This is a genomic window from Dickeya sp. NCPPB 3274, from assembly GCF_000406205.1.
In the GTDB taxonomy this organism is placed as follows: Bacteria; Pseudomonadota; Gammaproteobacteria; order Enterobacterales; family Enterobacteriaceae; genus Dickeya; species Dickeya fangzhongdai.
In genome coordinates, this window is record NZ_CM001979.1 from 584,249 (window position 1) to 641,919 (window position 57,671).

The following is a 57,671-nucleotide window of genomic DNA, read 5'->3' on the forward strand; positions in this document are numbered from 1 at the left end:
CTGATTGCGGTTAGCCCGTGTCCCAACTGGCACAGGCTTTCTGGTGTCGATTCGCACACGTCATTATCGGCAAAGGTAATCAGCGCATCGCCAATGAAATTCAGGCAATGGCAAAGCCCGGCCTGCGTTTCGGCGCAATATTCTGTGACCTGCGAGAGTTCGTCATTGTCCATGTTTGAAAAATCCAGATGAGCCAGCGCGGCACTCATGGCGGAGTAACGGTTCTCATAATCCGGCAGTGATTGATAAGACGCGCCCGTGTTACTATCGGTGTCAGCCATAGCATTAGTCCTCATAATGTTGTGGTCAGAAGCCCGGTTAGTGTTCCTAGCACTGCCGGGCTTCGCTCTTTACTGTTGCAAAACACCATGTAATTGCGGTGTAATTACAACTATACCATGCTATGGAATTTGTAATTACAATGTCAAGTGAAAAAACAAAAACAGACCAGTATCAAATTCGACTGTCCCACGAGTTTCGTGCGCAATTAGAAGAACAAGCCCATAAGGATGGCGACAAGACATTGGCTACGTGGATCAAGCGTGTTCTGCGTAAGGAACTCCAGACGCGCGGTATTGAACCAAAAGGCTGAACGGTGATTTGAGTCAGCCGATGTAGCAAATACTAATGTGTAAGAAACGTTTGGCAGAATACCCTAATGATTTTACGACAACGCTCCTGACGGGTTTTCTATCACATAGAAAGCCCGTCAGGAGCCAACAAGCGCAGCGCGTTAGCCAGCCGAATGACCCCGCGCATAAATATATGGCGCGACATAGCCCTCTCGGTTGACGTCCAGATAATCCGACCACCATTGCATCATTTCGATTCTGGCTTCCAGATGCTCCGCTTTATGCACGTAGGCCGCCCGCACGCCGTTGCGCTCTTTGTGGCTCATCTGTCGCTCGATGGCATCCTTTGACCAGCGTCCAGACTCGTTCAGTGCGCTACAGGCCATGGTTCTGAAACCATGCCCACAGATTTCGGTTTTAGTGTCATAGCCAATCACGCGCAGCGCCTTGTTGATGGTGTTTTCACTCATCGGCTTGTTCAGGGTATGCGCGCCGGGAAAAACGAAGACCGATTCGCCGGAAAGCGCCTGAATCTGTTTCAGCAGGGCGACCGCCTGCCGTGACAGCGGCACCAGATGTTCATCCTTCATCTTTGCGCCACGCTCTGAGAACCGCACGCCGCTTATGGCTTCGCGCTGGGCGGGTACGCTCCAGATATGCGCCTTCAGGTTAAATTCATCCCAGCGGGCAAAACGGAGTTCGCTGGAGCGCAGAAACACGTGCAGATTCAGTTCCAGAGCCAGACGGGTGAGCATCCGGCCTTTGTAGTTTTCCATCTTCTCCAGCAGTTCAGGCAGGCGTTTCAGCGGCAGGGCGGGGTGATGTTGGGTCGCCACCGGGGTCACGACGCCATCTAAATCGTAAGCCGAATTGTATTTGATGACGCCCTGCTGGACGGCGTGACGCATGATTTTGGTCAGATGCTGGCGCACCCGTCCGGCGACGTCATGCACGCCTTTATCGTCAATTGCCTTAACCAACTGCGCCAGATGGCGGGTTTCAACCTGTGCGATATCCATCGAGCCAATCGCGGGGAAAACGTAGCGTTTCAGGCAGGTGAGGATTTTATCGGCGTGCGCGTCTGACCAGAGTTTAAGACTGCTGGTGTGCCATGGTTGCGACATACTGAAAGGTGCGGGATTCATCAACGGCGGGGTTGCTCGATTTACGAAGCTGAGAAGGGCTGATGCCGGACGCCAATAGCTTACGTGCCGCATCGCGTTTTTCACGGGCTTCCGCCAGCGTAGTTTGCGGGTAGGGGCCAAAAGCCAGACGGTTTTCTTTACCGCCGAAACGGTAGCGGAAATACCATAGCTTAGCGCCGCTGGTGGATACCGTCAGGTACAGGCCTTGCGAGTCATTGAGCTTGTAAGATTTTGCGAGAGGTTTCGCGGATCGGACTTTGCTGTCAGTTAACATGTGAGGGTCACTCCCGTTCATCGAACTGAATGACCCGCAATCTGACCCACAAATTCCCCGATACGAAGGGATAAATCAAAACGCATCGGAAAAGATTTTCACGCCAACTTATTGAATTACATACACATAGGAATTGATAAGGAGGCATAAAAAAGGAAAGGTGGTGCCCGGACTCGGAATCGAACCAAGGACACGGGGATTTTCAATCCCCTGCTCTACCGACTGAGCTATCCGGGCAACGGGGCGCATTAAACCGGATTCAGGCGGCTTCGTCAACGTGAATTAACCCACTTTTTGACGGTTTGGCTGCTTTTTCGGCGTTTATACGGTTTTTGCATAAATAAGCAACAGCATATCGCCGATGGGCCTGTCGGACGTGGTTCGGCGGGTGCGAAAGCGTTACGCCAGCGCGCCGTGTTTCCGGCACATGGCCACGCGTAGTACGTCTTCTGCCAGCCGTTTCGCCACGGTCACGTCGGACAACTGGCGTTTTACCAACAACTTGCTCAGGCAGCCCTCCAGAATCAGTTCCAGTTGCAGGGCCACCATGTCCGCGTCGTCGATTTCCAGCGCGTCCAGCAGCGTCTTGGTGTACTGGTATGAGGCTTGTTTTTGCTGTTCCGCAATCTGGTGGATGGGGTGGAGCGGGTCGGGGAAGGCGCTGCAGGCGGCGATGAACAGGCAGCCGGGAAAACGATGCTGGCTGACGGCGTCCTGTAACCGTTGGTAGCGTACCAGCAGCTTTTGCTCTGGCCCGGCCTGTTCATCCAACTGCACCTGTTTGCGCCAGATATTCACCTGCTGGCTGTGATAACGCAGGCTGTCGTACAGCAGGGCTTCACGGTCGGGCCAGAAGGGCTGCAGTTCGGCCGGAGAGACGCCCAGTTGGTCGGCCAGCATATCCAGCGTTGTGTCGGCGAATCCGCGCCGTTCCAGCAAGGCCAGCGCCTGTTCCAGAACGTCTTCCCGTTGCATCATGCTCCTCCTGCTCATCAATCATCACTAACCAGTGTGGTTTATCTCCGGCATCTTTCAAGTTTATGACCGCCTGCCGCGATAGGACTTGATGTTAGCGCGCCAGCGTCTGCAAGTGCGCGCTAAAAGCGGCGGCGTCCATGAAGCCGGTCACACGCGAGCCCGGAATTTCCCGGCCGCCGGCGTCGAAAAACAGAATCGTCGGCAGTCCCAGCACCTGTAGGTGCTGCAATAGCGCCCGCTGCGTCTCGTTGTTGGCGGTGACATCCGCCTGCAACCGTTGCATGGCGGACAGCGACTGCTGCACCGCCGCATCGCGGAAGGTGTATTTTTCGAACTCTTTGCAAGCCACGCACCAGTCGGCGTACAGGTCGAGCATGGTGATGCGGTTGTCGCTGCGACTCAGCGCCGTGGTCAGGTCATCCAGCGTGTTGGTCGGCGTGAAGCGCAACTGGCTGCCGCTGGTCGGTTCAGCCTGTACCGGCGCGAACACCCAGTCCTGCAACGGCCGGGCCGCCAGCAACGCGCCCAGAAACAGCAGAATCTGCACCAGTCGCATGCCGCCGGCGTGACTGCGCAGGCTGAGGGCAAATGCCCAGCCGAAAAACGCCACGCCGAGCAGCCCCCACAAGCGCCACTCCCAGACGTCGCCCAGCACTCTTCCCAGCAGGAATACCGGCAGCGCCAGAATCACGAACCCGAAACCTTCCTTGACGTGATTCATCCAGGGGCCGCGTTTGGGCAGCAGCCGATTGCCGAACAGGGTAATCGCCATCAGCGGCAGCCCCATGCCCAGCGCGTACAGGTACAGCGAGCCGCCGCCGACCAGCAGGTTGCCGCTTTGGGCGATGTACAATAGCAGCGCGCTGAGCGGCGCGGTGGTGCAGGGCGAGCAAATCAGCCCGGCCAGTGCGCCCATGGCGAAAACCCCGGCGGCGGAGCCGCTTTGCTGGCGATTGCTCCACAGGGTCAGGCGCGTTTGCAGGGATGACGGCAATTGCAGGCTATAGACGCCGAACATCGACAGCGCCAGCGCGACAAACATCACCGACAGCCCGATCAGGACGTAAGGGTGTTGCAACGCCGCCTGAAAACGCAAGCCTGCCGCCGCAACCACCAGACCGAGCAGGGTGTAGGTCAAGGCCATTCCCTGTACGTACACCAGCGTCAGCAGCAGGGTACGACCGGCGGACAGCCGTTGCTGGCGGCCGAGAATCAGCCCGGAAATCAGCGGGTACATCGGCAGCACGCAAGGGGTGAAGGCGACGCCGATACCGATGAGCAGCGCCCACAGCGGCGAGAACGGCAACTGCGGGGTATAAGCACGGTCCGGCTGCGGCGTGACGGCGGTCGGCGTCGCCGGCGTATCGTTGGTGATAGCGTTGGTGATGGCGCTGAGCGGCACCGAACGGGTTTCCGGCGGGTAGCAGAAACCGGCGTCGGCGCAGCCCTGATAGGTGATGCTGAGCGAAGCGCCGGGCGGCACGTCGCGTAAAGGGACATTGAGCGTCAGCGACTGGCGGTAGATAGCCACCTCGCCGAAAAATTCGTCCCGATGTGGTTCGCCGGGCGGCAGCGTCAGGCCCGGAGGCGCCAGCAGCGCGCTATCCAGCTTGATTTGCTGGCGGTACAGGTAGTAACCGGGGTGAATCTGCCAGTTCAACGTCAGTTGGTTGCCGCGCTGGTAAAAATCGAAGGCAAAGGCTTGATCCACCTGCAGGAACTGCGACTGCGCGCTGCGCCCGAAAGGGCTTTGCGCCGGTGTCAGAGTACTGAAAAACAGGCTGAGGCACAGAACCGTCAGCGTAAAGATGCGTTGAGCCATGAGAGATAATCGCTGTCGCCACCCTCGACCGGCAGCACCAGTAATTCTGGTGTCTGGTAAGGATGCTGTTGTTTCAGGTGAGTCAGCAGTGCGGACTGATGTTCCCTGTCGCTTTTAAGCAGCAGTTGAAGTTCCGTCTGCTGTTCCAGTTTACCTTCCCAGTGATACAGGGAAGTGGCGCCCGGCAGTATGGTGACGCAGGCGGCCAGACGCGCTTCCAGCGCGGAGTTGGCCAACCGTCGGGCGCAGTCTTCATCGGGTGCGGTGCAGAGTACTACCACCGCGCTGTTGGATTGCGCATTGCTGTTGGGTTCTGACATCGTGACCTCGATAACGGTAACGGTTGACACACTATACCGTGCGGGGTCGGCAATCGTAAGGCCGGATCGGCGCTGGAACGCCGATCCGAAAAAACTTTACGATTCGGCGGAACGTTACAGCACCAGGTGACCGATAACGAAGCCGAAGGCGACCGACAGCGAAATCGCCACCACGCCGGGGATCAGAAACGCGTGGTTGAACACGTACTTGCCGATACGGGTTGAACCGGTGTCATCCATTTCCACCGCCGCCAGCAGCGTGGGGTAGGTGGGCAGCACGAACAGCGCCGATACCGCGGCAAATGAGGCGATCGCCGTCACCGGGCTAACGCCCAGCAGCAGTGCGGCCGGCATCAGCGCTTTGGCGGTGGCGGCCTGCGAATAGAGCAGCGTCGCGGCGAAGAACAGCACCACCGCCAGCATCCACGGGTGGCTCTGCAACAGCGTGCCCGCCGTACTCTGGATATCGGCAAGGTGCGCTTTGACGAAGGTATCGCCCAGCCACGCCACGCCCATCACGCACACGCAGGCGCTCATACCGGACTTGAAGGTGCCGGCGCTGAGGATTTGGGCGGTATCGACGCGGCAGGTCAGGCAGATCAACGTGGCGATGGTCAGCATGAACACCACAATCGCTTCGTTGCGCGGCAACACCGGGTTATGAATCAGCCCGACGGTGTCGCTGATGGCGGTGGCGTACAGCACCACGGCGATGATGCCGACAAGAAACAGCCCGACCGAACGTTTGGCGCCCGGTTTCAGCGCCAGTTGGCCGTGGCCGCGCAGGGTGACTTCGCCTTTGCGCAGGCGCTCCTGATAGACCTCGTCATCTTTCAGCTCCTTACCAAGAAAGTTGGTGAACACGGCGGTCAGCATGATGGCGATCAGCGTACTGGGAATGCAGATGCCGAGCAGCGCCAGATAGCTCACGCCTTTCGGTTCCAGCAGACCGGCGACGAAGACCACCGCGGCGGAGATCGGCGAGGCGGTAATGGCGATCTGCGAGGCGACCACCGCGATCGACAGCGGACGGGACGGGCGGATGCCTTGTTCCTTCGCCACCTCGGCGATAACCGGCAGGGTGGAGAACGCGGTGTGGCCGGTGCCAGCCAGCAGCGTCATGAAATAGGTCACCAGCGGCGCGAGAAAGGTGACGTAACGCGGCTGACGGCGCAGCAATTTTTCCGCCAGACTGACCAGATAATCCATGCCGCCAGCCACCTGCATGGCGGCGATAGCGGCGATAACCGCCATGATGATTTCAATCACGTCGAACGGGATCGCGCCCGGCTTGATGTGAAACCCCAGCGTCAGAACCAGTACACCGAGCCCGCCGGCGAAACCGATGCCGATGCCGCCGAGTCTGGCGCCCAGATAAATGGCGAGGAGTACGATAAACAGTTCCAGAATAACCATGTTGATGTTCCTTCTGATTTTGTTGTCCGTGACATTGCAAAACGTCTTTCCATATTTTTTTCTTATGGTTATGGCGAAAGCCTGGCCTTTTGCGGCGCGGATAAAGCAGGGGATAGAATAAAGGCACGCAGCCCCAGGCGGGACTGACGTGCCTTACAGAAAAGACCTCGCGGAATTACGACGCGTCTTGGTCTTCGGTGTAGCGTTTGGCTTTGTAAGCCGGGTGCATCAGGTTTTGCACCGAGAAGATGTCATCCAGCTCGGCTTCGGTCAGCAGACCGCGCTCCAGCACCACTTCACGCACGCTCTTGCCGGTTTCGGCGCAGATCTTGCCGACGATGTCGCCGTTGTGGTGGCCGATGAACGGGTTCAGGTAAGTGACGATGCCGATGGAGTTAAATACGTAGGATTCGCAGACGTCTTTATTGGCGGTGATGCCTTCGACGCATTTCTCCAGCAGGTTGTAGCAAGCGTTGGTCAGAATCTGGGTAGATTCGAACATCGCCTGGCCGATAACCGGCTCCATCACGTTCAACTGCAACTGCCCGGCTTCGGCCGCCATGGTCACGCAGGTATCGTTGCCGATGACTTTGAAACACACCTGGTTAACTACCTCCGGCACCACCGGGTTGACCTTGGCGGGCATGATGGAGGAACCGGCCTGCAGTTCCGGCAGGTTGATTTCGTTCAGGCCGGCGCGCGGGCCGGAAGAGAGCAGACGCAGGTCGTTACAGATCTTGGACAGTTTGACCGCCAGACGTTTCAGCGTACTGTGCACCATCACGTAGGCGCCGCAGTCGGAGGTGGCTTCGATCAGGTCTTCCGCCGGCACGCACGGCAGTTTGCTCACTTCCGCCAGTTTCTGCACCGCCAGATGCTGGTAGCCTTCCGGGGTGTTCAGACGGGTGCCGATAGCGGTGGCGCCCAGGTTCACTTCCAGCAGCAATTCCGCGGTGCGCAGCAGGTTTTTGTTCTCTTCTTTCAGCAGCACGTTGAAAGCGTGGAACTCCTGGCCCAGCGACATCGGTACCGCATCCTGCAACTGGGTACGACCCATTTTCAGGATGTTTTCAAATTCTTTCGCCTTCTGCTCAAAGCCATCGCCCAGTACGGTCACGGCTTCGACCAGTTTCAGAATGCAGTTGTACACCGCGATGCGGAAACCGGTGGGGTAGGCATCGTTGGTGGACTGGCATTTGTTGACGTGGTCATTGGGGTTCAGATACTGATATTCCCCTTTTTTATGGCCCATCAGTTCCAGACCGATATTAGCCAGTACTTCGTTGGTGTTCATGTTGACGGACGTACCCGCGCCGCCCTGGAACACGTCGACCGGAAACTGGTCCAGGCATTTGCCGTTAACCAGTACTTCATCGCAGGCTTTGATGATGGTGTCGGCAATCTTGCGCGGTATGGTCTGAAGTTCACGGTTAGCCATGGCCGCGGCTTTTTTGACCATTACCATGCCGCGTACGAATTCCGGGATGTCGCTGATTTTCTGGTTGCTGATATAGAAGTTTTCTATCGCGCGCAGCGTGTGGACGCCGTAATACGCATCAGCCGGAACTTCTCTGGTACCTAACAGATCTTCTTCAATGCGAATGTTATCTGACATGAGAGCCTTCTCTTACTTCTGTCGATTAGAATTTATAGGATGTATCGTCTTACCGTGGAGGACAGCAGCAGAATGTTTAACCATCATGCTCGCTGTTGTTGTTATGATATTCTGTTGTTGTGCAGGATTTCCGTTGCCCCGATCACATATGGGCGGTCATCTCTCCCAGACTGTATGAACTGTGATGAGGGTCATGGCCGTGGTGCAGGAATAAACGGATACATCACCATCATGGTTGAAAAACGGCGTTTGCACTACCATCTCCTGATTAGCGTCCGCCAGTATGGGTAAATGGCGTGTTCGAGTATAAGGTACTGTACCACGCCAACTGGTCGTATCTTCATACCTGTTCGTGATGACAGCACGAGGTAAGCAATATGACCGCGCGCTGTTAAGTCAATATTTTATCAATGGGTTAAATATCAACCACAGGAGTTTCGGGTGCGCTGGTTACCGCTTTTGCTGATTTTTTTGTTCGTTTACGTCGAAATCTCTATTTTTATTCGGGTGGCTGAAGTGCTGGGCGTGGCGCTCACCTTACTGCTGGTCGTGCTGACGTCCTGTATCGGGATCTCCATGGTGCGTAACCAGGGCGTGAAGAACATCATGCTGATGCAGCAGCGCCTGCAGGCGGGGGAAAGTCCGGCGGCCGAACTGGTTAAAAGCGTATCCTTGATACTGGCCGGTTTCCTGCTGGTGGTGCCGGGATTTTTCACCGACTTTCTCGGCTTGTTGCTGCTGCTGCCGCCGGTGCAAAAGCACCTGACGCTCAAGCTGATGCCGCATCTGCAAATCTGGCGCGGCCGCCCGGGGCCGGACGGTCACCGCGGGCAGGGCAATGTGTTTGAAGGCGAGTTTCAGCGCAAAGACGAACACGATCGGCTGGACAAGTCCGATGACGACCGCCACGACAATAACCCGCCCAACGATTCCTCACCGCGTTGACCCCGGCCGGAAGGGGCGCGGAACGGCGCCGGGCGCAGACCGACGGAAAAATTTCACTTAACGCAAAAAAAATTTCTTTTTTCCCTTGAAGCGTCGTGAAACGTCCCCACTTAGTTCACCACAAGGCTGGATGCCAGAGTGCATCCGGCGTTTAACCTAAACTGATATGGACTTTCTCAAAGGAGAGCTATCAATGAAAATTCGTCCATTGCATGACCGCGTGATCGTCAAGCGCAAAGAAGTCGAGTCAAAATCTGCTGGCGGCATTGTTCTGACCGGTTCTGCAGCGGGTAAATCCACCCGTGGTGAAGTCCTGGCTGTTGGCCATGGCCGTATCCTGGAAAACGGTGAAGTGAAACCGTTGGACGTGAAGGTTGGCGATATCGTCATTTTCAATGATGGCTATGGCGTGAAGACTGAGAAGATCGATAACGAAGAAGTGTTGATCATGTCTGAAAGCGACATTCTGGCGATTGTTGAAGCCTAATCTCACGTAATCATCTGAACGAAACGAATTCAAGGGAAACTACCAATGGCAGCTAAAGACGTAAAATTCGGTAATGACGCTCGGGTAAAAATGTTGCGTGGCGTTAATGTGCTGGCTGATGCAGTAAAAGTAACGCTGGGCCCGAAAGGCCGTAACGTGGTACTGGACAAATCCTTCGGCTCGCCGACCATCACCAAAGACGGCGTGTCCGTTGCACGTGAGATCGAACTGGAAGACAAGTTCGAGAACATGGGCGCCCAGATGGTGAAAGAAGTTGCCTCCAAAGCCAACGATGCGGCAGGCGACGGCACCACCACCGCGACCGTACTGGCTCAGGCTATCGTTAACGAAGGTCTGAAAGCCGTTGCCGCGGGCATGAACCCGATGGATCTGAAACGCGGTATCGACAAAGCCGTTATCGCCGCAGTAGAAGAACTGAAGAAACTGTCTGTACCTTGCGCTGATACCAAAGCCATCGCTCAGGTAGGTACCATCTCCGCCAACTCCGACGAAACCGTGGGCAAACTGATCGCCGAAGCCATGGAAAAAGTGGGTAAAGAAGGCGTGATCACCGTTGAAGAAGGTTCCGGTCTGCAGGACGAACTGGACGTGGTGGAAGGTATGCAGTTCGACCGCGGTTACCTGTCTCCGTACTTCATCAACAAGCCGGAAACCGGTTCTGTTGAGCTGGAAAGCCCGTTCATTCTGCTGGCTGACAAGAAAATCTCCAACATCCGCGAAATGCTGCCGGTGCTGGAAGCCGTTGCCAAAGCAGGCAAACCGCTGCTGATCATCGCTGAAGACGTGGAAGGCGAAGCGCTGGCGACGCTGGTGGTCAACACCATGCGCGGCATCGTGAAAGTCGCTGCGGTGAAAGCGCCGGGCTTCGGCGACCGTCGTAAAGCCATGCTGCAAGACATCGCTACCCTGACTTCCGGTACCGTGATTTCCGAAGAAATCGGTCTGGAACTGGAAAAAGCCACTCTGGAAGATCTGGGTCAGGCTAAACGCGTGGTTATCAACAAAGATACCACCACCATCATTGATGGCGTGGGCGACGAAGCCGCGATTCAGGGCCGCGTGACCCAGATTCGCCAGCAGATCGAAGAAGCCACTTCCGACTACGATCGTGAAAAGCTGCAGGAACGCGTAGCCAAACTGGCAGGCGGCGTTGCCGTTATCAAGGTTGGCGCAGCGACCGAAGTGGAAATGAAAGAGAAGAAAGCCCGCGTTGAAGACGCGTTGCACGCGACCCGTGCCGCCGTTGAAGAAGGCGTGGTTGCTGGCGGCGGCGTGGCGCTGGTGCGCGTAGCGGCATCCATCAGTGCACTGACTGGCGACAACGAAGACCAGAACGTGGGTATCAAAGTTGCGCTGCGCTCTATGGAAGCGCCGCTGCGTCAGATCGTGTCCAACGCCGGTGAAGAACCGTCAGTGGTTGCCAACAACGTGAAAGCGGGCGAAGGCAACTACGGTTACAACGCGGCGACCGAGCAGTACGGCAACATGATCGACATGGGTATCCTGGATCCGACCAAAGTAACCCGTTCTGCGCTGCAGTACGCGGCTTCCGTTGCCGGCCTGATGATCACCACCGAATGTATGGTGACCGAGCTGCCGAAAGGCGACGCGCCTGACTTAGGCGCTGCCGGCGGCATGGGCGGCATGGGTGGTATGGGCGGCATGATGTAATCTGCCGCGCGGCCGCGGCGATATCCTCGCTGTGGCGCCTGTCGCACTTGTAAAAACTACCCGGCTCCGGCCGGGTAGTTTTTTTTAAGGATGCCGGTATGCACGGGGGAGCGCAGGAACGTACCTCATGTGTGATGAGGTTTGGCTATACGCTAGTTTGCAACAGGGTGTGAGCCGGGCTGATAGATTGTGTGAAAATCACTCAAATCGTTAACAAGCGGTTCAGCGCCTGTTATCAGCGTACGATTCTTCGCTACACTGAGCATCTGCGCTACAATAAGCGCGTTTATACCCGTCATACTTCAAGTTGCAGGTGTGTTGGCTGCCCTCATTCACCCCGGTCACTTACTATGTAAGCTCCTGGGGATTCATGCGGTTGCCGCGTTACAAGGCTCTAATGAGCCTCGCCCTGAAGGGTCAACGCGTTGCGTTGTTCAACAGGCCAGCGTGTTCGTCCTGCAACTCGCATTATTAAGCGCAGATTTTATTTATTAAACACCGTGTGGAATGGGATACATGTCTGATAAGGCGTTGGCTAGCCTGCACTCTGTTGAGTGGTGCGCGCCTGAAGATTTACCCGCGTCAGTGGTGGATTGGTTGGTTTACCGCGATTCTATGACGCGTCGTCTGGAACGGCATTGCCTGCGGCTGACCGTGGAGGTTAGCGAAGAGCAGTTTGTGTCGTCGCTGGATATGGCTGGCGAATCGGCGCTGTTGCCGCTGAGTGAACGCTATTGGCTGCGTGAGGTGACGCTGCTGGGTGATGGCAAACCCTGGTTATTCGGTCGCACGGTGATACCGGAGCAGACGCTGGAAGAAGCTGATATTGACCTGACGCAGATCGGTAACACGCCGCTGGGGCGCTATTTGTTTCTGCAGGGACCGCCGCCGCGCGATGTGATTAAGACCGGCCGAAGCGGAGCGCTGTGGGTGCGGCGTTCACGTTTGCTGTTGTCGGGCAATCCGTTGCTGATCACCGAGCTGTTTTTGCCGGATGCCCCCATTTATTTCCCCGACGCCCATCAGGGCTGAGTGCAGAAGGAGAATCAGGCGTTGGAAAGACTGTTAACGTCAGAACGTTGGGGCGCGTATTGTCGCCTGATGCGTATCAACAACCCGATTGGCACCCTGTTGCTGTTATGGCCGACATTGTGGGCGTTATGGCTGGCAGGGCGAGGAACGCCGGCGCCCTGGACGCTGCTGGTGTTCGTGGCGGGCGTGTTCCTGATGCGTGCGGCAGGGTGTGTGATCAATGACTACGCCGACCGCCATTTTGACGGTCATGTTAAACGCACCGCCGCGCGTCCGTTGCCGGCTGGTTTGGTGAGCGAACAATCCGCTAAAGTGTTATTTGTGGTGCTGGTGCTACTGGCGTTCGGCCTGGTGCTGACCATGAATCCGTTGACCATCTGGTTATCGGTCGCCGCGCTGGCGCTGGCCTGGGTGTACCCGTTCATGAAGCGCGTCAGCCATCTGCCGCAGCTGGTGCTGGGCGCGGCGTTTGGCTGGTCGATCCCGATGGCTTACGCCGCCGTCAGCGAATCATTGCCCGCCACCTGCTGGCTGATGTTTTTTGCCTATATCTGCTGGACCGTCGCTTACGATACCGAATACGCCATGGTGGATCGCGACGATGACCTCAAGATCGGGATAAAATCCACCGCTATCCTGTTTGGCAGTCACGACACCCTGATTATCGGCGTACTGCAACTGATGACGCTGGTGGCAATGTTGGCGCTGGGGCGGATGATGGGGCTGAGTCAGATTTTTTACTGGTCGGTGCTGGCAGCTGCCGCCTTGTTCGCTTATCAGCAGAAACTGATTGCCGGGCGTGAGCGCGATGACTGTTTTCGGGCATTCAACAATAACAATTATGTCGGCATGGTGCTGTTTTTCGGCATCCTGTTCGGTCTGTAACTTTTATCTGTTGTAAATTTTCTTTGTAATAAATAATAGATTCTTTGTAATGAATAATAGATGCAGCCCTGCGGAGTCGTTCCGCAGGGCTGATTATCACTCTGCGTCTTCCTTTTCGACGATATCGACAGCAGGTTCGCTATCGCCGCTTTCCTGCGCCAGGCTGGCGCTTTCAATCGTCAGTTTCACTTCCGGAGACAGCAGTTCGCCCAGAATGGCGTAAATCGCCTGAACGTGTTCCAGCACCGCGTCGCCGCTGTCACTGACATACCCTTCGTTACGCAACGTGTTGACCAGCGTTGAGAACACCGCCTTGTCGAAAAATTCCGGCGCGTTGATGCCATGCAACACGGAGAGACGCTGCGCCATGCTGCGGCTTTCTTTCTCCAGCGCGCCGCGGCTAATGGTCGGGTTGGCGTTCAGCAACGCCAGAGTAATGGCGTAACGCTGCAGCGTTTCGCGGACGCCGGCGGCCAGCAATTGCAGCGCGCGGATACGCGCCGGGTTCAGTTCCAGCTCGCCGTCCTTGCTCAGAATCAACTGCTGACGCGCCAGCTCGGCCACCAGCGAGTCTAGTACGTCCGCCAGCTCCGCTTTCTCGTAATGCAGGAACAATTCGGCCTGCAGCAGCGGATAAATCAGCGTTATCTGACGCAGCAGCTCTTCAGTGGTGATCCGGCGATAATGCATCACGATGCTGGCAACCAGCGACGGCAGCACCAGCATATGGTGGATGTTATTGCGATAGTACGTCATCAGCACTGCCTGCTCGCGCGGCAGGATGATAATGTCGCCGACGTTGTCCTTTTCCACCTCGAACTTGTCCATACCGAGCGCGTGTTCCAGCAGCTCGGCGGCGGTTTTGTTCGGCACGGTGATGTCGCTGCTGTAAGGAACGTTACGCAGCAACTGCAGATAACACTCCAACTGCTCTTCCATCTGCTCACGCGTCAGCGCTCGCTGGCGGGAAGCCAACAGCGCGGTGCAGCACAGGTTCATGGCGTTGGCCGCCGCCGCGTTGTTGATGCGCACCATGATGTCGTCGGCGATATCCTGTACGGTCGGCGTCAGCCAGGCCGGACGCTGCGGATCGATAGGGTCGATGGCGTCGCGCCACTGCGGCACGCGGTTGTTGAGGTAGGTGGTCAGCGACAGCGGCTCGCCGATGTTAACGTACCCCTGGCCGAGATTGCGCAGCTTGCGCAGCCCGCGCACCATCTGCAGGAAGCCTTCTTTTTCCTTGGTGGCGCCGCGCAGCTCTTTGGCGTAGGTGCCCACTTCCATCACGTGTTCGTAGCCGATGTAAATCGGCACCAGCGTGATCGGGCGGGTGCCGCCGCGCAGCATCGCCTGAATGGTCATTGCCAGCGTGCCGGTTTTCGGCTCCAGCAAACGGCCGGTGCGGGAACGGCCGCCTTCGACGAAGTACTCCACCGAATAGCCGCGGGTAAACAACTCGCCCAGATACTCGCGGAACAGGGTGGAATAGAGCTTGTTGCCTTTGAAGGTCCGGCGGATGAAAAAGGCGCCGAGACGGCGGAAGATCGGACCGGCCGGCCAGAAATTAAGGTTAATGCCGGCGGCGATGTGCGGCGGCACCAGCCCCTGATGGTAGAGCACGTAGGAGAGCAGCAGATAGTCCATGTGGCTGCGGTGGCAGGGAACGTAGACGATTTCATGCCCGTCCTGCGCCAACTGGCGTACCCGCTCGGCATTATGCACGTTGATGCCCTGGTACAGACGGTTCCAGGTCCAGCCCAGCACTCGGTCGGATAGCCTGACGGCTTCATAGGAGAAGTCGGCGGCAATCTCTTCCAGCAGCGTGATGGCGTTCTGCTGTGCCTTGTCGTGGGAAATCTTCTTGACCCGCGCCTCATCATCAATCGCTTTGGCGATGGCGCGGGAAGACAACAGTTTGTTGAACAACTCCTGACGAACCGGCAAACGCGGGCCGACGGCCGCCAGTCGCAGACGGGAGAAGTGCATACGCGCCACGCGCGCCAGTTTGTGGGCGATGGTTTTGTCGGTGCCGTGCTCGGTCGCCATGTAACGCAGCGAGACGGGAACGGAGAAGCGCACAAAGCTGTCGCGACCCAGCCACAGAATGGCGAAGAATTTCTCTATGCCGTTCAGCAACCGCAGATGCGGCGTGTCCTGATTCTGCCCCTCGCGCCCAGGGGAACGGCCAAACATGACCGACACCGGCACCATCTGTATGTCGAGTTCCGGATTGTTGCGATGCAGATCCAGATAGTCGTGAAATAGCTTTATCGACTGCTGTTTGGGGACGTAGTAACGGAACAGACGCGGACCGTCGTTGACGAATACGTGGCTCGGCAGGGTTTTCCCGTCGATCTGCAACGGCTGCAACGGATCGGGCAGATTGAGCTCCAGACATTTGGTGCGCAGAGTCAGTAGATCCGCCTTGGAATTGTAGGGCAGCACATAGAAGATCGGCCGCGCCGGATCCAGACGTTGTTCGTTAACGGGATCCTGTGGGATAACCTTACTCTTTACCAAGAGTTTTAGTGGGAAATTCAGTAGTTTATAGTAGATTCTACGCCAACCTGACATAACAACCAGAAGCCTCTTGTTAGCAATGCGGGCCAAGGATACCAGAAACCCGGCAGGATATCTGTGGTGATGAGACCATGACGACGCGTTAAAATTGCGGCCAATGACAAATTAAAGGTGGAGTAAGCATGAACAAAACAACCGGAATAACCCGCATTATCAAGGCGGCGGGTTATTCGCTACAAGGGTTGAAGCAGGCATGGCGGCACGAAGCAGCATTTCGCCAGGAGTCATTACTCACGCTTGCTGCGGTTATTATTGCCTGCTGGCTGCCGGTTTCAATGGTGGAACGGCTGTTGTTGATTGGTTCCGTGGTACTGATCGTGCTGTTTGAGCTGGTCAATAGCGCTATTGAAGCGGTGGTGGATCGGGTCGGCATGGATTACCACGAACTGTCCGGCCGGGCGAAGGACATTGGTTCGGCGGCGGTATTTGTCGCCTGTTTGCTGGCGACCGGAGTATGGGGGGCGATACTGTGGAATCGTTTTGCGTGACGCTTTGCATAATCGCAGAAAAATCCGCGCAATAGCGATATCGCGGTTCCCATCGGCACTTTCCCTGTATATACTCACAGCGAAACTGTATAAACAACCAGGGGGCGGAATGAAAGCGCTAACTACCAGACAACAGCAGGTTTATGATCTGATTCGCGATCATATTTCACAAACCGGTATGCCGCCCACCCGGGCCGAAATCGCCAGTCAGCTTGGCTTCCGTTCGCCGAATGCGGCTGAGGAACATCTCAAGGCGCTGGCGCGTAAAGGCGTTATTGAGATCGTCACCGGCGCTTCCCGTGGTATTCGTCTGCTGATGGAAGAAGAAGATCAGGGATTGCCGTTGATCGGTCGCGTCGCCGCCGGCGAACCGTTGCTGGCGCAACAGCACATCGAATGTCACTATCAGGTCGACCCGGCGATGTTCAAGCCCAGCGCCGATTTTCTGCTGCGGGTCAGCGGGATGTCGATGAAAGATATCGGTATTCTTGACGGCGACCTGCTGGCGGTGCATAAAACGCAGGATGTGCGTAACGGCCAGGTGGTGGTCGCGCGCATCGAAGATGAAGTGACGGTCAAGCGACTGAAAAAGCAGGGCAACGTTGTGCAACTGCTGGCGGAAAACAAAGAGTTCGCTCCAATCGTTGTCGATCTGCGTGAGCAGAATTTCTCGATTGAAGGATTGGCGGTTGGCGTGATCCGCAACAGCGACTGGAGCTAACGCCCCTGCTTTAGTCCGCCTTTGAGGAATGGGAGCCGCCGCCCATGCAGGTGTTCAGCTTGTCTGGATGAACACCTGTACCGCCCGGTGCGTTGACCGGGCTGAACGCGATGTATGGATTCAGGGACGCGTGGTGTATTCAGGAAGAATCACTTTATTCAGAACGCATAGCTGTTCTCAGAACGGATAGCTGCCTTCAGAACGAATAACTGCCTTCAGAACAAATAATGTATTCATAAGAATCATGTATTCAGAAGGAGTAGTGTGAAGCAGCGCTTCACACTTAGCGTTTCTTCACCATGATGCTGTGATCATGATTACAGCTGTCCCGATGTTCGCAGGACTCCACCTTCTGGCATTCACCACACAAGCCGTGGGCTTCCACCACACTGTGACGCAGAGCGAAGCCAGCCTGTTTCGCCAACTGGTGCAGCGTTTCCTCAACGCCTTCCGTCTGACGTTCCGTCACCTGCCCGCAGCGGTCGCAGATAAACAATGCCGATGTGTGGCTATGTTCTTCGAAATGATGGCACAGTACATAGCTGTTGGTGGACTCCACCTTGTGGATAAAACCTTGTTCCAGCAGAAAATCCAGCGCGCGATAAACGGTGGGAGGCTTGGCCTGAGGCTCGGAAACGCGAAGCAAATCCAGCAGATCATACGCGCTGATCGCACCGGGTTGCTGGGCCATTAAGCGCAACACTTCCTGACGCTGTGGCGTCAGACGCACATTGCGTTGCTGGCAAAGCTGTTCAGCCTGGGCAACAAGTTTGTCCGGATTGGTTGAATCCATTGCAGTAACCCTGAAGCGAGTGTGAAATCATGGCGGCATCTTACCATGACTGAATAAAAACGCCGAGATGGCTGCCGCAAGGTTGCGCTGGGCCATCTCTCGTCACACTGCATAACTGGCAATTCATTTTCTTCATAGCGGAATCCCAGCCGTGTACCAGCCTGATTAGCGGCGCCGGCACTGCCCTGAAACGTGGTTATCAGGGCGGAAGGCAACATACATGGCGGGACTTGGTACGAGCGCGGAAGACCTAGACAACCAGATCGATCAGTAATGCCCGTGTGGCGGTTTCCGCCCGAATGATAAGGCTGTTTTCCTGCTGAACAAACGCGCCGTCGCCGCAGCGCAATACGTTGGGAATCGCAGCGTTATTGCCGTTGATGCTGATCGTGCCGTGAATCGATTGCAGATAGGCGCGGTTGCCGTTTAACGTCAGGTTGTGCTGCTCGCCAGCCGCCAGATTCAGATGGTGGATCCACACCTGCTGACGCAAATGAAAGGCGTTGGCCGACTCATCCGGCGATGCCAGCAACTGGTAAGGTTGGTCTTTCAGCGCTAATCGCTGCAGACACTGGTTTTCCCGCGTAGGGCAGGCGTCCAGCCACAGTTGCAGCCGGGTCAGCGGCGTGTCGTCGCCGATATTGTGTTCGCTGTAACTGACGTTGGGCTGGGCGGCCAGCAGCAAGGCTTCGCCCGCTTTGGCACGGGTATGGTTGCCGTTGCTGTCGCGGTATTCCGCCTCGCCCTGCAACAGGATGTTCAGAATGTCGACGCGCGGATAGGTTCGTGGCTGAAAAGAGGCACCCGGGGCCAGTACTTCCTGATTGAGCACCCGCAGCGAGGCGAAACCCAGTAGATCAGGATCAAAGTAATGACCGAAAGAAAAGGTGTAACGTGCCTGCAACCAGCCATAGTCAGCCTGGCCGCATTGTTCTGCTGCTCTGCTAATGATCATGGTATTCGACCCTGAGAATTATTGATAAAGCGATAGTAATTGTCTGGACGATGGATTGTTAGCCAGTTAATCTGGTCGGTACGTTCAAAAATCCTGAATGAGTGAAGAAATGGCAAAAGAACGGGCATTAACACTAGAAGCTTTAAGGGTCATGGACGCCATCGATCGCCGGGGAAGTTTTGCTGCCGCTGCAGATGAACTGGGGCGAGTCCCGTCCGCTCTGAGTTATACCATGCAGAAACTGGAGGATGAACTGGATGTGGTGCTGTTCGACCGTTCAGGCCATCGTACCAAATTCACCAATGTCGGGCGGATGCTGCTGGAGCGGGGACGAATTCTGCTGGAAGCCGCCGACAAACTAACCACGGATGCTGAAGCGCTGGCGCGAGGATGGGAAACCCACCTGACCATCGTGGTGGAAGCGCTGGTGCCGACCGAGCACTTTTTTCCGCTGTTGGACAAGCTATCGCTAAAGGCCAATACCCAGGTGTCATTATTGACCGAAGTGCTGGCCGGGGCGTGGGAACGGCTGGAGCAGGGACGGGCGGATATCGTTGTCGCGCCGGACATGCACTTTCGCTCGTCTTCAGAGATCAACACCCGCAAACTCTATTTGATGAAAAACGTGTATGTGGCCAGCCCGGACCACCCGATTCACGATGAGCCCGAACCGCTATCGGAAGTGACTCGTGTCAAATACCGGGGTATTGCTATCGCTGATACCGCTCGCGAGCGCCCGGTATTGACGGTGCAACTGCTGGATAAACAGCCGCGCCTGACCGTGAGTTCGATGGATGACAAGCGCAGGGCGTTGCTGGCCGGGTTGGGGGTGGCGACCATGCCGTATGAGCGGGTGGCGCAGGATATTGCCGAAGGCCGTCTGCGAGTGGTAAGTCCGGAAGATTCCATGGAAGCTCAAATTATCATGGCATGGCGGCGCGACAGTATGGGCGAAGCCAAGGCGTGGTTTTTACGGGAAATTCCGCGCATATTCAACGCGTTTTGATGGCGATATGAAGGCAAGACACAACAACGCCGCCGGTTGGCTGAAATCAACCGGCGGCGTTGTTGTGTCTGGAGCGTGTTGGTAAATCGTACGCGCTGTTCATCAGCGATTACGGGTAGCGCTTATCCCGGCCGTGCGGCGTATTCAGGTCCATCTCCGGCCCGACGGAGATGATGCCGTGAGGGTTGATGGTGCCGTGACTACGATAGTAGTGGTGGCGGATATGCGCCATGTCCACGGTGTCGGATACGCCGGGCAACTGATAGATCTCACGCAGATAACCATACAGGTTCGGGTAATCGCTTATCCGGCGTTTGTCGCATTTGAAATGGGTGTGATAGACCGGCTCAAAACGGATCAACGTCGTCCACAAACGAATGTCTGCTTCCGTGAGGCGATCGCCGGCCAGATAACGTTGCCGGGCGAGGATGGTTTCCAGTTTGTCCAGCGCGGCAAATACCAGCCCGACGGATTCGTCGTAAGCGGCTTGCGTTGTGGCAAAACCGGCTTTGTACACGCCATTGTTAACCTGGTGGTAAATCCACTCGTTCAGCTTGTCGATTTGCTCTCGCAGCGCCTGCGGATAGTAATCGCCGGGTGCGGCGCCGCAACCGTCGAACGCGCTGTTGAGCATACGGATGATGTCCGCGGATTCATTGCTGACGATGGTGTGCTGCTGAGTGTCCCACAGCACGGGAACGGTGACGCGTCCGCTGTAGTCGGCTTTGGCGTGCAGATAAAGCTGATAGAGAAATTCGTGCTGATAAAGCGAATCGCCGGTGGCCTGCGGAAAATCGGTGTCGAAGGTCCAGCCGTGGTCCAGCATCAGCGGGTGCACCACCGAGACATCGATGTGTTGTTCCAGACCTTTGAGTTTTCGCAGTAACAACGTGCGATGGGCCCAGGGGCAGGCCAGCGATACGTACAGATGGTAGCGACCGGCTTCTGCTTTGAAACCGCCCGTGCCCGTCGGGCCGGCTTCGCCGTCGGCGGTGACCCAGTTGCGGAAAAATGTCTGCGGCCGCTTGAAATGTCCGCCGGATGACTGGGTTTCATACCAGGTGTCGTGCCATACGCCGTCAACCAATAATCCCATAGCCGGATCCTCCAGGAATAATGACAATGGCGGTCACAGCATGCTGTCGACCGCCATCAAATGATAGTCAGGCTGTGTTGCTCAACTGATTATTCAGACTGCCATTACCATTTTTTGTTCAGCAGACGGTCGATGCTGAATGCGCCCGGACCGGTGACGAACAGCAGTACATAGCCGCCGGCGATAGACAGGTTTTTCATGAACATCAACTGGTTGGCGCCCTGAGCGAAATCAGTATGGAAGATGAATGCGGTCAGCAGCGTGAAAATCGCGGTGGCGATAGCAGCGGTGCGGGTCAGGAAGCCAAACAGAACCGCCAGACCGCCGCCCAGTTCCAACAGAATGGTCAATGGCAGCAGCGCACCCGGAACGCCCATCGCCTGCATATACTGTTGGGTTGCGGCGTAAGATGCGCCCAGTTTGCCGTAACCGGCAACGATAAACAGGATCGGCAGCAGGATACGGGCAACCATCAGCAATGCATTCTCAAAATTTTTCATCGATATTCTCCAGTAGTGTGTTTGCTGCCGGCGCAAAATCGACAAGGGCGCATCCGGCGTGGCTTGTTTAGAACGTTTGTGTAACCGATGGGAAGAATACTAGAGGCGAAAGCGGGCCGGTGCCAGCGAGTAAAATTGTTGTTTTATGTCAGAAAAATTGACCATGCCGGCGGCTGATGAACGAAAAAACCGGGAAACGGTATTTATGCCGACCCCGATGATGATAAAACGTGAAGAGGATACAGGGTGAACGAACCGTGCGGCGAAAAGATGAAAAACCGGGTTTCACCGCCGCGGCGGGCGTGGCGGTGATTGCACTACGGAGCGTATCAGTTTCAATGCGCTCCAGATGCCGGCCGCCTTGCGTACCAGGCTCATCAGCCGCCGCGGGTGGCGTATCCCCAATATGGCGACGACCGGCGGGATCACGACCAGATAGCGGCGTATCCGCGCCAATTTCTGCCAGTAGTCGTCGCAGGGGGCGGTGATTTCCAGCCAACGGTTTTTGTTCGCCGCCAGATCCAGCCGTTGTTGTTGAATCTGGCGCAGCAGTTGCTGTTTTTCGGCAGCCAGACGCTGCTGACGATTCATTTTGACTCGTCCTCCAGCAGCGAGCGATCCGTCGCCAGCTCTTTGCGGGTGTCTCGCAATAGCGTGGAACGGCGCAGGCGTTTTAGCGTCCAGAGCGCGCCGAACAACGCCAGTCCAAACAGGGCGGCCGTAATCCAGCACAATGCCGTCAGGCGCAAGGCCGGATCAATGCTCCAGATGATCAGCACAATCAGGCTCATCAGGCCAAACGCCGTGAACAACAGGGTCAGACCCACCATCAGCAACAACTGAATCAGCAGGTTTTTTTCCTGCTCCAGTTCCACCACCGCCAGCCTGAGGCGTGTTTCCGCCATACCGACCAGAATGGCGAGAATCCGCTGTACGGTGGAAACGGCGGTGCTGCCGGGGCCCTGGCGTTGCGGTTCTGTCTCCATGAGTTAACGGCGAGCCAGCAACAGACCCAGCACCACGCCGACGGCAGCGCCGATGCCAACCCCGGTCCAGGGGTTTTTATGTACGAAATCATCGGCGCACTGGGTCGCTTCGCGGGCTTGCGCCGTAATCCGTTCGCCGGTGTCATTCAGGCGTTCGCGTGATTCTTTGAGGACGGTTTCAGCCTTATCGCGCAGTTTCTCCAGTTCGGCCTTGGATTTATCGCTGGAGGAGCGTAACACCTCTTCCAGTGTGTCTCCCAGAGAACGCAGCTCTGCTCGCAACTGTTCGGTATTGGATTCTTGCGCCATGTGAACACTCCTTTATTTGATGAATCATAGTGTTAACCACTTGCAGTGTTAACTATAGTGCAGATTTTCATCTTTGCTGCAGGAACGACTACGGATAATTCTGATAACCCGCTGTAAAACTGGCGAAATCATTTCGAAAAGAAGGGAATGGCATAGCTGGCGGCGAAAAAACGGAACACGGCTCGCGTCCGCATGGGGATCAGCTTCTGATAACCGTCGAAGCGCCGTTGATGCGTTGGGCGATGACGAGGGCATGCGGCAGCGCGGTGCTCAGTATTTCTCTGGCCGCGCCGCTTTGTTCCGGCGAAGACAGCCGCACGATGATGCTGTCGTTTTCCGGGGTAATGCTCTTGATGGCGATACCCCGTTCGTTAAGCCGCTGGTAAATATAGAAGCCATCCGGCAGGGGCGCGCCCTGATGCAGCGGGGTAATGTGCAGCATCACCTCGTCCGGCAGACGCCGTGACGACATGGACAGCAGCACGACCAGCGGCAACAGCAGCAGCAACAGACGCCAGGCGGAGGGCTTTTTAAACCCGCGGTTGGTCATCAATCAATTCCTTTTTTCACGTGCCATCATGCGTTTTTTACGCCACAGCACCAGCAGCGACCCTGCCAGCCCGATAAACAGCAAAACCAGCGGCAGCATCATCAGACAGAACATCAGCTGGTCTTCGTATTTGCGGAATACCGGGGTTTTGCCCAGCGCGAAACCGAGAGAAACCAGAATGATGACCCACAAAAAACCACTCATCCAGTTGAAGAACTGGAAACGGGTGTTGTTCAGCCCGGACAGCCCGGCAATGGTCGGCAGCAAGGTTCGGATGAAGGCCAGAAAACGGCCGATCAACAGCGCCGATAACCCATGACGGTGGAACAACTGATGCGCCCGCTGGTGATAGTGTGATGGAAGATGCGACAACCATCCTTGAACGACTCGCGTATTTCCGAGCCATTTTCCCTGTAGATAACTGACCCAGCAGCCAAGACTGGCGGCGGTGGTTAACAGCGCGATGGTGAGCGGGTAATTCATGGTGCCTTTGGCGACCAGCACCCCCACCAGAATCAGCAGGCTGTCGCCCGGCAGGAACGCTGCCGGCAGCAGGCCGTTTTCCAGGAACAAAATCAAAAACAGCAGCAGGTAAATCGTCCAGACCAGTTTGGGATTGGCCAGGACGTCGAAATTCTGGTGCCAGAGAGCATACAAAAGTTCTTTAACTATATCCATCTGGTGTTCCTGTACTGCGGCGTTGGAGAAACCACGCTGAGAACCTGTGACCCGTCAGCAGCGCCGCCGTTGGCATAGTCCGATGTTCGGAACCATGAACTGGCGCGCTGATGAGCCGGGTACGCAGAGCGGTCATTGCTGTACATCGGGTGGCGTGCTCCTTCACGTGCCTGCACATATCCCCTTCATACTTCAAGTGGCTGCCCTCGATCACTCCAGTCGCTTACAGGCTCCTGGGGAGTCACTCGCTTGCCGCGTTACAAGGCTCGTAATGAGCCTTACCCTGAAGAACCAACGCGTTGCGTTGTTCAACACGCGAGCGTTTTGCCCTGCAACTCGAATTTTGGGGTACAGACTGATGTCATTATCCGTGTGTGGCCGATGGCATGTCCTGCTTAATCGCTGGTAAACGTTGCGATACGGGCAGTTGGCCGGCTTGCCGGGACATACTGGCGCTTTTCAGCGCATTTCCCCACTCGCCATGTTCCTTTCCGGTTATTTTACCTTTCAGGTCGTTCTGCCAGTAATTAAGCGTAAAAAAAGTACCCTAACTGTAACAAAAGCGGTGCGGGCGAGATAGGAAAATATCACGTTCTGAAAACGTATAACGACCTGTTTATTGGGAAAAGACTGTGATTGCCGTCATATTTTACACTTGCTGACAGAACTCGACGCTGGATGACTTTTTTGCCCCCGAATGGTGGGGGCAAAATGCAGGAAAGGTATGGAGAAATTCAGGATTTGCCGTTGGTGATGTGATCGAGATGGACGACCGGATTTTCGGCGAACATGTAGCGATCGACATTGAATTCGAAGTCATCGGTGGTGGCGCGGAACAGCATCTGCTTGGTGTTTTCCAGATGTTGCCACATTGCCAGTTTGGCGGCGTAAGGATCTTTGCGGATCAGCGCCTTAAGAATCTGATCATGCTCTTCGCACCAGCTTTCGATCGACTTGTCGTCGATATGTTCATGCAGCTTGCGCCAGTAGGGGTTGTGGATACGCTGGCTCCACATCTTTTCCACGATGGTAGCCATTGCCGAGTTCTGGGTAGCCAGCGCGACCTGTACGTGGAATTTCAGATCCCACTCCGAATCGCGGAAACGATCTTCCTGACGGGCGTTTTCCTGAATCTCCATCAGTTGGATGATGTCCTGCCGGGTGACCTGAGTGGCGGCGAACTCCGCGATATTGCTCTCTATCAATTGGCGCGCCTGCAGCAGTTCGAACGGCCCGGCGGTGAGAAAATCGGCGTCGCTGCCGTTGGCGGCCAGCAAATGGCGCTGTTGACTGGACATAACGTGAATGCCGGAGCCTTTGCGAACCTCCACGTAACCTTCTACTTCCAGCATGATGATGGCTTCGCGTACCACGGTACGGCTGACGTTCATCTCTTCGGAAATATTGCGTTCGGCCGGCAATTTGTCGCCCACCGGATAAACGCCGTTCTCAATGCGTTGTTTCAATTCTGCGGCCAACTGCTGGTAGAGCCGCCTGGATTCTGTCAGTGCCATGATGCCTGCTCTTAAGATAGAGGACGCTCCCTGAGGCAACGTGCGTCACTGCGTCTATCTCGTTATGATGATTTCGTTAATGTAGACTGATATTCAGAGTAGATTTGTTATACCACCTACAGCGGACGGCGACCAACACCCACGTCACAGTTAGCTGTTGTGATAGACCCAGAGGAAAGGATTCATCCGGTATCCCATGATACCGGATGAATGGCGTGAAGCAGAAATTTGTCTGTTAGTGTTGCTGTGCGGCTTTCAGGTCGGCGTCGTTATTTCCCTCTTCGGAAGCCGGGTGGTTTTTCAGTACCGTCCAGATAACGATCGCGCCCAGCAGGTCGAAGATAGCCAGTACGGCGAACAGCGGGCTAAAGCCGATGGTATCGGCCAATGCACCTACCACCAGGGCGAACAGGGTGCTGGCGGTCCAGGCGGCCATCCCGGTCAGACCGTTGGCGGTGGCCACTTCGTTACGGCCGAACACGTCGGAAGACAGGGTGATCAGCGCACCGGACAGGGATTGATGGGCAAAGCCGCCGACGCACAGCAGGGCGATGGCGATATACGGGCTGGTGAACAGGCCGATAGTGCCGGGGCCGATCATCAGCAGCGCGCCCAGGGTGACGACCAGTTTGCGTGAAACGATCAGGTTCACCTTGAAGTATTTCTGGAACAACATCGGCATATAACCACCAAGGATACAGCCCAGGTCGGCGAACAGCATCGGCATCCAGGCGAACATGGCGATTTCTTTCAGGTTGAAGCCATAGACTTTGAACATGAACAGCGGGATCCAGGCGTTGAAAGTCCCCCAGGCCGGCTCAGCCAGAAAACGCGGCAGCGCGATGCCCCAGAACTGACGGTTGCGCAGAATCTGCCAGGCGGACAGTTTCTTGGCGTTGCCAACCTGATGCTGGGCTTCCTGACCGTTCAGGATGTAGTCGCGCTCTTCCGCGCTGAGTTTTTTCTGATCTTTCGGATGCTTATAGAAGTACAGCCAGCCGATTGCCCACACCATGCTCAGCGCACCGGTAACCAGAAACGCCATCTGCCAGCTGTGCGCCATGATAGCCCAGACCACCAGCGGCGGAGCCAGCATACCGCCAATTGAAGAACCGACGTTGAAGTAACCGACGGCGACGGAGCGCTCTTTGGCCGGGAACCATTCGCTACTGGCTTTCAGACCGGCGGGAATCATCGCCGCTTCCGCCGCACCGACCGCGCCGCGCGCGATGGCCAGGCCGCCCCAGCTGTTGGCCAGCGCGGTGCCGGCGCAGAACAACGCCCACAGGATGGCAAATACGGCATAGCCCACTTTGGTGCCCAGCAGATCCAGCACATAACCGGCAACCGGCTGCATGATGGTGTAGCAGGCTGAATAGGCCGCAATGATATAGGAATATTGCTGGGTGCTGATATGGAGCTGTTCCTGCAGTGTTGGCGCCGCTGCGGCAATTGCGTTACGCGTCAGGTAGCCCAGAACGGTACCGATGGTCACCAGTCCGATCATGTACCAGCGCAAGCCTTTGATCTTGAACATGTTAAATATCTCTCCGAGTTTAATTACCACAGCGGAACCTGTCATCGGTCTGCCGCGATAGGTGTAGACCACGCCGAAAGTGACGGGGCGCTGCTGCGCCCCGGTCAAAGCCTGCGGGAGTTGCCGCCTGACCGGTTGCCCTGCCGCCGCACGGCTGGCGGGCTGCGACGGCGATCCCGCCGCGCGCGTTATTGTTTTCCGGCGGGGATATCAACCCCGTTGACGATATTGAGATTGAATCCCCTCATCAGGCAGCGCTACAATAATTTGTCATACCAATTTAAAAGTTGAGTGATATCACAAAACCATTATTTTGATAGGGAATAAAATAATTCGGTCCGCAACAACCGCTGTCTGGCGTGGTTGAAGCGTAAAAATGGTGTGATGGGAAGCGATTTATGCCATTTTTGCGATCATGACCTCACTAATGGTGTCGGTTATCGCAGATAATTGGTGTGATATCTTTGTAAGCGTGACCGCATTTGGTTGGCAAATGTAGTGTGAGGAAGCAAACATGCCCCAGTTTTTAAGTGAAGATTTTTTGTTGGATACTGAGTTTGCCCGTCGGCTGTACCATGAATTCGCAGCGGATCAACCCATTTTTGATTACCACTGCCATTTGCCGCCTGCGCAGATTGCCGAGAATTACCGCTTTAAAAACCTGTATGACATCTGGCTGAAGGGCGACCATTACAAATGGCGCGCCATGCGCACCAACGGCGTGCCGGAACGTTTCTGTACCGGCGATGCCAGCGACTGGGAGAAATTCGAAGCCTGGGCCGCCACCGTACCGCATACCATCGGCAACCCGCTGTATCACTGGACGCATCTGGAACTGCGCCGTCCGTTCGGCATCACCGGCACTCTGCTGTCGCCGTCTACCGCCAAAGACATCTGGAATCGCACCAACGCCCTGCTGGAGCGTGACGAGTTCAGCGCGCGCGGCATCATGCAGCAGATGAACGTGAAAATGGTCGGCACCACCGACGATCCGATCGACGATCTGGTGCACCACAAGGCGGTCGCTCAGGATAAAACCTTCTCTATCAAGGTGCTGCCAAGCTGGCGTCCTGACAAAGCGTTCAATATCGAACTGGCGACCTTTAACGATTATATGGCGAAGCTCGGTGAAGTGTCCGATACCGACATCCGCCGCTTTAGCGACCTGCAGGCCGCGCTGACCAAGCGTCTGGACCACTTCGCCGCACACGGCTGTAAAGTGTCCGACCATGCGCTGGACGTCGTGCTGTACGCCGACGCGGATGAAGCCACGCTGGATGGCATTCTGGCCCGTCGCCTGTCCGGCGCAACCCTGAGCGAACACGAAGTGGCGCAGTTCAAAACCGCGGTACTGGTGTGGCTGGGCGCCGAATACGCACGCCGCGGCTGGGTGCAGCAGTATCACATCGGCGCACTGCGCAACAACAACCTGCGCCAGTTCAATCTGCTGGGGCCGGATGTGGGCTTCGACTCCATCAACGACCGCCCGCTGGCGCAGGAGCTGTCTCGCCTGCTCAGCAAGCAGAATGAAGAAAACCTGCTGCCGAAAACCATCCTGTACTGCCTGAACCCGCGCGATAACGAAGTGCTGGGCACCATGATCGGTAACTTCCAGGGCGAAGGTATGCCGGGCAAGATGCAGTTCGGTTCCGGCTGGTGGTTCAACGACCAGAAAGACGGCATGCAGCGTCAGATGACGCAGCTGGCGCAACTGGGCCTGCTGAGCCGTTTCGTCGGCATGCTGACCGACAGCCGCAGCTTCCTGTCCTACACCCGTCATGAATACTTCCGCCGCATTCTGTGCCAGATGATCGGCCGCTGGGTGGAAGATGGCGAAGCGCCGGGCGACCTGCCGCTGCTGGGCGAGATGGTGAAAAATATCTGTTTCGATAACGCCAAAAACTATTTCGGCATCGAGTTATAACCAAAATAATTCGAGTTGCAGGAAGGCGGCAACCGAGGGAATCCCCGGGAGCTTACATCAGTAAGTGACCGGGGTGAGTAAGGGCAGCCAACATACCTGCAACTTGAAGTATGACGGGTATATAAGAAAAGGGAGGGCGGGCGCTATCGCGGGCCCGTCTGTCAATGTTGTGATTTCGGGCTGGCGCAGGGTGCTGAATCCGCCGCCCTGACGCTGTCGTGCTGACCTGACGTTGTCGTAATGATCTGACGGTTGTACCGACTGGCGTTTGTCCCGAAGTGTCGTGTTCTGAGGTAGCTTGTTAATGCAAACGCTGAATCGTCGTGATTTTCCTGGCCGTCGTCACCCTGACCGCGTCATCCAATTTGGCGAAGGCAATTTCCTTCGCGCCTTTATTGACTGGCAACTGGATCTGTTGAATGAACATACCGATCTGGATGCCGGCATTGTTGTGGTTCGTCCGATTGATACCGATTTTCCGCCCGCGCTGGATACCCAGGATGGTCTGTACACCACCATCATCCGCGGCCTGAACGAGCAGGGCGAAGCGGTGCGCGAGCCGCGCCTGATCCGCTCCGTTAACCGTGAGATCAATGTTTACCGCCAGTTTGACGAGTATCTGGCGCTGGCGCATGACGCCAATATCCGCTTTGTGTTTTCGAACACGACGGAAGCCGGCATCAGCTACCATGCTGACGATAGCCTGGCCGACACGCCGCCGGCCAGCTTCCCGGCCAAACTGACCCGCCTGCTGTTCGAACGTTTCAACCATTTTAACGGCGCCGCCGACAAAGGCTGGGTGCTGTTGCCGTGCGAACTGATCGACTACAACGGAGAAAAACTGAAAGAGCTGGTGCTGCGTTACGCGGCGCAGTGGGAACTGCCGGCGGCGTTCACCGCCTGGCTGAATGAGCACAACACCTTCTGTTCGACGCTGGTGGACCGTATCGTCACCGGTTACCCGCGTGCCGAAGTGGACGCGCTGCAGCAGGAACTGGGCTATCAGGACACCTTCCTGGATACCGCCGAGTACTTCTACCTGTTCGTGATTCAGGGGCCGCAATGGCTGGCGGAAGAACTGCGCCTGAACAAGCTGAAACTGAACGTGCGTATCGTCGACGACATCAAGCCGTACAAAGAACGCAAAGTGGCGATCCTTAACGGCGCGCATACCGCGCTGGTGCCGGTAGCGTTCCTGGCTGGCCTGGATACCGTGGGTGAATCCCTGAACGATGCGCAGATCGGCAAGTTTGTCGAAACCACCATCGCCGAGGAGATCGTACCGGTGCTGGATCTGCCGCACGACGAGCTGGTGTCGTTCGCTCAGGCAGTGCTGAGCCGTTTTAGAAACCCGTTCATTCAGCACCAGTTGCTGTCTATCGCCCTGAACGGCATGACCAAATTCCGTACCCGCATTCTGCCGCAGTTGCTGACCTACCGCGAACGCCACGGTGCGCTGCCGAAACGCCTGACTTTCGCGCTGGCGGCGCTGATCGCGTTTTATCGCGGCGAACGCAACGGCGACAGCTACCCGCTGCAGGACGATGCTCACTGGCTGGAACGCTACGAAGTGCTGTGGGGCGGCGTGCGCGCCGGCACCACGTCGCTGGCGCAGGTGGTGAACGCGGTGCTGGGCGATGCGGAGCACTGGGAACAGGATCTGACGCTGGTGCCTGGTCTGGCGGCGCTGGTCACCGAACAACTGCAGGCTATCGTTGAGCGCGGCATGCGTGACGCGGTGGCGGGTTATTGCTAATCGCATAAGGTTTTATCCATGCAGAGCATCATCAAAATTCATTCGTTGGACAATGTCGCCGTCGCCCTGCGCGATCTGGCGCAGGATGAAGCGGTGTCGGTTGGCGATATCTCCCTGACGTTGCCGCAGCCGGTGGCGCGTGGGCATAAGTTCGCCCTCAGGCCGATTGCGTCCGGCGAGATGATCGTGAAATACGGCCTGCCCATCGGCCACGCGCTGGTCGCCATCGCGCCCGGCGAGCACATCCACTCGCAAAACGCCAAAACCAACCTGAGCGATCTGGACGAGTACCAGTACCAGCCGGAGTTCATCGATCTGCCGGCGCAGGTGGCGGATCGTGAAGTGCAGGTCTACCGTCGCAAAAACGGCGACGTCGGGATCCGCAACGAACTGTGGATCCTGCCGACCGTCGGCTGCGTCAACGGCATCGCCCGCCAGATCCAGCAGCGTTTCCTCAAGGAAACCAACGATGCGGAAGGCATCGACGGCGTTTACCTGTTCACTCATCCGTTTGGTTGCTCCCAACTGGGGCAGGACCACGAAAACACCCGCACCATGTTGCAGAACATGGTGCGTCACCCGAACGCGGGGGCGGTGCTGGTCATCGGTCTGGGGTGCGAGAACAATCAGGTATCTGCGTTCCGCGATACGCTGGGCGAGTTCGACGCCGATCGCGTTAACTTCATGATCTGCCAGCAGCAGGAAGATGAAGTGGAAGCCGGTCTGGAACGTCTGCACCAGCTGTATCAGGTGATGCGCGACGATCGTCGGGTGCCGGGCAAACTCAGCGAGCTGAAGTTTGGTCTGGAGTGCGGCGGTTCGGACGGCCTGTCCGGCATTACCGCCAACCCGCTGCTGGGGCGTTTCTCGGATTACCTCATCGCCAACGGCGGTACCACCGTGTTGACCGAGGTGCCGGAAATGTTCGGCGCCGAGCGCATCCTGATGAGCCGTTGCCGCGACGAAGCCACATTCGAGAAAACCGTGCACATGGTCAATGATTTCAAACAGTATTTCATTGAACATAACCAGCCGATCTACGAAAACCCGTCGCCGGGCAACAAGGCGGGCGGCATTACCACGCTGGAGGAGAAATCCCTCGGCTGTACCCAGAAAGCGGGGCAGAGCCAGGTGGTGGACGTGCTCAAGTACGGCGAACGCCTGCATACGCCGGGGCTGAACCTGCTGAGCGCGCCGGGTAACGATGCGGTAGCCACCAGTGCGCTGGCGGGCGCCGGCTGTCATATGGTGCTGTTCAGTACCGGTCGCGGTACGCCTTACGGCGGCTTTGTGCCGACGGTGAAACTGGCGACCAACACCGAACTGGCGCAAAAGAAACCGCACTGGATCGACTTTGACGCCGGCCGTCTGATTCACGGTATGTCGATGGACGATCTGCTGTTGCAGTTTGTCGATCTGATCGTCGAGATCGCCAACGGCAAGCTGGCGAAAAACGAAATCAACGATTTCCGCGAACTGGCAATATTTAAGAGCGGCGTGACTTTATAAAACCGATCGTTATAAGCCTGTCGTTGTAAATCTAAACGACTCTACATAAAATAAAACGGCGTTTCATTATTCTGAGCGCCGTTTTTTCGTTATTACGCTTTTAAGGCAGGGATCATGACATCTTACGTGTTTGCTCAGGCAGTTGGCGTACTGGCCTTTCTGGTCGGTATCACTATGTTTTTCAACCGCAGTGAAAAGAAATTTAAAATCCAGCTCTCCGCCTACAGCGCGGTTATCGCGTGTCACTTCTTCCTGATGGGAGCGAACGCGGCCGGCATGAGCGCCATGCTGAACTCGGGTCGTACCCTGATCACCCTGAAAACCAACAATATCGCGGTGATGTTCGTGTTTATTACCCTGACGCTGGCGCTGGGTCTGCCGGGCGTGAAACACCCGATGGAATTGTTGCCGATCATCGGCACCGTGTGCAGCACCTGGGCGCTATTCCGGGCTCATGGATTGGCGATGCGCGGCATTATCTGGTGTTCAACCTCATTGTGGGTGATACACAACATCTGGCTGGGGTCGATCGGCGGGTCGCTGATTGAAGCCAGTTTTCTGGTGATGAACGGATACAACATCGTTCGTTTCTGGCGTATGCAGCGTAACGGCATCGACCCGTTCAAGATGGATGAGCATTCGTCTACCAAGAGCGCCTGAAAAAAGCCCCGCGGCTGCGAGGCTTGCGTTAACAGACGATGCCATCAGCGCCCGGCGCGGCGATTCACCCAGATGTTGATCAGGATGGTTGTCAGCAGGATCGCGGCCACCACGCTGAGCGAAATGGCGACCGGAATGTGAAACAGATCGATCAGCATCATCTTGACGCCGATAAAGATTAGGATCACCGCCAGCCCATATTTCAGCATCGAGAACTTCTGCGCCACCCCGGCCAGCAGGAAGTACATGGCGCGTAGCCCCAGAATGGCGAACAGGTTTGACGTCAGCACGATGAACGGGTCGGTGGTGACGGCGAAAATGGCCGGGATGCTGTCTACCGCGAAGATCACGTCGCTGATTTCCACCATCACCAGCACCAGAAACAGCGGCGTGGCGTACCACAGGCCGTTCTGGCGGATAAAGAAATGCTCGCCTTGCAGGTCGTCGGTCATCCGCAGGTGGCTGCGCAGCCAGCGGACCACCGGTTTATCGCCGATGGCGGTGTCGTCCGCTTTCGCCAGCGCCATTTTGAGGCCGGTGAGCAACAGGAACGCGCCAAACAGATACAGCAGCCACTGGAACTGGGAGACCAGCCAACTGCCGGCGAACACCATGATGGTACGCAGTACGATCGCTCCCAGCACGCCGTACACCAGCACCCGGCGCTGGTACTGGGCGGGGATGGCAAAATAACTGAACAGCATCAGCCAGACGAACACGTTGTCGACGGCCAGCGCTTTTTCGATCAGATAACCGGTAAAGAACGCCAGCGCCTGAGCATCCGCCACCTCACGGCCCATCGTGCCGGTGAGATACCACCAGAAACCGGCGTTGAACAGTATCGAGAGCGTGACCCACACCAGCGACCAGGCGGCGGCCTGTTTGAAGGTCATTACCGTGGAGTCTTTCTTGCCCTGATAAAACAGGTCGATGGCGAGCATGACCACCACAATGATTGCGAAGCTGCCCCACAACAGGGGGGTACCTATAGTTACCATAACAGTATCCCTTAGAGCCTATCCCATCCGGGTTATTGCATCGGCTCTGTCGTCAGAAAACAAAACGGCCTGTGTCAGAAGGCACAGGCCGTTTGCTATTAAGCTGCAAATAGACCTCGCCTTCTGGCAAGGTCTCACTTACAACTTAATGCGGAATAGTCATTAAGGTTGCCTGGTAACCGAGTGCTATTGCACTGTAATGACGATTGACCAGCGAAAAGTTACTCCCCTTTGCAACACCAAAGATAGGATAGTTCCTGTACAGGGTCAAACAATTCCGCTGGCCTTGTCGCCGGCGGTTTATCCCGCGAAGGCGTCGCTGCAAATGGCATCTACGCCAGCGGATGAATAGGTCGTCGGCGTGACGAACTCTCGGAGATTCGACAGGAAAACCATTTACTGCGACGCCGTTTTAAGGGATAAACAGCGCCAGATTTTGTATTGCAGGAGAGGCCATGAGCCAACTTGATCTGGAAACACATAGCCTGACGCTGGTCCGTTACCCGCAGTCCGATCGCGAGTCACCGTTGCAGGCGTGGGAAGCGGCGGATGAATATCTGCTGCGGGAGTTGGCCGCGATGCCGATCGGGCCCGGCCCCCGGCTGATTTTCAATGACGCGTTCGGGGCGCTGGCCTGCGGTTTGCAGGCACAGGCGCCCTGTTGCATCAGCGACTCGTACCTGAGCCAACTGGCGACCCGGCATAATCTGTCGCTTAACGGGTATGCGCCGGAATCGGTCACCCTGCTGGACAGCCTGGCGCCGCTGCCGGACGCGCCGGCGCTGGCGGTGCTGAAAATACCGAAAACGCTGGCGTTGCTGGAGCATCAGCTACGGCAACTGCGTGAAGTGGCGACGCCGCAGACCGTGGTCATCGCCGGCGCCAAAGCACGGGATATCCATACTTCGACGCTGCAACTGTTCGAGCAGATTCTGGGGCCGACCCGCACCTCGCTGGCCTGGAAAAAGGCCCGGCTGATTCACTGCCAGCCGGAGCCGCGTACTGTTGATGAACAACCGCGTACTGTTGATGAACAACCGGTGATGACGGTCTGGCCGCTGGACGGCACGGATGATCCTACCCACAACTATCACATCCACAACTACGCCAATGTGTTTGCCCGCGGTGGGCTGGATATCGGCGCTCGTTTTTTCATGCAGCATTTACCGCAGCAACTGGACGGCAAGATTGTCGATCTGGGCTGCGGCAACGGCGTCATCGGCCTGACCGCGCTGGCGCTGAACCCGCAGGCCTATGTCAGCTTTTTCGACGAGTCCTATATGGCGGTGGCCTCCAGCCGGCGCAATGTGGAATACAACCGGCCGCAGGATATGGCGCGCAGCAGTTTTGTGGTGAACCATGCGCTGGCGGGCGTCGGGCAGGACAGCTTGCAGGCGGTACTGTGCAATCCGCCGTTCCATCAGCAACAGGCGATTACCGATGATATCGCCTGGCAGATGTTCCTCGATGCGCGCCGCTGTCTGGCAGTAGGCGGAGAGTTGCGGATCGTTGGCAACCGCCATCTGGACTACTTCCACAAGCTGAAGCGGTTGTTCGGTAATTGCGAAAACGTCGCCAGCAATGCGAAGTTCGTGGTGCTGCGAGCGGTGAAAACCCGCAGTCGCTAAGCGGCGTAGTCCCGCATGGCATTTGTTGTCGCGCGGGACTGTCATTATAATCCGCAGGTTACGTTAGCGAAGGAACCCCTATGTGTATCGAAGAGTTGGAAGCGCGATTGGACAGCGCGCTGCAGGCGCTGGAGGCCAGCGTCAGCCGACAGCAACAGATCTGGCAGCGCGATTATCAGCATCTCCATTTGCAACTGGCGCAGGCTCGCCAGCGCGAAGCGGATTTGTGCGCAAGAATCAATGAGCTGGTTACCCGGGTCAACATGATGGATGAATCCCCCGAGCGCAATCCGTTGTTGCAAAAAATCAACCTGATCCGCGCCCACCTTGATGCGTTAGCCAACGAAGCCGCTGCGTTTTATCGTTCTCTGCCCTGACGAACGGTCAGGGCCGAACTGTTTTATTTTCGGTATTATCATTTGGGTTAATTATATTTGTTTTTTATTTTCCCTGTCGGCATTGATATTTTATTTATAATTTAATTATCTTCCTTTTCATTCGTCTTTTTTCTGTTTGCTTTGTTTAAAGAAATTATATTGTCCGTTGTGTGGATGATGGGCCAATACCAAAATAATGAGAGCCATAAATTCCTATTGTAGGGTGAATATGTCTGAAGTATCAGGCGAGAAAAAAAGAGAATTCCTCTCTTTTTATTCATTCATCTATACCCTAAATAATTCGAGTTACAGCAAGGCGGCAACCGCGCGAATCTCCAGGCGCTTACATAAGTAAATGACTGGAGTGAGTGACAAATTGGCGTAAGCCGATTTGAACGCTGCTGGCAGCGGCCCCGAAGGGGCGAGGCCTATGAAATAGGCTGAGTAACGCAGCCAATGCACCTGCAACTTGAAGTATGGCAGGGATATTTCTACAGGAGCATTATTATGGCCTATCCAACTACAGGCACATCCGGTATGGTCGGTTTTGCAAAATCGGGCAGCACCACCGGCGGCACAGGCGGTACCGTGGTTTCGATTACCAGCCTGAGCGACCTGAAAACCCATGTGGCGGGAACGGATGCGAAAATTCTGGTGATTAACGCCAATATCAGCGCCAGTTCATTAACCAAGGTAACGCTGGGTGCGAATAAATCGATTATTGGTTCTTACAGCAGTAATACGCTGACTAATATTCATTTTCGCAGTACGTCGAGTTCGAAGAATATTATTTTTCAAAACCTGACGTTTAAGCACACCAGCACCATCAACGGTAATGATGATATTCAAATTTACCTCACGCACGGCAATAAATACTGGCTGGATCATCTCACTTTCCCCGGCCACGATTATACGCTGACCGACGGCGGACTGGATAAACTGATTTATATCGGAGAAAAAGCCGATTACATCACCATCAGCAATTGCCTGTTCAAAAACCATGAGTACGGATTGATCTTCGGTTATCCGCAGGACGGCAGCAGCAATGGTTCCACCTACGATGGTTATCCGCACCTGACTATTTGCCACTGCTATTTCAGCAATATCTACGTGCGTGCGCCGGGGCTGATGCGTTATGGCTATTACCACGCCTATAACAACTTCATCGACAAATACCAACTGGGGTTCACGCTGGCGCAGAATGCCAAGATTGTGTCCGAATATAACTATTTCGGCACCACCACCAGCAGTAACAAAGGGATGCTGGACGACAAAGGGACCGGGACATTTACCGATACCGGCAGCACGCCGTCCATTACCAACCAGACCTCGTCGGCCAGCAAGTGGACGCCGTCTTCCAATTACAGCTACAAGCTGAATACGGTTTCTGAAGCCAAAACCTTTACCCAGAAATACGCCGGGGTACAAAGCAGCAGCCTGACTTTCGGTGGATAAGCAATCCAAACGGGCTGGCGACAGCCCGTTTTTACTCATTACCTGATAGCGCAATGCCGGGTAGCGCAACACCTGATTGCTCAACCCTTGAACACGCCTGGCCTTAACGCTAAGGTAAGCGCCTCTCGGTCACCCAGGTTCAACCATGATTACCCTCGCGCTCATCGACGATCACCTTATTGTCCGTTCCGGTTTTGCCCAACTGCTGGGGCTTGAGCCCGATATGCAGGTGGTGGGGGAATTCGGCTCCGGGTGCGAGGCGCTCGCCGGGTTGCCGGGGCGGGGCGCGCAGGTTTGTATTTGCGATATTTCGATGCCGGAGCTCTCCGGGCTTGAACTGCTCAGCCAACTGCCGAAAGGCATGGCGGTGATTATGCTATCGGTGCACGACAGCCCGGCGTTGATCGAACAGGCGCTGAACGCCGGGGCACGCGGTTTTCTCTCTAAACGCTGTAGCCCGGATGAACTGATCGCGGCGGTGCGCACCGTCGCGGGCGGCGGCTGTTACCTGACGCCGGACATCGCCCTGAAACTGGCGTCGAACCGACGAGATCCGTTGACGCGTCGTGAGCGTCAGGTGGCGGAAAAGCTGGCGCAGGGGATGGCGGTGAAAACCATTGCCGCCGAACTGGGGTTGTCGCCGAAAACGGTGCACGTTCACCGGGCCAACCTGATGGAAAAACTGGGCGTCAGCAACGACGTGGAGTTGGCCCGCCGCATGTTTGATGGTTGGTGATGCGCCCGATTGCTACCTGGCTTATCGCCGCCTTCGCCAGCTGTTTTATCTTCTCCGCCGCGTGGTTTTGCCTGTGGAGCATCAGCCTGCATCTGGTGACGCGCCCGGATTTGGCCGCGCTGCTGTTTCCTTTCGGCCTGCGGCTGGGGCTGATGCTGCAATCGCCGCGCCGTTTCTGGCCGGTGCTGCTGGGCAGCGAGTGGTTGCTTTTGGTCTGGCTGGCGAAGGAAGTAGCGCTGGCGCATTTGCCGCTGCTGCTGACGGGCAGCGTACTGGCGCTGCTGCCGGTGATGCTGGCATCGCGGCGGGCACGTCAGGATGACTGGCACACGCTGCTGTGGCAGGGCGGCGCGCTGATTGCGGCGGCGCTGCTGCAATCCCTGCCGTGGCTCGGCCGCGGCGAGGATGCGCTCACGGTGTTGCTGCTGACCCTGACCGGCGGACTGACGCTTTCGCCCACCTGTTTGCTTATCTGGCACTACCTGTCCAGTTCTACCTGGCTGCCGCTTGGGCCGTCGCTGGTTTCCCAGCCGGTGAACTGGCGCGGGCGCCATCTGCTCTGGTATCTGCTGCTGTTTGTCGTGAGCCTGTGGCTGCAACTGGGGCTGCCGGCGGAACTGTCGCGTTTTACCCCGTTCTGTCTGGCGTTGCCGATCATTGCGCTCGCCTGGCACTATGGCTGGCAAGGCGCGCTGATCGCCACGCTGATGAACGCCATTGCGCTCATCGCCAGCCAGACCTGGCATGAACATCCGGTGGATTTGCTGCTGTCGCTGCTGGCTCAGAGCCTGACCGGGCTGCTGCTCGGCGCGGGCATCCAGCGCCTGCGCGAGCTTAACCTGTCGCTGCAAAATCAGCTGGCGCGCAATCGCCGTCTGGCGGAACGCTTGCTGGCGACGGAAGAATACGTGCGGCGCGACGTCGCGCGGGAGCTGCATGACGACATCGGCCAGACCATCACCGCGATTCGCACGCAGGCGGGCATTCTGCAACGGCTGGCGCCGGAGAACCGCAACGTGCGGCAGAGCGGCGCGCTTATCGAGCAGTTATCGCTCGGGGTGTATGATTCGGTGCGCCGGTTGATGGGCCGCCTGCGCCCGCGCCAATTGGACGATCTCACCCTGGAGCAGGCGGTGCGCTCTCTGATGCGCGAGATGGAGCTGGAAGCGAATGGCATCGTCAGCCATCTCGCCTGGCACATTGACGAAGCGTCGCTCGGCGAAGGGCTGCGGGTAACGCTGTTTCGCGTTTGTCAGGAAGGGCTGAACAATATTGTGAAACACGCCAACGCCAGCGCGGTGACGTTGCAGGTCTGGCAGCAGGGCGAGCGGCTGACGCTGGTGATCGAGGACGACGGCGGCGGGCTGCCGCCGGGTTCCGGCGCGGAAGGCTTTGGCCTGCTCGGGATGCGCGAGCGCGTTACGGCGTTGGGCGGCACCTTGCAGCTTTCCTGTACTCATGGCACCCGTTTAACCGTCATCCTGCCGCTGCCAGCCAGCGAGGAGTCTTGATGTCCGGCTTCCTGAACATTCGTTTCCTGAATACGCGTTTCCTGAACACTCGTTTCCTTAAAATTCCCGCCGGCGCGCCGCCGCTGGCCGACCGTCAGGCCATTGACGAAGCCTACCGTTACTGGCGTCGGCATATCCTGATGACGCTATATCTGGGCTATGCGCTGTTTTACTTCACCCGTAAAAGTTTTAACGCCGCGGTGCCGGAAATCCTCGCCAGCGGGCTGATGGCGCGTACCGATATCGGGATGCTGGCGACGCTGTTTTACGTGACCTACGGGGCGTCGAAATTCCTCTCCGGCATCGTGAGCGACCGTTCCAACGCCCGCTACTTTATGGGGATCGGCCTGCTGGCGACCGGCGTGGTGAATATTCTGTTTGGCTTTTCCTCGTCGCTGTGGGCCTTCGCCGCGTTGTGGATGGCGAACGCCTTTTTTCAGGGCTGGGGCGCGCCGGTGTGCGCCAGGCTGCTCACCAGCTGGTATTCGCGCACCGAGCGCGGCGGCTGGTGGGCGCTGTGGAATACCGCGCATAACGTGGGCGGCGCGCTGATCCCGATGGTGGTGGGAGCGGCGGCGCTGCATTACGGCTGGCGCGCCGGGATGATGATTGCCGGTTCGCTGGCGATCGTCGCCGGGCTGTTTTTATGCTGGCGGCTGCGCGACAAGCCGCAGACCCTCGGCCTGCCGAGCGTGGGCGAGTGGCGTCAGGATGCGCTGGAGATCGCCCAGCAGCAGGAGGGCGCCGGGCTGTCGCGTCGGGAAATCCTGCATAAATACGTGTTCACCAACCCGTATATCTGGCTGCTGGCCTGTTGTTATGTGCTGGTGTACGTAGTGCGCGCCGCCATTAACGACTGGGGCAATCTCTACATGTCGGAAACGCTGGGGGTCGATCTGGTGACCGCCAACTCGGCGGTGACCATGTTCGAACTGGGCGGGTTTATCGGCGCGCTGGTGGCCGGCTGGGGATCGGACAAGCTGTTTAACGGCAACCGCGGCCCGATGAACCTGATCTTCGCCGCCGGCATTTTGCTGTCCGTCGGTTCGCTGTGGTTGATGCCGTTCGCCAGCTATGTGATGCAGGCCGCCTGCTTCTTCACCACCGGTTTCTTCGTCTTCGGCCCGCAGATGCTGATTGGCATGGCGGCCGCCGAATGTTCCCACAAAGACGCCGCCGGCGCCGCCACTGGATTTGTGGGGCTGTTCGCCTATCTTGGCGCGTCGCTGTCCGGCTGGCCGCTGGCGCGCATCATGGATGTGTGGCACTGGAGCGGCTTTTTCGCGGTGATTGCCGTGGCGGCCGGCATTTCGGCGCTGCTGCTGTTGCCTTTCCTGCGCGCCTCATCGCCGCGCGCCGCGGCTGACATAGCGTGATTCGCTTCACCCTTTTGCGCTGAATCGGCGAAAACCGGGAAAATTTCCTAGTTGAAGCAGGACGTTCCCTCAGGCCCGCATTCGCGGGCTTTTTTACAATTCACTCAAAGCAAATCATCTAAAACAAATCACCTAAAACCAATCACCTAAAACAAAGCCCATGCGGGCGAGATAAGGCCGCAGGCCGTTTCGTTCTGTAAGAGGAAATATCATGCTCAACTTTTTAACCCAGGTGCGTAAACCGACGCTGGATCTGCCGCTCGATGTGCGGCGTAAAATGTGGTTCAAGCCGTTCATGCAGTCTTATCTGGTCGTGTTCATCGGCTACCTGACCATGTATTTGATCCGTAAGAACTTCAACATCGCTCAGAACGACATGATCAGCACCTACGGGTTGAGCATGACGCAGCTTGGCATGATCGGCCTCGGCTTTTCGATCACCTACGGCGTCGGGAAAACGCTGGTGTCCTATTATGCGGACGGCAAAAACACCAAGCAGTTCCTGCCGTTTATGCTGATCCTTTCCGCCATTTGCATGCTCGGTTTCAGCGCCAGCATGGGGGTGGGTTCCGTAAGCCTGTTTTTGATGATCGCGTGTTATGCGCTGAGCGGCTTTTTTCAGAGCACCGGCGGGTCGTGCAGCTACTCGACCATCACCAAGTGGACGCCGCGCCGCAAACGCGGCACCTATCTGGGGCTGTGGAACATTTCCCATAACCTCGGCGGCGCAGGCGCGGCGGGCGTAGCGCTGTTCGGCGCCAACTACCTGTTCGACGGCCATGTGGTCGGGATGTTTATCTTCCCGTCGATCATCGCGCTGATTGTCGGCTTTATCGGCCTGCGTTTCGGCAGCGACTCCCCGGAAGCCTACGGGTTGGGGAAAGCCGAAGAGCTGTTTGACGAGGCCATCTCCGAAGAAGACAAGGAGACGGAAGACGGTGCCATGACCAAATGGCAGATCTTCGTCGAGTATGTGTTGAAAAACAAAGTGATCTGGCTGCTGTGCTTCTCCAACATCTTTCTGTATGTGGTGCGCATCGGCATCGACCAGTGGTCCACGGTTTACGCCTATCAGGAACTGAAACTGCCGAAAGCGGTGGCGATTCAGGGCTTTACCCTGTTTGAGGCCGGCGCGCTGGTGGGCACGCTGCTGTGGGGCTGGCTGTCGGATCTCGCCAACGGTCGCCGCGGGCTGGTGGCCTGCGTCGCGCTGGCGTTGATCATCGTGACGCTTGGCGTCTATCAGCATGCCGGCAACCAGTACGTTTATCTGTCGTCGCTGTTTGCGCTGGGCTTTTTAGTGTTCGGCCCGCAGTTGCTGATTGGCGTGGCCGCCGTCGGTTTTGTGCCGAAGAAAGCCATCAGCGCCGCGGACGGCATCAAAGGCACCTTCGCCTATCTGATCGGCGACAGCTTCGCCAAGCTGGGGCTGGGCATGATCGCCGACGGCACCCCGATTTTCGGGTTGACCGGCTGGGCGGGCACCTTTGCCGCGCTGGACGCCGCCGCGATCGGCTGTATCTGCCTGATGGCGATGGTGGCGGTGATGGAAGAGCGCAAAATCCGCCGCGAAAAACGCCTGCGTCAGGCGAAAACCGCCTGATGACATCCGCCGCCGGTGCATTGCCGACGGCGGATGACGAGCAACGGCGCGGCTGCCTGTCGGCGGCTCTAACCGGCGTGCCAGCGCCGTCGCTCTTTTCTTCTGCACGGTCCCTTACGGAATATTTCCGCTTTCTCCACAATTGGCGTAATTGTGAATGTCTCCCTTGCAAAGCTTTACCCTAGCCCCCGGTTAACTGAAATTCCCCGGCCTATACTGCATCGCAAAGGTTGACGCATTCCGGTGCGTTAATAATTAAAACCGTAACGTGAAGGAAGGTCTTATGTCTAAGTTAACTGCGATTGTGATTGCCTCTGCGCTGGCGCTGGGTAGCGCTGGGTTCGCCTACGCTCAGGATAATACCCCGCCGGATCAGGGCGCGCGTATGATGAAGCATCATGACGGCGAGCGCGGCATGGAACAGAATATGATGTTCAAAGGGTTGAACCTGACCGATGAGCAGCGCCAGAAAATGCGCGACATCATGGAGAACGCCAAACAGGACCGCGAACGGCCTTCGGCTGCAGAACGCACCGAATGGCACAGCCTGATTGCCGCCGACAGCTTTGATCAAGCCAAAGCCGAAGCGGTGGCCAACAAAATGGCTGAAACCAGTAAAGCCCATATGCTGAAGCGTCTGGAAATTCAGAACAAGATGTACAACGTGCTGACGCCGGAACAGAAAAAACAGTTCAACGACAACTTTGCCAAACACCTGAAAGAACCGGTGCCGGCAAAAGCGCCGCAATAACTGCCGAGCCTGATATAACCGGAATGCGCCTGCTGGCGCGTTCCGTCTTTTATCGCCGCTAGCGGCGAGACTCATCATTCGTTCTGCGCGGTTTTCTTGCGCCAGCCAGGCCGACCGGCACACCGCTTTTGGCCGATCTCTTGCGTTCAGACAGGTTTTTCCCCATCAGCACTTTTCAATCGCCCGATCTTGCTCTATCAATAGCGCGTCATTGTGATTCAGGGAGTGCGGCTCATGGCGTTTTCCGCCTTAAAATCCATCCTTTTCCTGGGTGTGCTCAGCGTGCTGAGCGCCTGCAAACCGGGGGCGCCCGCGGACAGCTCACGTCCGTTTACCACGTTTGAAGGTAAAACCATGGGTACCTTCTATAGCGTGAAGATCAGCGGAGAACTGCCGGAAGACCGGCAACAGTTGCAGCAGGAAATCGACGCCTTGCTGGAACAGGCCAACAACGAGATTTCGACTTACCGTAACGACTCGGTGTTGTCCCGTTTTAACCGCGACACCGGCACTGACCCGCAGCCTATCAGCAATGGCATGGCGGATATCATTCTGGCTGCGCAGCGCATCGGCCGGGCGACGGACGGGGCGATGGATATCACGGTGGGGCCGCTGGTCAACCTGTGGGGATTCGGGCCGCAGAAGCAGCCGGTGGCGATTCCCAGCCAGCAGCAGATTGATGATGCGCGGCGTAAAGTGGGGCTGAACCACCTTCGCCTGATCAGCAATCATCAGGGCGAATGGTTGCAGAAAGATCTGCCGGGCCTGTATGTGGATCTGTCTACTATGGGTGAGGGTTACGGTGCGGACCTGCTGGCGCAACTGATGACCCGCAAAGGCATCACTAACTATCTGGTGTCGGTGGGCGGCGCGATTTCCAGCCGCGGCGTCAACGGTCAGGGGCAGCCCTGGCGGGTCGCCATTCAGAAACCCACCGACAAGGAGAATGCCATTCAGGCGGCGGTAGACCTGCAGGGCTACGGCATCAGCACTTCCGGCAGCTATCGCAACTATTTTGAGCAGGACGGCAAACGCTATTCCCATGTCATCGACCCGGCCACCGGGCGGCCGATTACGCATCAGCTAGTTTCCGCCACCGTGATTGCCAGAACCGCGCTGGAGGCGGATGGCTGGGATACCGGGCTGATGGTGCTGGGCACCGAAAAGGCGTTGAAACTGGCGGAACAGCAAGGACTGGCGGTCTATTTGATCACCAAAACCGATAAAGGGTTTGAGGCAGTGATGACGCCGCAGTTCAAAGCGTTTCTGTTGCCGACGCCGTAATCAGACAACGAGCCTGATGCCTCTCCTCAGGCTCGGTTATTGCTGGATAATCCGGCGCCGCGAACGTACAATTCGCCCCGGCTACTTACTTATCAAATTCCTATCTCCGCATCCTTCTTTTCAGAAGGCGCTATTTCCTATGCGTGTTAAGTGAGTAGTCATGAGCCATTTTATTCTTAATAATCAGCCTGTTTCGGCTGATGTTATTTCACAGCACCTTTCTCGTATGCAAGCGGCCGCCATCGACCGTCCGCTGACAATCCCCGAGCGTATTTCCATTCTGAATCGCTGTATTGAATTGCTGAAAGCGCATCAGGATGAACTGTGCGACGCCTACAGCCAGGATTTCGGCTACCGCGCTCCCGGCAACACGCTGATTTCCGATATTCTCGGCTCGATTGATGCGCTGCGCCACGCGGCGCGCCATCTGGAGCAATGGGCGGAGGAAGAGCAGAGAACCTCGCCGTTTCCCGGCACCCGGGTGGTGGTGGAGTACAAACCGCTGGGGGTGATTGGCGTCATGAGTCCGTGGAATTTCCCGCTGGTGCTCACGTTTGGCCCGCTGGCCGGGGTGATCGCCGCCGGCAACCGGGCCATGATTAAGCCCTCCGAACTGGCTGAAAACGGCAGCCGGCTGCTGTGTCGGTTGATTGCGGAACGGTTCGCCGAAGACGAAATCTCGACGTTGCAGGGCGGAGTTGACGCGTCAATGCAGTTCTCGTCGCTGCCGTTCGACCATCTGGTGTTTACCGGCAGCACCGCTACCGGCAGGCAGGTGATGAAGGCCGCGGCGGAAAACCTCACCCCGGTGACGCTGGAACTGGGCGGCAAATCGCCGGTCATCGTGTCGCGCGGCAGCGATATCGTGCTGGCGGCGCAGCGTATCATGACCGTCAAAACGTTTAATGCCGGGCAAATCTGTATTGCGCCCGACTATGTGCTGGTGCACCGGGATGATCTGCCGGCGTTGGTCGAACAGGCCTGCGTGTTTCTGCGCCAGACCTACGGGACGTTTATCGAAAACCGCGAATACACCTCCGTGGTTAATGCCCGCCAGACCGCACGGCTGGAAGCGCTGCTGGATGACGCGCGTACGCAGGGGGCGACGCTGGTGCGCGTTACGGCGGAGGCGGACGATTTGCCGCGTCGGCGTATGGCGCCGACGCTGGTAATCAACCCGCCGCTCACCGCCCGCATTATGCAGGAGGAGATCTTCGGACCGTTATTGCCGGTGATCGCCTACGACCATATCGAGCAGTGCCTGACGATCATCAACGGGATGGATCGTCCGCTGGCCGCTTACTATTTCGGCGAGAGCCCGCAAGAGATTGCGCAGATCCGACACCGCACGCTATCCGGCGCGCTGGTGATCAATGACGTGATGAGCCATGTGCTGGTGCATGACATCCCGTTCGGCGGCGTTGGCGCGTCGGGGATGGGGGCTTATCACGGCGATATCGGTTTCAAACGGTTCTCACACGCGCGGCCGGTGTTTTATCAGAGCGCCGGGGGAGAATCGAATCTGTTGATGCGTGCGCCGTTTGATGACGCGTCCCGCCGGTGGGTGGCACAATTAATCGACGGGGAGATCGCCTGAGCGTAATCATTTATATGAGCCGCCATCAGGCGGCTTTTTTATATCGGCCCGCTCTCAGGGTAGTAATAAATAACCGGGTCGTCAGATGAAATAAGCTTACAAAAAACAAGGTTAATTATTAATGATATTCTGGAACGAATAATAATGAACCGGTGTTTTATTTATTCAGTGTGACGGGTCATATTAGCGACTGCCCCAGCAGCGGTGGCTGATACCACTCAATGGAGCATGAGCCTTGTAGCGCAGAGCCATCTGGGTCAGCTCTGGCCTGGGTTCACGACGCGGTAACCTGAAAAAGAGTGCGTATATTCGGAGGGCAGCCTATCCAGGTAAATAAAGCGTTATTTTATTTTAACTGAATGTGAAAGATTTATTTTTGAATGAAGCAGTCTTTAAACAACGCTATGACATAATAGTGGAATATTAGTTAATTAACTAATTTGATTATTTATAAACTAAAAAGCCAATCATATTAACGTTATGACATCGGCCCGCTAAGCAAAATAAAAAACAATAAACCGATAACAAATTTAAAGCCTATGAAATATTTGTAATTATGGAGTCACTGACTATGAACATTAACGACCAGGTATTGAGTCCGTTTATCTTGCCAAATGGCGTCGAGCTTAAAAATCGTCTCCTGATGGCGCCCATGACCACCTGCACCGGCTTTTATGACGGCACCGTCACCAAAGAGCTGGTGGAGTACTATCAGGTGCGTGCCGGCAGCATCGGCGCGGTGATTGTGGAATGCTGCTTTATCGACGATAAAGGGCTGGCGTTTCCGGGCGCGATTGGCATCGACAACGACGACAAGATCGCCGGGCTGGCGAAAGTCGCCGCGGCCATCAAGGAGAAAGGCTCGAAAGCCATTTTGCAGATCTACCACGGCGGGCGCATGGTGGAGCCGAAACTGATTGGCGGCCAGTCGCCGGTCGGGCCGAGCGCCGTTGCTGCGCCGCGGGAAGGGGCGGCCGTTCCGGTCGCGCTGACGGGCGAGGACGTGGAAGCCATGATCGCCAAATTTGGCGAAGGGGTGCGCCGCGCCATTGAAGCCGGCTTCGACGGCGTGGAAATCCACGGCGCCAATACCTACCTGATTCAACAGTTTTACTCCCCGAACTCCAACCAGCGCACCGACGAATGGGGCGGCAGCCGCGACAACCGCGCCAGATTCCCACTCGCCGTGCTGGAGATTACCCACAAGATGGCGCGCCAGTATGCGGATGCGTCCTTCATCATCGGCTATCGCTTCTCGCCGGAGGAAATCGAAGAGCCGGGCATCCGGTTTGACGACACCCTGTACCTGCTGGAAAAACTGGCGGCATGCGGGCTGGATTACCTGCATTTTTCTATGGGGCACACCCTGCGCTCATCCATCGTCGACACCACCGATCCCACCCCGCTGATTGGCAAATATGTCGCCATGCGCTCCGACACGCTGGCTAAGGTGCCGGTGATCGGCGTCGGCGGCGTGGTGAATAAAGCGGATGCCGACGCGGCGCTGGAACACGGTTACGATCTGGTGGCAGTGGGGAAAGCCTGCATTGCCTATCCGGACTGGACCGATCGCCTCATCAATCAACAGAAGCTCGAACTGTTTATCGACAGCACCCAACGTGAAGCCCTGACCATTCCGGAACCGCTGTGGCGCTTCTCGCTGGTGGAAGCGATGATCCGCGACATGAGCCTGTCGGCGAAAAAATTCAAGGCGGGCGTGTTTCAGGAGAAAGTGCAGGACGACGCCGGTGAGCTGGTTATCAACGTCAGCCTGGAAACGGATCGCATCGCCGACGTCACGCTGGAGCCTAATTCGCAGCTGAATACCGATTTCGTCAGCAGTTTTGAAGTTATTCGTTCCCGCATTCTTGACGCCAACAGCCCGCACGTGGATGCGGTCAGCGGCGCCACCACCCAGAGCGAAGCGGTGAAAAAAGCGGTGTCCAAGGCGCTGGCCAAGTCCTGTAAAGCGGCGATTATGGCGGAAGGCGGCGACCCGGCGGACATGCAGCGTTATGACGTGGTGGTGATCGGCAGCGGCGGCGCCGGTCTGGCGGCGGCGATTCAGGCTTGCGATGACGGCGCCAAGGTGCTGATTGTCGAGAAGATGTCCAGCATCGGCGGCAACACCATCAAGGCGTCGGTGGGTATGAACGCGGCAGGAACCCGTTTCCAGAAAATAAAAGGTATCGTAGACGACAAGGAGCGGTTCTACGAGGAGACGCTGAAAGGCGGTAAGCAAAAAAATAATCCCGCATTGCTGAAACGATTCGTGGAAGGTGCGCCGATGGCGATCGAGTGGCTGGCGGAGCGCGGTATCGAACTGAACGACATTACCATTACCGGCGGGATGAGCGTGGATCGCACCCATCGCCCGGCGGATGGTTCGGCGGTAGGCGGCTTTCTGATCAGCGGTTTGGTGAAAAACATCAACAAGCGCAATATCGACGTGATGCTGGAGACGTCGGTTATCGATATCGTCCATGACGCCGGCGCGATTACCGGTGTACGGGTGCTTAACGAGGACAATGAACAGCTGACCATCGCCACCAAAGGCGTGGTGGTCGCCACCGGCGGGTTCAGCGCCAACCGTGAGATGGTGGTGAAATATCGCCCGGATCTGGACGGCTTCGTCACCACCAACCACCAAGGCGCGACCGGCAGCGGCATCGCGATTCTGGAGAAGGTGGGCGCCGATACCGTCGACCTGGGGGAAATTCAGATCCACCCGACGGTCGAGCAGACTACGTCTTACCTGATCTCCGAATCCATCCGCGGCGGCGGTGCGATTCTGGTGAACCAGCAGGGGCATCGCTTCTTTAACGAGATGGAAACCCGCGACAAGGTGTCGGCGGCAATTATCGGCCTGCCGGAGAAGTATGCCTATATCCTGTTTGATGAGCAGGTGAGGGCGAAGAACAAAGCGGCGGACGAATATCTGTCCCGTGGTTTTGTGGTGAGCGCCGCTTCTCCGCGCGAGCTGGCGGAGAAGCTGTCTATCGACTTCCACGCTCTGCTGGCGACGCTGGAACGCTACAACCTGTTTGTTGAAAAACAGCATGACGACGACTTCGGCCGTAAAACCGCGTTGCGCCACCCCATCAATCAGGGGCCGTTCTACGCTATCCGCATCGCGCCCGGCGTGCACCACACCATGGGCGGCGTGGTGATCAACACCGATACCGCGGTGCTGGACAGCAAGAAACGGGTGATCCGGGGCGCCTTCGCCGCCGGTGAAGTAGTAGGCGGCATCCACGGCGGTAATCGCATCGGCGGCAACGCCGTCGCCGATATCATCGTTTTTGGTATTCAGGCGGGCCGTAACGCGGCATCCTACGTGCAGTTATAAGTAAAGACAGTGATAAGTAAAGGCAGTTGTAAGTAGATGTAGTTGTAAGCAAGAATGGCCTGCGTCAGCGAGCGTTGCTGATGCAGGCATTATTCGCTTTTCTTCCGGGACTATCCGCCATGCCGTCAGACGATCGGGTTTACGTCTATTCCACCGTACTCATGGGTTCGCCCATTCTGCTCAAATTGTTCGAACCGAATGAACATCTGGCATCGCAGGTGTTTGGCCGTATTAAACAACTTGAGGATGCGTTGACCGTTAACCGGGCTGATTCCGACGTCATGAGCATCAACCGTGCCGCAGGCAAACACCCGGTCGCCGTCAGTCAGCCGCTGTTCAATCTGATTAAGCGCGCCAGAGAAGTCAGCCTGCTGGACGGCAGTTGCTTCAATTTCACCATCGGGCCGGTGGTGAAATGCTGGAAAATCGGCTTTCAGGGCCACAGCGTGCCGCCCGCCGACGAATTGCGGGCGTTACTGGCGCTGACCGACCCTCACCACGTCGTGCTCAATGCGCAGGACTGCTCGGTATGGCTGGAAAAGGCGGGGATGGAAATCGATCTGGGGGCAATCGCGAAAGGATATATTGCCGATGTCGTCAGGCAATTCCTGTATCAGCACCATGTCTATCATGCGCTGATCAATCTGGGCGGCAACGTGCTGGCGCTTGGCAGACCGCAGAGCGGCAGTCAGGCGGGCTGGTCGGTAGGATTGCAAAAGCCGTTCGGCGACAACGGCGAGCTGATCGGCGTGGTTCACGTGACGAACAAGTCGGTGGTGACGTCCGGCATTTACGAGCGTTATTTCGAGTGCGATGGCCGCCTTTATCACCATATTCTCGACCCGAAAACCGGTTATCCGCTGGATAACGAACTGCTCAGCGTGACCATCATTTCCGATGCCTCCATCGACGGGGACATCTACACCACGCTGATTTACGGCCTGGGCGTGGAAAAAGGCATGGCTTACCTGTCCCGGCTACCGCATATCGAAGCCATTTTCGTGACCAAAGACCGGCGGGTGATTCTCTCCTCGCAGCGGCAGTATGCTTTTACGCTGTTGGATGCGGAGTACGCGCTGACTGCGGTGTGATAGCGCGAGAATGCGAAAGTGCAAAAGTGTTACTCTGCGCCCAGCAGCGCTTTTTTGGCTGCGGCGAGAAATTCATCCGACAACGGGTCCCCGGCGGTCGCGCGTGACAACATCAGCGCGCCGGCCAACAAAACCACCTGCGTCAGCGCCTGTTGCCTGCGCTGTTCGTCGTCTTCCGTATCGGAAAGGGACTCCAGCCTGCCCAGCATGGCTCTCACGCCATTGAGATACACCTCACGTACCGGCTTATCTTCGCTTTCCCGAGCCACATCGCTGGCTAATGCGGAGATCGCGCAGCCGTCCTTCACGCCATCGCGGTGGGCGGAAGACAGGTAGTTTTCTACCAGTGTACGCAGGTTGCGTTGCTCCGGCTGTTGGCTGAGCGCCTGCCAATGGGCGCTGGAATCTTCAAGAGCCTTGCGGCTGGCGATAGCGGCCAGTTCATCCTTGGAGGCAAAGTGCCCGTAGAAACCACCGTGGGTTAACCCGGCTGCCGCCATCAAATCATTCACGCTGACGCCATTCAGGCCACGTTCACGAAAGAGCTGTGAAGAAACCTGAATAATTTCTTCGCGGTTACGCTCCATCTGCTGTTTTGATACACGGGCCATTGCTTTCTCCTCTCATTGAACGGGCATCATCTTAGGGCATGGAAATACCAGACTCAATAGATGATGCCCTTCATCAATAACGGTCAACCGGTTCAGGCGCGCGGCGGTCGTAGATTGGCGATGCGAGCGCTGTCGCCGCCCTGAGCGCGGGGCAGACTGCCGGCGATCTGATCGTGCGGCGTTCCGAGCGAGATGGCGCTGGCGATTTCAAGGCGCGCCATCTGTTCATCGCTTAGCGTCACCTCCAGCGCCGCGAGGGTATCGTCCAACTGATTCCGGGTGCGGGAACCCAGAATGGGGATCAGACTGGTGCTGGAATGGGCCGCTTTCTGTCGCAGCCAGGCAATGGCAATGTGCAGGGGTTGCCGCTGTTGCTCCTGTGATACGGCGATGACTTCATCCAGCAGCGCGGTATCCCGCTCGATATGCACCAGCCGGCCGCCAAATCCCGTCAGACGACCTTCATTGCCGTGACGGTATTTTCCGGTCAGCAGACCGCCGCCCAGCGGGGACCAGAGCGTCGCCGCCAGCCCCAGCGCTTCCGCCATCGGCAGCAGTTCCCGCTCGGCGGTGCGTTGCGCCAGGCTGTATTCCACCTGTATCCCGGCGATACGCGACCAGCCGCGCAGTTCCGCCATCGTATCCGCTCTGGCGATGCGCCAGGCAGGGAAATTGGATAGCCCGGCATACTGAATTTTTCCTGCACGGATCAGATCGTCAAAGGTGCGCACGATCTCTTCAAGCGGGGTTAACTGGTCGTCAAAGTGCGCCCACAGCACATCAATGCGATCGGTTTTCAACCGTTTCAGGCTGTTCTCCACCGAGGAAATCATATTGCGGCGGCTGTTGCCGGTCTGCGCGATATCCGGGGTCGGCGCCGCGCCAAGGGTATATTTGGTAGCGACCACGAAGTGATCGCGTTCGGCAGCGATGAATTCTCCTACTAGCTGCTCGGACTGGCCGAACTGATAGGCGTCTGCCGTGTCGATGAAATTGCCGCCGGCGTCAGCGTAGCGTTCAAATACCTGTTTCGCTTCTTCTTTCTCTGAACCATAGCCCCAGCCGGTACCAAAATTGCCGGTGCCGAGGGCCAGTTCAGAGACGCGTAATCCGGTGTTTCGACCAAACGTGGTGTATTGCATGCTGTCGATCCTTTCTTTTAAATGTCGATTGACATTTATTATATATGTCACGCATCATCTATTTTAGCAAGTACGAGATCCACTTTCTTCACGCTGACAAAAGGACAAACGAATGAATACGATTCCTGCTGTTCTCATTACTGGTGCGTCATCGGGGATTGGCGCTGTTTATGCCGAACGTTTTGCGCGTCGCGGCCATGATCTGGTGCTGGTTGCTCGTGACCGTGCACGGATGGACGCGCTGGCTGTTCGTCTGCGCCAGGACTACGGCGTGACGGTTGAGGTCCTGCCAGCCGATCTTACCCAGCCTGACGAGCTTGCTGCGGTGGAGACGCGACTGCGCGAAGACAGCCATATCGGGATCCTGGTGAATAACGCGGGTATGAATATCGGTGGGAGCTTCCTTGAACAGGCGACGGACGATATCGAGCGGCTTGTCGCGCTCAACACGATGGCGCTGGTGCGGCTTGCCAGCGCGGTTGCACCGCGTCTGGCGACGGCAGGCGCGGGCGCCATCATCAATATTGGCTCTGTAGTCGGTTTGGCGCCGGAGTTCGGGTTGACCGTTTACGGTGCGACCAAGGCGTTTGTGCTGTTTCTTTCTCAGGGACTCAGCCTCGAACTGGCTCCCAGGGGCATCTACGTTCAGGCGGTGCTTCCGGCGGCGACGCGCACAGAGATTTGGGAACGTTCAGGCACCGACATCAATACGCTTCCCGCCGTGATGGAAGTTGAGGAACTGGTGGATGCCGCGCTGGTTGGTTTTGATCGCCGCGAGCCGGTAACTATCCCGCCGCTCCACGAAGCCGGGCAATGGGATGCTTATCAACACGCCCGGCAAGCCATGCTGCCGGGGTTTTCACAGGCGCATGCCGCCGCACGTTATCGACTGATGCACTCGCCGATACAGAATTGCGTCCGTAGCGCGCCGGTTTTATTTACTCAGGCAACAGACAGCCTGATGACGAAGCAATAGACAAGGTATTTTATGACATCAAATAAACCCATCGCGCTGGTTACCGGCGCCTCATCGGGAATCGGTGAAGCTACAGCGGAACGGCTGGTACAGGCCGGCTATAAGGTATACGGCACCAGCAGACGAGGTGCTCAGGCCGGGCAGCGGCGGTTTGATCTGCTGGCGCTGGATGTGACGTCTGATGAATCGGTCGACGCCGCCGTGAGCGAACTACTACGGCGGGAAGGACGCATCGATCTGCTGGTGAACAACGCGGGTTTTGGACTCAGCCCGGCCGGGGCGGAAGAAAGCTCAATCGAACAGGCGCAAGCGGTCTTCGACACCAATTTTCTGGGCGTTGTCCGTATGACCCGCGCCGTGGTGCCGCACATGCGCCAACAGGGCGGCGGCCGCATCATCAACATCGGTTCCATTCTCGGCGTCGTGCCGATGCCTTATGTGGCGCTCTACGCGGCCAGCAAGCATGCGGTCGAAGGCTATTCGGAGGCGCTGGATCACGAGTTACGCACGCGCGGTATCCGGGTTTCGGTCATTGAGCCTGCGTATACCAAAACGCAGTTCGAGTCCAACAACGTGCCGCCGGATGCGATGCTGGATGAATACGCCCCGGTACGCCGGGCGCTGGAAAAGGTGGTGAAGCTGGCAATGGCTAGCGCGGATGATCCGGCGGTGGTAGCCGAGGTTGTACTGAAAGCGGCCCGCGCAAAACGTCCGCAGCTTCGCTATACGGCAGGTACGGCCGCGGCTCGCCTGAGACTGCTGCGCCGATTTGCGCCGGGTTTACTGGACTCGGGTGTCCGCAAGAGTTTGCAGCTTGATGCGTAGCTTAGGAACTCAGCGTATGACCGTCTTATCACTCAGATTCCGGCCTCTGGCTATCTTGTCGGCGCTGCTGTTCTTCGTAATCGCCGTCGCCTGGATATCGGTGCCGGCTCTGATGCTGGCCAGTTGGGGCGTTGACTTCAGTAGTTCGGCGGGGCTGGTCAGTCGTCGTTCAGCGGCGCTGTATGCCGGAGTTGGCGTCATGTTCTTCCTGGCCAGAAATGTAGCGCCATCGCCAGCCCGCTCATCCCTGATGAAGGGCGTAGTGGTCACTTGCATGATACTTGCCACGCTTGGGGTGGGGGAGTTTGTTGCAGGACACGCCAATAGCGGGATTCTGCCGGCTGCCGTGTTAGAAGTCGTCCTCGCACTGGCTTTTCTTTCCGTCATTCGTACCGATAACCGCAGGCGGGCAGGCCGTTAATAGGTAATCACTCTGGAGAACAACACCTTATGAAAGCGTTCATTATCGATCGCTATGGCCGCAGAAGCGGTGGACGAATTGGCGAAATGCCTGAGCCGGAGCTACGGGGCGATGACGTCCTGATTCAGGTCCATGCCGCCGGCGTCAATCTGCTTGATGCCAAAATCAGGAACGGCGAATTCAGGCTGATTCTGCCGTATCGTTTGCCGTTGGTATTGGGAAACGATGTCGCAGGCGTTGTCGTTCGCGTCGGGCCGAAGGTAACGCGATTCAGACCGGGCGATGAGGTCTACGCACGGCCAGACCAGGAACGCATCGGCACTTTTGCCGAATTCATCGCCGTCAAAGAGGATTCGCTGGCGCTGAAACCCGGCAACCTCAGCATGGAAGAAGCGGCTTCTATTCCGCTGGTCAGCCTGACGGCCTGGCAGGTGTTGGTTGAAACCGCAAAGTTGAAGAAAGGGCAGAAGGTGCTGATTCATGCCGGTTCCGGCGGCGTGGGCGCCATCGCTATCCAGCTTGCCAAACATCTCGGCGCTTTCGTCGCCACCACCACCGGCACGAGTAACGTCGAATGGGTAAAAGCGCTGGGGGCGGATGTGGTTATTGATTACAGGAAGCAGGATTTTGAAACCGTACTGCGTGGCTACGATGTGGTGCTAAACAGTTTGGGCAATGACGTGCTGGAAAAATCGCTGCGGGTGTTGAGACCCGGCGGGCAGCTCATCTCCATATCCGGCCCGCCCGTACCGGCGTTTGCGACGGAACAGGGGTTGTCATGGGGACTGAAACAGGTGATGCGTCTCCTGAGCTACCGCGTCCGGAAGCAGGCCAGGCAGAAGGGCGTAAGCTACGCGTTTGTCTTTATGCGGGCCAGTGGAGGGCAGCTTGATGGAATTAGCGCTCTCATTGAGTCAGGCATCATCAGGCCGGTGGTGGATCGGGTCTTTCCATTTGAGGCGACGGCAGATGCGCTGTCTTACGTTGAGACCGGGCGGGCGAAAGGTAAGGTGGTCGTCAGATTGAGATAGTGGTTATCCGTTGGTGAAGGGATGCGTTACTGCTTAGTAGCATTAGTAAAAAGCCACCTGTGAAAGGTGGCTTTTTTATATGATTTTTCTGCTGAAATCTGGTGGCCCCTGTTGGGTTTGAACCAACGACCAAGCGATTATGAGTCGCCTGCTCTAACCACTGAGCTAAGGGGCCAAGTGGATGTTGATTATAGGTAATCCGGCTAGTGGGGTCTATAGCCTGGCGGCCATATGGTTGTTTTGTATCCAGCACTTAGCAGATTGTTATTATTAAGAATTCATTATATTTGCAGTGGGGATGGAGCGGTAATCGTGAATAAAGGCAGGCGACCGGAGACGTGGTTGTCAGTCGTTACGCCATGAGTAGCCACAGAGGTAAGAAAGAAAAACCCCCGGTCGGGACCGGGGGTTGATAGCACCGATTCAATAAAGAATCTTATTAATCGTCCAGGAAGCTACGCAGTACTTCGGAGCGGCTCGGGTGACGCAGTTTACGCAGCGCTTTCGCTTCGATCTGACGAATACGCTCGCGGGTTACGTCGAACTGTTTGCCGACTTCTTCCAGCGTATGGTCGGTATTCATGTCGATACCGAAACGCATACGCAGCACTTTGGCTTCGCGCGCGGTCAGACCGGCCAGCACGTCGTGGGTGGCGGAACGCAGGCTTTCCGACGTCGCGGAATCCAGCGGCAGTTCCAGCGTGGTATCTTCGATGAAATCCCCCAGATGCGAATCTTCGTCATCACCGATCGGGGTTTCCATGGAGATCGGCTCTTTGGCGATCTTCAATACCTTGCGGATCTTGTCTTCCGGCATCAGCATACGCTCGGCCAGTTCTTCCGGCGTCGGCTCACGGCCCATTTCCTGCAGCATCTGGCGGGAAATACGATTGAGTTTGTTGATGGTCTCAATCATGTGCACCGGAATACGGATGGTGCGCGCCTGATCCGCGATGGAACGGGTGATCGCCTGACGGATCCACCAGGTGGCGTAGGTGGAGAACTTGTAGCCACGGCGGTATTCAAATTTGTCTACCGCTTTCATCAGGCCAATGTTGCCTTCCTGAATCAGATCCAGGAACTGCAGGCCGCGGTTGGTGTATTTCTTGGCGATCGAGATAACCAGACGCAGGTTCGCTTCCACCATCTCTTTCTTGGCGCGGCGCGCCTTGGCTTCACCAATCGACATGCGACGGTTGATGTCTTTCACCTGCTCGATGGTCAGGCCGGTTTCTTCTTCGATCTGCTGCAGTTTCTGCAGGCTGCGATGCACGTCGTCTTCCACTTCGCGCAGTTTTTCGCACCAGGGTTTGCCCATGGAAAGCGCGGCGTCGAACCACTTGCTGTTGGTTTCATTGCCGGTGAACAGCGTTACGAAGTTTTTCTTCGGCATTTTGCACAGCTCGACGCACAGTTTCATGATCTGGCGTTCCTGCGCGCGCACGCGGTCCATCATGGCGCGCATGTTGTTCACCAGCAGGTCAAACTGCTTCGGCACCAGACGGAACTGCTTGAACACTTCAGACAGCTTGTTGATTTCATCAATCGCGGTCGGGTGGCTACGGCCATGCGCCTTGATGCTTACGCGGGTCGCTTCATACTGATCGCGCAGCTCGGTGAATTTCTGACGCGCCAGCTCCGGGTCGATGCTGTTGTCATCATCGGAGTCGTCTTCGTCTTCTTCGTTTTCGTCGTCATCATCATCCATGCCGTCGTCGGCCAGTTCGGCGTTCTCGGGCGTGGTATTCGGCGCCAGATCTTCTTCGGCGTTCGGATCAACAAAGCCGGTGATCAGATCGGACAGGCGACTTTCTCCCGCTTCGACGCGATCGTATTGATCCAACAGATAGGTGATGGCTTCCGGATACTCGGCTACGGAGCACTGTACCTGATTGATACCGTCTTCGATTCGCTTGGCGATATCGATTTCCCCTTCACGGGTCAGCAGTTCGACGGTACCCATCTCACGCATGTACATGCGAACCGGATCGGTCGTGCGGCCAATCTCAGATTCAACGCTGGACAATACCTGCGCCGCTGCTTCGGCAGCGTCTTCATCGGCGGTATTCTCAGCCAGCATCAGATCATCGGCATCCGGCGCTTCTTCCATCACCTGGATGCCCATGTCGTTAATCATCTGGATGATGTCTTCGATCTGATCGGA

51 protein-coding genes, 2 tRNA genes and 1 pseudogene (1 of these 54 cut by a window edge) are annotated in these 57,671 nt (G+C 56.8%); 29 read left to right on the top strand and 25 right to left on the bottom strand.

What is annotated here, in order from left to right; translation table 11 throughout:
* Nucleotides 1–281: hypothetical protein (locus tag DXX3274_RS03335; protein ID WP_042858565.1), on the bottom strand; the 281-nt coding region annotated here is incomplete at its 3' end.
* A 140-nt stretch (nt 282–421) separates the two neighbouring features.
* On the opposite strand from DXX3274_RS03335, the gene DXX3274_RS23935 reads away from it, so the two are divergent.
* Nucleotides 422–592: a hypothetical protein gene (locus DXX3274_RS23935; protein WP_162847981.1), complete on the top strand. Its 171-nt coding sequence runs from the start codon at nt 422–424 to the stop codon at nt 590–592.
* Between the two features lie 141 nt (nt 593–733).
* Here DXX3274_RS23935 and DXX3274_RS03340 read toward each other — a convergent pair.
* The 7 genes and pseudogenes from DXX3274_RS03340 to aspA form a co-directional block, all read right to left on the bottom strand.
* A pseudogene (locus DXX3274_RS03340) lies at nt 734–1,991 on the bottom strand (tyrosine-type recombinase/integrase).
* A gap of 161 nt (nt 1,992–2,152) precedes the next feature.
* A tRNA-Phe gene (locus DXX3274_RS03345) sits at nt 2,153–2,228 on the bottom strand.
* Nucleotides 2,229–2,390: 162 nt separating this feature from the next.
* Nucleotides 2,391–2,966 (bottom strand): transcriptional regulator, encoded by a 576-nt coding sequence (locus DXX3274_RS03350; RefSeq protein WP_042858567.1) that lies wholly within the window; start codon nt 2,964–2,966, stop codon nt 2,391–2,393.
* Nucleotides 2,967–3,060: 94 nt separating this feature from the next.
* Nucleotides 3,061–4,791, bottom strand: a complete 1,731-nt coding sequence (locus tag DXX3274_RS03355; protein ID WP_042858570.1) for a protein-disulfide reductase DsbD — start codon at nt 4,789–4,791, stop codon at nt 3,061–3,063.
* Nucleotides 4,767–5,111, bottom strand: a complete 345-nt coding sequence (gene cutA, locus DXX3274_RS03360) for a divalent cation tolerance protein CutA (RefSeq protein WP_050569800.1) — start codon at nt 5,109–5,111, stop codon at nt 4,767–4,769. The genes DXX3274_RS03355 and cutA overlap by 25 nt, the downstream gene beginning before the upstream one ends.
* Nucleotides 5,112–5,225: 114 nt before the next feature.
* The gene (locus DXX3274_RS03365) at nt 5,226–6,527 is read right to left on the bottom strand and encodes an anaerobic C4-dicarboxylate transporter (protein ID WP_042858571.1); all 1,302 of its coding nucleotides are present in this window, start codon (nt 6,525–6,527) and stop codon (nt 5,226–5,228) included.
* A gap of 175 nt (nt 6,528–6,702) precedes the next feature.
* Entirely contained in the window at nt 6,703–8,142 is a 1,440-nt protein-coding gene (gene aspA, locus DXX3274_RS03370) for an aspartate ammonia-lyase (RefSeq protein WP_042858572.1), read from the bottom strand.
* Nucleotides 8,143–8,583: 441 nt separating this feature from the next.
* On the opposite strand from aspA, the gene DXX3274_RS03375 reads away from it, so the two are divergent.
* From DXX3274_RS03375 to ubiA, 5 genes are all read left to right on the top strand, one after another.
* A complete protein-coding gene (locus DXX3274_RS03375; RefSeq protein WP_042858574.1) occupies nt 8,584–9,087 on the top strand; it encodes an FxsA family protein in 504 nt (167 codons plus the stop codon).
* Between the two features lie 193 nt (nt 9,088–9,280).
* A complete protein-coding gene (locus DXX3274_RS03380) occupies nt 9,281–9,574 on the top strand; it encodes a co-chaperone GroES (protein ID WP_013316258.1) in 294 nt (97 codons plus the stop codon).
* A gap of 45 nt (nt 9,575–9,619) precedes the next feature.
* Nucleotides 9,620–11,266 carry a chaperonin GroEL gene (gene groL / locus DXX3274_RS03385; RefSeq protein ID WP_033570628.1) on the top strand — a complete coding sequence of 549 codons (1,647 nt, stop codon included), beginning with the start codon at nt 9,620–9,622 and terminating at the stop codon, nt 11,264–11,266.
* Nucleotides 11,267–11,782: 516 nt separating this feature from the next.
* Complete coding sequence (gene ubiC, locus DXX3274_RS03390; protein WP_042858576.1) at nt 11,783–12,298, top strand: chorismate lyase; 516 nt, start codon at nt 11,783–11,785, stop codon at nt 12,296–12,298.
* 21 nt (nt 12,299–12,319) lie between these two features.
* Nucleotides 12,320–13,183, top strand: a complete 864-nt coding sequence (gene ubiA / locus DXX3274_RS03395; RefSeq protein WP_042861852.1) for a 4-hydroxybenzoate octaprenyltransferase — start codon at nt 12,320–12,322, stop codon at nt 13,181–13,183.
* 96 nt (nt 13,184–13,279) lie between these two features.
* Here ubiA and plsB read toward each other — a convergent pair whose 3' ends face one another.
* Nucleotides 13,280–15,757 carry a glycerol-3-phosphate 1-O-acyltransferase PlsB gene (gene plsB, locus DXX3274_RS03400; RefSeq protein ID WP_042858577.1) on the bottom strand — a complete coding sequence of 826 codons (2,478 nt, stop codon included), beginning with the start codon at nt 15,755–15,757 and terminating at the stop codon, nt 13,280–13,282.
* Between the two features lie 128 nt (nt 15,758–15,885).
* Between plsB and DXX3274_RS03405 the strand changes: the two genes are divergently transcribed.
* Together DXX3274_RS03405 and lexA are read left to right on the top strand one after the other, a co-directional pair.
* On the top strand, nt 15,886–16,251 hold the full coding sequence (locus DXX3274_RS03405) for a diacylglycerol kinase (RefSeq protein WP_042858578.1): 366 nt from the start codon (nt 15,886–15,888) through the stop codon (nt 16,249–16,251).
* Nucleotides 16,252–16,360: 109 nt separating this feature from the next.
* Nucleotides 16,361–16,972 carry a transcriptional repressor LexA gene (lexA, locus tag DXX3274_RS03410; protein ID WP_022632067.1) on the top strand — a complete coding sequence of 204 codons (612 nt, stop codon included), beginning with the start codon at nt 16,361–16,363 and terminating at the stop codon, nt 16,970–16,972.
* 283 nt (nt 16,973–17,255) lie between these two features.
* Here the strand turns inward: lexA and zur are convergent, their stop codons facing one another.
* Nucleotides 17,256–17,765: a zinc uptake transcriptional repressor Zur gene (zur, locus tag DXX3274_RS03415; protein WP_033570633.1), complete on the bottom strand. Its 510-nt coding sequence runs from the start codon at nt 17,763–17,765 to the stop codon at nt 17,256–17,258.
* Between the two features lie 250 nt (nt 17,766–18,015).
* Complete coding sequence (locus DXX3274_RS03420; RefSeq protein WP_042858580.1) at nt 18,016–18,720, bottom strand: pirin family protein; 705 nt, start codon at nt 18,718–18,720, stop codon at nt 18,016–18,018.
* 109 nt (nt 18,721–18,829) lie between these two features.
* On the opposite strand from DXX3274_RS03420, the gene DXX3274_RS03425 reads away from it, so the two are divergent.
* Complete coding sequence (locus DXX3274_RS03425) at nt 18,830–19,726, top strand: LysR family transcriptional regulator (RefSeq protein ID WP_038917767.1); 897 nt, start codon at nt 18,830–18,832, stop codon at nt 19,724–19,726.
* Between the two features lie 109 nt (nt 19,727–19,835).
* Here DXX3274_RS03425 and DXX3274_RS03430 read toward each other — a convergent pair whose 3' ends face one another.
* The 9 genes from DXX3274_RS03430 to DXX3274_RS03470 form a co-directional block, all read right to left on the bottom strand.
* Nucleotides 19,836–20,822 carry a glutathione S-transferase family protein gene (locus DXX3274_RS03430; RefSeq protein ID WP_042858582.1) on the bottom strand — a complete coding sequence of 329 codons (987 nt, stop codon included), beginning with the start codon at nt 20,820–20,822 and terminating at the stop codon, nt 19,836–19,838.
* A 104-nt stretch (nt 20,823–20,926) separates the two neighbouring features.
* Nucleotides 20,927–21,322, bottom strand: coding sequence for a DoxX family protein (locus DXX3274_RS03435; protein ID WP_038662558.1), 396 nt, complete (start codon nt 21,320–21,322; stop codon nt 20,927–20,929).
* Nucleotides 21,323–21,607: 285 nt separating this feature from the next.
* Nucleotides 21,608–21,913 (bottom strand): YqjK-like family protein, encoded by a 306-nt coding sequence (locus DXX3274_RS03440; RefSeq protein ID WP_038662555.1) that lies wholly within the window; start codon nt 21,911–21,913, stop codon nt 21,608–21,610.
* On the bottom strand, nt 21,910–22,308 hold the full coding sequence (locus DXX3274_RS03445; RefSeq protein ID WP_038662552.1) for a phage holin family protein: 399 nt from the start codon (nt 22,306–22,308) through the stop codon (nt 21,910–21,912). The genes DXX3274_RS03440 and DXX3274_RS03445 overlap by 4 nt, the downstream gene beginning before the upstream one ends.
* 3 nt (nt 22,309–22,311) lie before the next feature.
* Complete coding sequence (locus DXX3274_RS03450) at nt 22,312–22,617, bottom strand: YqjD family protein (protein ID WP_038921642.1); 306 nt, start codon at nt 22,615–22,617, stop codon at nt 22,312–22,314.
* Nucleotides 22,618–22,816: 199 nt separating this feature from the next.
* Nucleotides 22,817–23,167, bottom strand: a complete 351-nt coding sequence (gene mzrA / locus DXX3274_RS03455; RefSeq protein WP_042858585.1) for an EnvZ/OmpR regulon moderator MzrA — start codon at nt 23,165–23,167, stop codon at nt 22,817–22,819.
* Nucleotides 23,168–23,170: 3 nt separating this feature from the next.
* Nucleotides 23,171–23,845 carry a DedA family protein gene (locus tag DXX3274_RS03460; protein WP_042858587.1) on the bottom strand — a complete coding sequence of 225 codons (675 nt, stop codon included), beginning with the start codon at nt 23,843–23,845 and terminating at the stop codon, nt 23,171–23,173.
* A 734-nt stretch (nt 23,846–24,579) separates the two neighbouring features.
* Nucleotides 24,580–25,359 carry a transcriptional regulator ExuR gene (gene exuR / locus DXX3274_RS03465; protein ID WP_022632078.1) on the bottom strand — a complete coding sequence of 260 codons (780 nt, stop codon included), beginning with the start codon at nt 25,357–25,359 and terminating at the stop codon, nt 24,580–24,582.
* Between the two features lie 235 nt (nt 25,360–25,594).
* Nucleotides 25,595–26,896, bottom strand: coding sequence for an MFS transporter (locus DXX3274_RS03470; protein ID WP_042861854.1), 1,302 nt, complete (start codon nt 26,894–26,896; stop codon nt 25,595–25,597).
* A 514-nt stretch (nt 26,897–27,410) separates the two neighbouring features.
* On the opposite strand from DXX3274_RS03470, the gene uxaC reads away from it, so the two are divergent.
* From uxaC to DXX3274_RS03490, 4 genes are all read left to right on the top strand, one after another.
* Complete coding sequence (gene uxaC / locus DXX3274_RS03475; RefSeq protein ID WP_038917774.1) at nt 27,411–28,820, top strand: glucuronate isomerase; 1,410 nt, start codon at nt 27,411–27,413, stop codon at nt 28,818–28,820.
* 304 nt (nt 28,821–29,124) lie between these two features.
* The gene (locus DXX3274_RS03480; protein WP_042858589.1) at nt 29,125–30,576 is read left to right on the top strand and encodes a tagaturonate reductase; all 1,452 of its coding nucleotides are present in this window, start codon (nt 29,125–29,127) and stop codon (nt 30,574–30,576) included.
* 18 nt (nt 30,577–30,594) lie between these two features.
* Nucleotides 30,595–32,085, top strand: coding sequence for a UxaA family hydrolase (locus DXX3274_RS03485; protein WP_042858591.1), 1,491 nt, complete (start codon nt 30,595–30,597; stop codon nt 32,083–32,085).
* Nucleotides 32,086–32,199: 114 nt separating this feature from the next.
* The gene (locus tag DXX3274_RS03490; RefSeq protein ID WP_038662528.1) at nt 32,200–32,745 is read left to right on the top strand and encodes a YgjV family protein; all 546 of its coding nucleotides are present in this window, start codon (nt 32,200–32,202) and stop codon (nt 32,743–32,745) included.
* A 44-nt stretch (nt 32,746–32,789) separates the two neighbouring features.
* Here the strand turns inward: DXX3274_RS03490 and DXX3274_RS03495 are convergent, their stop codons facing one another.
* Nucleotides 32,790–33,743, bottom strand: a complete 954-nt coding sequence (locus DXX3274_RS03495) for a TerC family protein (protein WP_042858593.1) — start codon at nt 33,741–33,743, stop codon at nt 32,790–32,792.
* A gap of 455 nt (nt 33,744–34,198) precedes the next feature.
* On the opposite strand from DXX3274_RS03495, the gene rlmG reads away from it, so the two are divergent.
* The 12 genes from rlmG (at nt 34,199) to DXX3274_RS03555 (ending at nt 50,501) form a co-directional block, all read left to right on the top strand.
* Nucleotides 34,199–35,371 carry a 23S rRNA (guanine(1835)-N(2))-methyltransferase RlmG gene (rlmG, locus tag DXX3274_RS03500; RefSeq protein ID WP_042858595.1) on the top strand — a complete coding sequence of 391 codons (1,173 nt, stop codon included), beginning with the start codon at nt 34,199–34,201 and terminating at the stop codon, nt 35,369–35,371.
* 80 nt (nt 35,372–35,451) lie between these two features.
* Nucleotides 35,452–35,748, top strand: a complete 297-nt coding sequence (locus tag DXX3274_RS03505) for an MbeD/MobD family mobilization/exclusion protein (RefSeq protein WP_038917780.1) — start codon at nt 35,452–35,454, stop codon at nt 35,746–35,748.
* A gap of 507 nt (nt 35,749–36,255) precedes the next feature.
* The gene (locus tag DXX3274_RS03510; RefSeq protein ID WP_042858597.1) at nt 36,256–37,203 is read left to right on the top strand and encodes a pectate lyase; all 948 of its coding nucleotides are present in this window, start codon (nt 36,256–36,258) and stop codon (nt 37,201–37,203) included.
* A gap of 145 nt (nt 37,204–37,348) precedes the next feature.
* Complete coding sequence (gene uhpA / locus DXX3274_RS03515) at nt 37,349–37,939, top strand: transcriptional regulator UhpA (RefSeq protein WP_042858598.1); 591 nt, start codon at nt 37,349–37,351, stop codon at nt 37,937–37,939.
* A complete protein-coding gene (gene uhpB, locus DXX3274_RS03520) occupies nt 37,939–39,450 on the top strand; it encodes a signal transduction histidine-protein kinase/phosphatase UhpB (protein ID WP_038917785.1) in 1,512 nt (503 codons plus the stop codon). The genes uhpA and uhpB overlap by 1 nt, the downstream gene beginning before the upstream one ends.
* Nucleotides 39,450–40,826 carry an MFS transporter gene (locus DXX3274_RS03525; RefSeq protein ID WP_050569801.1) on the top strand — a complete coding sequence of 459 codons (1,377 nt, stop codon included), beginning with the start codon at nt 39,450–39,452 and terminating at the stop codon, nt 40,824–40,826. Before uhpB ends, DXX3274_RS03525 begins: the two co-directional genes overlap by 1 nt.
* A 211-nt stretch (nt 40,827–41,037) precedes the next feature.
* A complete protein-coding gene (gene uhpT, locus DXX3274_RS03530; RefSeq protein WP_042858600.1) occupies nt 41,038–42,429 on the top strand; it encodes a hexose-6-phosphate:phosphate antiporter in 1,392 nt (463 codons plus the stop codon).
* Between the two features lie 283 nt (nt 42,430–42,712).
* Complete coding sequence (gene spy / locus DXX3274_RS03535; RefSeq protein ID WP_042858602.1) at nt 42,713–43,180, top strand: ATP-independent periplasmic protein-refolding chaperone Spy; 468 nt, start codon at nt 42,713–42,715, stop codon at nt 43,178–43,180.
* A 234-nt stretch (nt 43,181–43,414) separates the two neighbouring features.
* Entirely contained in the window at nt 43,415–44,464 is a 1,050-nt protein-coding gene (gene apbE, locus DXX3274_RS03540) for an FAD:protein FMN transferase ApbE (protein WP_042858604.1), read from the top strand.
* Nucleotides 44,465–44,624: 160 nt separating this feature from the next.
* Nucleotides 44,625–46,061: a coniferyl aldehyde dehydrogenase gene (locus DXX3274_RS03545; RefSeq protein WP_042858606.1), complete on the top strand. Its 1,437-nt coding sequence runs from the start codon at nt 44,625–44,627 to the stop codon at nt 46,059–46,061.
* Nucleotides 46,062–46,632: 571 nt separating this feature from the next.
* The gene (locus DXX3274_RS03550; RefSeq protein WP_042858608.1) at nt 46,633–49,410 is read left to right on the top strand and encodes a flavocytochrome c; all 2,778 of its coding nucleotides are present in this window, start codon (nt 46,633–46,635) and stop codon (nt 49,408–49,410) included.
* Nucleotides 49,411–49,529: 119 nt separating this feature from the next.
* Nucleotides 49,530–50,501, top strand: a complete 972-nt coding sequence (locus DXX3274_RS03555; RefSeq protein WP_042858609.1) for an FAD:protein FMN transferase — start codon at nt 49,530–49,532, stop codon at nt 50,499–50,501.
* Nucleotides 50,502–50,530: 29 nt separating this feature from the next.
* Here DXX3274_RS03555 and DXX3274_RS03560 read toward each other — a convergent pair whose 3' ends face one another.
* Together DXX3274_RS03560 and DXX3274_RS03565 are read right to left on the bottom strand one after the other, a co-directional pair.
* Complete coding sequence (locus DXX3274_RS03560) at nt 50,531–51,112, bottom strand: TetR/AcrR family transcriptional regulator (protein ID WP_042858610.1); 582 nt, start codon at nt 51,110–51,112, stop codon at nt 50,531–50,533.
* A gap of 92 nt (nt 51,113–51,204) precedes the next feature.
* Nucleotides 51,205–52,254: an aldo/keto reductase gene (locus DXX3274_RS03565; RefSeq protein ID WP_042858611.1), complete on the bottom strand. Its 1,050-nt coding sequence runs from the start codon at nt 52,252–52,254 to the stop codon at nt 51,205–51,207.
* A gap of 112 nt (nt 52,255–52,366) precedes the next feature.
* Between DXX3274_RS03565 and DXX3274_RS03570 the strand changes: the two genes are divergently transcribed.
* The 4 genes from DXX3274_RS03570 to DXX3274_RS03585 are packed head-to-tail and all read left to right on the top strand — an operon-like array spanning nt 52,367 to nt 55,507.
* The gene (locus tag DXX3274_RS03570; RefSeq protein WP_042858612.1) at nt 52,367–53,230 is read left to right on the top strand and encodes an SDR family oxidoreductase; all 864 of its coding nucleotides are present in this window, start codon (nt 52,367–52,369) and stop codon (nt 53,228–53,230) included.
* Between the two features lie 12 nt (nt 53,231–53,242).
* Nucleotides 53,243–54,055, top strand: coding sequence for an oxidoreductase (locus DXX3274_RS03575; protein WP_042858614.1), 813 nt, complete (start codon nt 53,243–53,245; stop codon nt 54,053–54,055).
* A gap of 16 nt (nt 54,056–54,071) precedes the next feature.
* Nucleotides 54,072–54,476: a hypothetical protein gene (locus tag DXX3274_RS03580; protein WP_042858616.1), complete on the top strand. Its 405-nt coding sequence runs from the start codon at nt 54,072–54,074 to the stop codon at nt 54,474–54,476.
* Between the two features lie 29 nt (nt 54,477–54,505).
* Nucleotides 54,506–55,507, top strand: a complete 1,002-nt coding sequence (locus DXX3274_RS03585) for an NADP-dependent oxidoreductase (protein WP_042858617.1) — start codon at nt 54,506–54,508, stop codon at nt 55,505–55,507.
* A gap of 99 nt (nt 55,508–55,606) precedes the next feature.
* Here DXX3274_RS03585 and DXX3274_RS03590 read toward each other — a convergent pair.
* Together DXX3274_RS03590 and rpoD are read right to left on the bottom strand one after the other, a co-directional pair.
* Nucleotides 55,607–55,682: transfer RNA gene (locus DXX3274_RS03590), tRNA-Ile, on the bottom strand.
* 264 nt (nt 55,683–55,946) lie between these two features.
* A protein-coding gene (gene rpoD, locus DXX3274_RS03595; protein ID WP_042858618.1) for an RNA polymerase sigma factor RpoD crosses the window boundary here: on the bottom strand, nt 55,947–57,671 show its 3' portion. The gene runs 111 nt beyond the window's last position; only the last 1,725 of its 1,836 coding nucleotides appear in the window; its start codon lies beyond the right edge, outside the window; it ends in the stop codon at nt 55,947–55,949.

Bases quoted from the DNA above. Each gene is read 5' to 3' on its own strand.
- DXX3274_RS23935 (WP_162847981.1), top strand. From the start codon at position 422: ATGTCAAGTGAAAAAACAAAAACAGACCAGTATCAAATTCGACTGTCC.
- DXX3274_RS03350 (WP_042858567.1), bottom strand. From the start codon at position 2,966: ATGCAACGGGAAGACGTTCTGGAACAGGCGCTGGCCTTGCTGGAACGG.
- DXX3274_RS03355 (WP_042858570.1), bottom strand. From the start codon at position 4,791: ATGGCTCAACGCATCTTTACGCTGACGGTTCTGTGCCTCAGCCTGTTT.
- cutA (WP_050569800.1), bottom strand. From the start codon at position 5,111: ATGTCAGAACCCAACAGCAATGCGCAATCCAACAGCGCGGTGGTAGTA.
- DXX3274_RS03365 (WP_042858571.1), bottom strand. From the start codon at position 6,527: ATGGTTATTCTGGAACTGTTTATCGTACTCCTCGCCATTTATCTGGGC.
- aspA (WP_042858572.1), bottom strand. From the start codon at position 8,142: ATGTCAGATAACATTCGCATTGAAGAAGATCTGTTAGGTACCAGAGAA.
- DXX3274_RS03380 (WP_013316258.1), top strand. From the start codon at position 9,281: ATGAAAATTCGTCCATTGCATGACCGCGTGATCGTCAAGCGCAAAGAA.
- groL (WP_033570628.1), top strand. From the start codon at position 9,620: ATGGCAGCTAAAGACGTAAAATTCGGTAATGACGCTCGGGTAAAAATG.
- ubiC (WP_042858576.1), top strand. From the start codon at position 11,783: ATGTCTGATAAGGCGTTGGCTAGCCTGCACTCTGTTGAGTGGTGCGCG.
- plsB (WP_042858577.1), bottom strand. From the start codon at position 15,757: ATGTCAGGTTGGCGTAGAATCTACTATAAACTACTGAATTTCCCACTA.
- DXX3274_RS03405 (WP_042858578.1), top strand. From the start codon at position 15,886: ATGAACAAAACAACCGGAATAACCCGCATTATCAAGGCGGCGGGTTAT.
- lexA (WP_022632067.1), top strand. From the start codon at position 16,361: ATGAAAGCGCTAACTACCAGACAACAGCAGGTTTATGATCTGATTCGC.
- zur (WP_033570633.1), bottom strand. From the start codon at position 17,765: ATGGATTCAACCAATCCGGACAAACTTGTTGCCCAGGCTGAACAGCTT.
- DXX3274_RS03420 (WP_042858580.1), bottom strand. From the start codon at position 18,720: ATGATCATTAGCAGAGCAGCAGAACAATGCGGCCAGGCTGACTATGGC.
- DXX3274_RS03425 (WP_038917767.1), top strand. From the start codon at position 18,830: ATGGCAAAAGAACGGGCATTAACACTAGAAGCTTTAAGGGTCATGGAC.
- DXX3274_RS03430 (WP_042858582.1), bottom strand. From the start codon at position 20,822: ATGGGATTATTGGTTGACGGCGTATGGCACGACACCTGGTATGAAACC.
- DXX3274_RS03435 (WP_038662558.1), bottom strand. From the start codon at position 21,322: ATGAAAAATTTTGAGAATGCATTGCTGATGGTTGCCCGTATCCTGCTG.
- DXX3274_RS03440 (WP_038662555.1), bottom strand. From the start codon at position 21,913: ATGAATCGTCAGCAGCGTCTGGCTGCCGAAAAACAGCAACTGCTGCGC.
- DXX3274_RS03445 (WP_038662552.1), bottom strand. From the start codon at position 22,308: ATGGAGACAGAACCGCAACGCCAGGGCCCCGGCAGCACCGCCGTTTCC.
- DXX3274_RS03450 (WP_038921642.1), bottom strand. From the start codon at position 22,617: ATGGCGCAAGAATCCAATACCGAACAGTTGCGAGCAGAGCTGCGTTCT.
- mzrA (WP_042858585.1), bottom strand. From the start codon at position 23,167: ATGACCAACCGCGGGTTTAAAAAGCCCTCCGCCTGGCGTCTGTTGCTG.
- DXX3274_RS03460 (WP_042858587.1), bottom strand. From the start codon at position 23,845: ATGGATATAGTTAAAGAACTTTTGTATGCTCTCTGGCACCAGAATTTC.
- exuR (WP_022632078.1), bottom strand. From the start codon at position 25,359: ATGGCACTGACAGAATCCAGGCGGCTCTACCAGCAGTTGGCCGCAGAA.
- DXX3274_RS03470 (WP_042861854.1), bottom strand. From the start codon at position 26,896: ATGTTCAAGATCAAAGGCTTGCGCTGGTACATGATCGGACTGGTGACC.
- uxaC (WP_038917774.1), top strand. From the start codon at position 27,411: ATGCCCCAGTTTTTAAGTGAAGATTTTTTGTTGGATACTGAGTTTGCC.
- DXX3274_RS03480 (WP_042858589.1), top strand. From the start codon at position 29,125: ATGCAAACGCTGAATCGTCGTGATTTTCCTGGCCGTCGTCACCCTGAC.
- DXX3274_RS03485 (WP_042858591.1), top strand. From the start codon at position 30,595: ATGCAGAGCATCATCAAAATTCATTCGTTGGACAATGTCGCCGTCGCC.
- DXX3274_RS03490 (WP_038662528.1), top strand. From the start codon at position 32,200: ATGACATCTTACGTGTTTGCTCAGGCAGTTGGCGTACTGGCCTTTCTG.
- DXX3274_RS03495 (WP_042858593.1), bottom strand. From the start codon at position 33,743: ATGGTAACTATAGGTACCCCCCTGTTGTGGGGCAGCTTCGCAATCATT.
- rlmG (WP_042858595.1), top strand. From the start codon at position 34,199: ATGAGCCAACTTGATCTGGAAACACATAGCCTGACGCTGGTCCGTTAC.
- DXX3274_RS03505 (WP_038917780.1), top strand. From the start codon at position 35,452: ATGTGTATCGAAGAGTTGGAAGCGCGATTGGACAGCGCGCTGCAGGCG.
- DXX3274_RS03510 (WP_042858597.1), top strand. From the start codon at position 36,256: ATGGCCTATCCAACTACAGGCACATCCGGTATGGTCGGTTTTGCAAAA.
- uhpA (WP_042858598.1), top strand. From the start codon at position 37,349: ATGATTACCCTCGCGCTCATCGACGATCACCTTATTGTCCGTTCCGGT.
- uhpB (WP_038917785.1), top strand. From the start codon at position 37,939: ATGCGCCCGATTGCTACCTGGCTTATCGCCGCCTTCGCCAGCTGTTTT.
- DXX3274_RS03525 (WP_050569801.1), top strand. From the start codon at position 39,450: ATGTCCGGCTTCCTGAACATTCGTTTCCTGAATACGCGTTTCCTGAAC.
- uhpT (WP_042858600.1), top strand. From the start codon at position 41,038: ATGCTCAACTTTTTAACCCAGGTGCGTAAACCGACGCTGGATCTGCCG.
- spy (WP_042858602.1), top strand. From the start codon at position 42,713: ATGTCTAAGTTAACTGCGATTGTGATTGCCTCTGCGCTGGCGCTGGGT.
- apbE (WP_042858604.1), top strand. From the start codon at position 43,415: ATGGCGTTTTCCGCCTTAAAATCCATCCTTTTCCTGGGTGTGCTCAGC.
- DXX3274_RS03545 (WP_042858606.1), top strand. From the start codon at position 44,625: ATGAGCCATTTTATTCTTAATAATCAGCCTGTTTCGGCTGATGTTATT.
- DXX3274_RS03550 (WP_042858608.1), top strand. From the start codon at position 46,633: ATGAACATTAACGACCAGGTATTGAGTCCGTTTATCTTGCCAAATGGC.
- DXX3274_RS03555 (WP_042858609.1), top strand. From the start codon at position 49,530: ATGCCGTCAGACGATCGGGTTTACGTCTATTCCACCGTACTCATGGGT.
- DXX3274_RS03560 (WP_042858610.1), bottom strand. From the start codon at position 51,112: ATGGCCCGTGTATCAAAACAGCAGATGGAGCGTAACCGCGAAGAAATT.
- DXX3274_RS03565 (WP_042858611.1), bottom strand. From the start codon at position 52,254: ATGCAATACACCACGTTTGGTCGAAACACCGGATTACGCGTCTCTGAA.
- DXX3274_RS03570 (WP_042858612.1), top strand. From the start codon at position 52,367: ATGAATACGATTCCTGCTGTTCTCATTACTGGTGCGTCATCGGGGATT.
- DXX3274_RS03575 (WP_042858614.1), top strand. From the start codon at position 53,243: ATGACATCAAATAAACCCATCGCGCTGGTTACCGGCGCCTCATCGGGA.
- DXX3274_RS03580 (WP_042858616.1), top strand. From the start codon at position 54,072: ATGACCGTCTTATCACTCAGATTCCGGCCTCTGGCTATCTTGTCGGCG.
- DXX3274_RS03585 (WP_042858617.1), top strand. From the start codon at position 54,506: ATGAAAGCGTTCATTATCGATCGCTATGGCCGCAGAAGCGGTGGACGA.